Source organism: Xylanimonas allomyrinae, assembly GCF_004135345.1.
GTDB classification, from domain to species: Bacteria; Actinomycetota; Actinomycetes; order Actinomycetales; family Cellulomonadaceae; genus Xylanimonas; species Xylanimonas allomyrinae.
In genome coordinates, this window is record NZ_CP035495.1 from 2,820,152 (window position 1) to 2,877,822 (window position 57,671).

50 protein-coding genes and 4 pseudogenes (2 of these 54 running past the window's edge) are annotated in these 57,671 nt (G+C 72.1%); 29 read left to right on the plus strand and 25 right to left on the minus strand.

All coding sequences use genetic code 11. The annotated features are described in order from the left end of the window. The 4 genes and pseudogenes from ET495_RS12770 to dnaB all read right to left on the minus strand — a co-directional run. On the minus strand, positions 1-149 hold the beginning of the coding sequence (locus ET495_RS12770; protein ID WP_245993066.1) for a hypothetical protein. 238 nt of this gene lie to the left of the window's left edge; only the first 149 of its 387 coding nucleotides appear in the window; it begins with the start codon at positions 147-149; its stop codon lies beyond the left edge, outside the window. A 62-nt stretch (positions 150-211) separates the two neighbouring features. Beyond that, positions 212-319, minus strand: a pseudogene (locus tag ET495_RS19755) (TetR/AcrR family transcriptional regulator); the annotation flags it as partial. A 131-nt stretch (positions 320-450) separates the two neighbouring features. Next, the gene (locus ET495_RS12775; protein WP_342770104.1) at positions 451-708 is read right to left on the minus strand and encodes a DUF2188 domain-containing protein; all 258 of its coding nucleotides are present in this window, start codon (positions 706-708) and stop codon (positions 451-453) included. Between the two features lie 138 nt (positions 709-846). Further along, positions 847-2,211, minus strand: a complete 1,365-nt coding sequence (gene dnaB / locus ET495_RS12780; protein WP_129205116.1) for a replicative DNA helicase — start codon at positions 2,209-2,211, stop codon at positions 847-849. Positions 2,212-2,535: 324 nt separating this feature from the next. Between dnaB and ET495_RS12785 the strand changes: the two genes are divergently transcribed. Continuing rightward, positions 2,536-3,873, plus strand: a complete 1,338-nt coding sequence (locus ET495_RS12785; RefSeq protein ID WP_129206031.1) for an MATE family efflux transporter — start codon at positions 2,536-2,538, stop codon at positions 3,871-3,873. 380 nt (positions 3,874-4,253) lie between these two features. Here the strand turns inward: ET495_RS12785 and rplI are convergent, their stop codons facing one another. The 5 genes from rplI to ET495_RS12810 form a co-directional block, all read right to left on the minus strand. Continuing rightward, positions 4,254-4,703, minus strand: coding sequence for a 50S ribosomal protein L9 (gene rplI, locus ET495_RS12790; protein ID WP_129205117.1), 450 nt, complete (start codon positions 4,701-4,703; stop codon positions 4,254-4,256). 22 nt (positions 4,704-4,725) lie between these two features. Further along, the gene (gene rpsR, locus ET495_RS12795; protein ID WP_129205118.1) at positions 4,726-4,962 is read right to left on the minus strand and encodes a 30S ribosomal protein S18; all 237 of its coding nucleotides are present in this window, start codon (positions 4,960-4,962) and stop codon (positions 4,726-4,728) included. 47 nt (positions 4,963-5,009) lie between these two features. Then, the gene (locus ET495_RS12800; RefSeq protein WP_129205119.1) at positions 5,010-5,573 is read right to left on the minus strand and encodes a single-stranded DNA-binding protein; all 564 of its coding nucleotides are present in this window, start codon (positions 5,571-5,573) and stop codon (positions 5,010-5,012) included. A 113-nt stretch (positions 5,574-5,686) separates the two neighbouring features. Further along, a complete protein-coding gene (gene rpsF, locus ET495_RS12805) occupies positions 5,687-5,977 on the minus strand; it encodes a 30S ribosomal protein S6 (protein WP_129205120.1) in 291 nt (96 codons plus the stop codon). Between the two features lie 287 nt (positions 5,978-6,264). Beyond that, a complete protein-coding gene (locus ET495_RS12810) occupies positions 6,265-8,541 on the minus strand; it encodes a penicillin-binding protein (protein WP_245993067.1) in 2,277 nt (758 codons plus the stop codon). Between the two features lie 412 nt (positions 8,542-8,953). Between ET495_RS12810 and ET495_RS12815 the strand changes: the two genes are divergently transcribed. The 8 genes and pseudogenes from ET495_RS12815 (at position 8,954) to ET495_RS12850 (ending at position 18,096) form a co-directional block, all read left to right on the plus strand. Then, positions 8,954-9,622: a PadR family transcriptional regulator gene (locus tag ET495_RS12815; protein WP_129205121.1), complete on the plus strand. Its 669-nt coding sequence runs from the start codon at positions 8,954-8,956 to the stop codon at positions 9,620-9,622. Continuing rightward, positions 9,619-10,713, plus strand: coding sequence for an inositol-3-phosphate synthase (locus tag ET495_RS12820; protein WP_129205122.1), 1,095 nt, complete (start codon positions 9,619-9,621; stop codon positions 10,711-10,713). The genes ET495_RS12815 and ET495_RS12820 overlap by 4 nt, the downstream gene beginning before the upstream one ends. A 191-nt stretch (positions 10,714-10,904) precedes the next feature. After that, positions 10,905-12,239: an MFS transporter gene (locus tag ET495_RS12825; protein ID WP_129205123.1), complete on the plus strand. Its 1,335-nt coding sequence runs from the start codon at positions 10,905-10,907 to the stop codon at positions 12,237-12,239. 56 nt (positions 12,240-12,295) lie between these two features. Next, positions 12,296-13,198 (plus strand): polysaccharide pyruvyl transferase family protein, encoded by a 903-nt coding sequence (locus ET495_RS12830; protein ID WP_129205124.1) that lies wholly within the window; start codon positions 12,296-12,298, stop codon positions 13,196-13,198. Further along, positions 13,195-13,752, plus strand: a complete 558-nt coding sequence (locus tag ET495_RS18880) for an acyltransferase (protein ID WP_129205125.1) — start codon at positions 13,195-13,197, stop codon at positions 13,750-13,752. Before ET495_RS12830 ends, ET495_RS18880 begins: the two co-directional genes overlap by 4 nt. Beyond that, positions 13,749-15,026 carry a glycosyltransferase gene (locus tag ET495_RS12840; RefSeq protein WP_129205126.1) on the plus strand — a complete coding sequence of 426 codons (1,278 nt, stop codon included), beginning with the start codon at positions 13,749-13,751 and terminating at the stop codon, positions 15,024-15,026. The genes ET495_RS18880 and ET495_RS12840 overlap by 4 nt, the downstream gene beginning before the upstream one ends. Before the next feature lie 241 nt (positions 15,027-15,267). Next, positions 15,268-16,919, plus strand: a pseudogene (locus tag ET495_RS19470) (sugar transferase). 70 nt (positions 16,920-16,989) lie between these two features. Beyond that, on the plus strand, positions 16,990-18,096 hold the full coding sequence (locus ET495_RS12850) for a glycosyltransferase (protein WP_129205127.1): 1,107 nt from the start codon (positions 16,990-16,992) through the stop codon (positions 18,094-18,096). Here the strand turns inward: ET495_RS12850 and ET495_RS12855 are convergent. The 6 genes from ET495_RS12855 to ET495_RS12875 form a co-directional block, all read right to left on the minus strand. Continuing rightward, complete coding sequence (locus ET495_RS12855) at positions 18,016-19,209, minus strand: right-handed parallel beta-helix repeat-containing protein (protein ID WP_129205128.1); 1,194 nt, start codon at positions 19,207-19,209, stop codon at positions 18,016-18,018. The genes ET495_RS12850 and ET495_RS12855 overlap by 81 nt on opposite strands. Next, positions 19,206-19,940, minus strand: a complete 735-nt coding sequence (locus tag ET495_RS12860) for an SGNH/GDSL hydrolase family protein (RefSeq protein WP_162616477.1) — start codon at positions 19,938-19,940, stop codon at positions 19,206-19,208. The genes ET495_RS12855 and ET495_RS12860 overlap by 4 nt, the downstream gene beginning before the upstream one ends. Positions 19,941-20,166: 226 nt before the next feature. Beyond that, positions 20,167-21,921, minus strand: a complete 1,755-nt coding sequence (locus tag ET495_RS12865) for a lipopolysaccharide biosynthesis protein (RefSeq protein WP_129205130.1) — start codon at positions 21,919-21,921, stop codon at positions 20,167-20,169. A 103-nt stretch (positions 21,922-22,024) separates the two neighbouring features. Next, complete coding sequence (locus ET495_RS12870; RefSeq protein WP_162616478.1) at positions 22,025-23,056, minus strand: glycosyltransferase; 1,032 nt, start codon at positions 23,054-23,056, stop codon at positions 22,025-22,027. Then, positions 23,053-24,630, minus strand: a complete 1,578-nt coding sequence (locus tag ET495_RS17770; protein WP_162616479.1) for a hypothetical protein — start codon at positions 24,628-24,630, stop codon at positions 23,053-23,055. The genes ET495_RS12870 and ET495_RS17770 overlap by 4 nt, the downstream gene beginning before the upstream one ends. Positions 24,631-24,657: 27 nt before the next feature. Then, positions 24,658-25,587: a GumC domain-containing protein gene (locus ET495_RS12875; RefSeq protein WP_129205132.1), complete on the minus strand. Its 930-nt coding sequence runs from the start codon at positions 25,585-25,587 to the stop codon at positions 24,658-24,660. A 237-nt stretch (positions 25,588-25,824) separates the two neighbouring features. Between ET495_RS12875 and ET495_RS12880 the strand changes: the two genes are divergently transcribed. From ET495_RS12880 to ET495_RS12910, 7 genes are all read left to right on the plus strand, one after another. Continuing rightward, positions 25,825-27,147 carry a glycosyltransferase family 4 protein gene (locus ET495_RS12880; RefSeq protein WP_129205133.1) on the plus strand — a complete coding sequence of 441 codons (1,323 nt, stop codon included), beginning with the start codon at positions 25,825-25,827 and terminating at the stop codon, positions 27,145-27,147. Beyond that, on the plus strand, positions 27,131-28,297 hold the full coding sequence (locus tag ET495_RS12885; protein ID WP_129205134.1) for a glycosyltransferase family 2 protein: 1,167 nt from the start codon (positions 27,131-27,133) through the stop codon (positions 28,295-28,297). Before ET495_RS12880 ends, ET495_RS12885 begins: the two co-directional genes overlap by 17 nt. Next, the gene (locus tag ET495_RS12890; RefSeq protein ID WP_129205135.1) at positions 28,287-30,158 is read left to right on the plus strand and encodes a wax ester/triacylglycerol synthase domain-containing protein; all 1,872 of its coding nucleotides are present in this window, start codon (positions 28,287-28,289) and stop codon (positions 30,156-30,158) included. The genes ET495_RS12885 and ET495_RS12890 overlap by 11 nt, the downstream gene beginning before the upstream one ends. Beyond that, complete coding sequence (locus ET495_RS12895; RefSeq protein WP_129205136.1) at positions 30,155-30,763, plus strand: acyltransferase; 609 nt, start codon at positions 30,155-30,157, stop codon at positions 30,761-30,763. The genes ET495_RS12890 and ET495_RS12895 overlap by 4 nt, the downstream gene beginning before the upstream one ends. After that, positions 30,760-31,848 (plus strand): glycosyltransferase family 2 protein, encoded by a 1,089-nt coding sequence (locus ET495_RS12900; RefSeq protein WP_129205137.1) that lies wholly within the window; start codon positions 30,760-30,762, stop codon positions 31,846-31,848. Before ET495_RS12895 ends, ET495_RS12900 begins: the two co-directional genes overlap by 4 nt. Then, positions 31,845-32,978, plus strand: a complete 1,134-nt coding sequence (locus ET495_RS12905) for a glycosyltransferase family 4 protein (protein WP_129205138.1) — start codon at positions 31,845-31,847, stop codon at positions 32,976-32,978. Before ET495_RS12900 ends, ET495_RS12905 begins: the two co-directional genes overlap by 4 nt. A gap of 108 nt (positions 32,979-33,086) precedes the next feature. After that, positions 33,087-34,667 carry an MDR family MFS transporter gene (locus ET495_RS12910; RefSeq protein WP_129205139.1) on the plus strand — a complete coding sequence of 527 codons (1,581 nt, stop codon included), beginning with the start codon at positions 33,087-33,089 and terminating at the stop codon, positions 34,665-34,667. A 12-nt stretch (positions 34,668-34,679) separates the two neighbouring features. Here ET495_RS12910 and ET495_RS12915 read toward each other — a convergent pair whose 3' ends face one another. Further along, positions 34,680-36,179 (minus strand): CCA tRNA nucleotidyltransferase, encoded by a 1,500-nt coding sequence (locus ET495_RS12915; protein ID WP_245993467.1) that lies wholly within the window; start codon positions 36,177-36,179, stop codon positions 34,680-34,682. 215 nt (positions 36,180-36,394) lie between these two features. Here ET495_RS12915 and ET495_RS12920 point away from each other — a divergent pair, with 215 nt between their 5' ends. From ET495_RS12920 to ET495_RS12960, 9 genes and pseudogenes are all read left to right on the plus strand, one after another. Then, entirely contained in the window at positions 36,395-36,994 is a 600-nt protein-coding gene (locus ET495_RS12920; RefSeq protein ID WP_129205141.1) for an NUDIX hydrolase, read from the plus strand. Next, positions 36,991-37,251 (plus strand): hypothetical protein, encoded by a 261-nt coding sequence (locus ET495_RS12925; protein ID WP_129205142.1) that lies wholly within the window; start codon positions 36,991-36,993, stop codon positions 37,249-37,251. The genes ET495_RS12920 and ET495_RS12925 overlap by 4 nt, the downstream gene beginning before the upstream one ends. Further along, the gene (locus ET495_RS12930) at positions 37,248-39,266 is read left to right on the plus strand and encodes a DUF6049 family protein (protein WP_129205143.1); all 2,019 of its coding nucleotides are present in this window, start codon (positions 37,248-37,250) and stop codon (positions 39,264-39,266) included. Before ET495_RS12925 ends, ET495_RS12930 begins: the two co-directional genes overlap by 4 nt. 196 nt (positions 39,267-39,462) lie before the next feature. Then, a complete protein-coding gene (locus ET495_RS12935; RefSeq protein ID WP_129205144.1) occupies positions 39,463-40,806 on the plus strand; it encodes a protein kinase family protein in 1,344 nt (447 codons plus the stop codon). Next, positions 40,791-41,378 (plus strand): hypothetical protein, encoded by a 588-nt coding sequence (locus ET495_RS12940; protein WP_129205145.1) that lies wholly within the window; start codon positions 40,791-40,793, stop codon positions 41,376-41,378. Before ET495_RS12935 ends, ET495_RS12940 begins: the two co-directional genes overlap by 16 nt. 128 nt (positions 41,379-41,506) lie before the next feature. After that, positions 41,507-42,514: a thioredoxin-disulfide reductase gene (gene trxB, locus ET495_RS12945; RefSeq protein WP_129205146.1), complete on the plus strand. Its 1,008-nt coding sequence runs from the start codon at positions 41,507-41,509 to the stop codon at positions 42,512-42,514. After that, complete coding sequence (gene trxA / locus ET495_RS12950) at positions 42,511-42,846, plus strand: thioredoxin (protein WP_129205147.1); 336 nt, start codon at positions 42,511-42,513, stop codon at positions 42,844-42,846. The genes trxB and trxA overlap by 4 nt, the downstream gene beginning before the upstream one ends. Before the next feature lie 585 nt (positions 42,847-43,431). Continuing rightward, a pseudogene (locus ET495_RS12955) lies at positions 43,432-44,795 on the plus strand (aminotransferase-like domain-containing protein). A 47-nt stretch (positions 44,796-44,842) separates the two neighbouring features. Continuing rightward, the gene (locus tag ET495_RS12960; RefSeq protein WP_129205148.1) at positions 44,843-45,913 is read left to right on the plus strand and encodes a D-alanine--D-alanine ligase family protein; all 1,071 of its coding nucleotides are present in this window, start codon (positions 44,843-44,845) and stop codon (positions 45,911-45,913) included. Positions 45,914-46,180: 267 nt separating this feature from the next. Here ET495_RS12960 and ET495_RS12965 read toward each other — a convergent pair whose 3' ends face one another. The 9 genes from ET495_RS12965 to rpmH all read right to left on the minus strand — a co-directional run bounded on the left by ET495_RS12965 (position 46,181) and on the right by rpmH (position 52,991). Further along, on the minus strand, positions 46,181-47,413 hold the full coding sequence (locus ET495_RS12965) for a ParB/RepB/Spo0J family partition protein (protein WP_342770169.1): 1,233 nt from the start codon (positions 47,411-47,413) through the stop codon (positions 46,181-46,183). A 423-nt stretch (positions 47,414-47,836) separates the two neighbouring features. After that, positions 47,837-48,709, minus strand: coding sequence for a ParA family protein (locus ET495_RS12970; RefSeq protein WP_245993068.1), 873 nt, complete (start codon positions 48,707-48,709; stop codon positions 47,837-47,839). 1,208 nt (positions 48,710-49,917) lie between these two features. After that, positions 49,918-50,595 carry a 16S rRNA (guanine(527)-N(7))-methyltransferase RsmG gene (rsmG, locus tag ET495_RS12975; RefSeq protein WP_129205150.1) on the minus strand — a complete coding sequence of 226 codons (678 nt, stop codon included), beginning with the start codon at positions 50,593-50,595 and terminating at the stop codon, positions 49,918-49,920. A gap of 28 nt (positions 50,596-50,623) precedes the next feature. Further along, the gene (locus ET495_RS12980; protein WP_129205151.1) at positions 50,624-51,130 is read right to left on the minus strand and encodes a Jag family protein; all 507 of its coding nucleotides are present in this window, start codon (positions 51,128-51,130) and stop codon (positions 50,624-50,626) included. Positions 51,131-51,136: 6 nt separating this feature from the next. Next, on the minus strand, positions 51,137-51,952 hold the full coding sequence (yidC, locus tag ET495_RS12985; RefSeq protein ID WP_342770105.1) for a membrane protein insertase YidC: 816 nt from the start codon (positions 51,950-51,952) through the stop codon (positions 51,137-51,139). After that, positions 51,943-52,083 carry a hypothetical protein gene (locus ET495_RS19475; protein WP_342770106.1) on the minus strand — a complete coding sequence of 47 codons (141 nt, stop codon included), beginning with the start codon at positions 52,081-52,083 and terminating at the stop codon, positions 51,943-51,945. Before ET495_RS19475 ends, yidC begins: the two co-directional genes overlap by 10 nt. Before the next feature lie 62 nt (positions 52,084-52,145). After that, a complete protein-coding gene (gene yidD / locus ET495_RS12990; RefSeq protein WP_129205152.1) occupies positions 52,146-52,475 on the minus strand; it encodes a membrane protein insertion efficiency factor YidD in 330 nt (109 codons plus the stop codon). Continuing rightward, the gene (gene rnpA, locus ET495_RS12995; RefSeq protein WP_342770107.1) at positions 52,472-52,915 is read right to left on the minus strand and encodes a ribonuclease P protein component; all 444 of its coding nucleotides are present in this window, start codon (positions 52,913-52,915) and stop codon (positions 52,472-52,474) included. Before rnpA ends, yidD begins: the two co-directional genes overlap by 4 nt. Beyond that, the gene (gene rpmH / locus ET495_RS13000) at positions 52,854-52,991 is read right to left on the minus strand and encodes a 50S ribosomal protein L34 (RefSeq protein ID WP_012895733.1); all 138 of its coding nucleotides are present in this window, start codon (positions 52,989-52,991) and stop codon (positions 52,854-52,856) included. Before rpmH ends, rnpA begins: the two co-directional genes overlap by 62 nt. Before the next feature lie 461 nt (positions 52,992-53,452). On the opposite strand from rpmH, the gene dnaA reads away from it, so the two are divergent. From dnaA to recF, 4 genes and pseudogenes are all read left to right on the plus strand, one after another. Then, positions 53,453-54,865 (plus strand): chromosomal replication initiator protein DnaA, encoded by a 1,413-nt coding sequence (dnaA, locus tag ET495_RS13005; protein ID WP_129205154.1) that lies wholly within the window; start codon positions 53,453-53,455, stop codon positions 54,863-54,865. Between the two features lie 536 nt (positions 54,866-55,401). Continuing rightward, on the plus strand, positions 55,402-56,535 hold the full coding sequence (gene dnaN, locus ET495_RS13010; protein WP_129205155.1) for a DNA polymerase III subunit beta: 1,134 nt from the start codon (positions 55,402-55,404) through the stop codon (positions 56,533-56,535). A 73-nt stretch (positions 56,536-56,608) separates the two neighbouring features. After that, a complete protein-coding gene (gnd, locus tag ET495_RS13015; RefSeq protein ID WP_129205156.1) occupies positions 56,609-57,499 on the plus strand; it encodes a phosphogluconate dehydrogenase (NAD(+)-dependent, decarboxylating) in 891 nt (296 codons plus the stop codon). A gap of 69 nt (positions 57,500-57,568) precedes the next feature. Continuing rightward, positions 57,569-57,671, plus strand: a pseudogene (gene recF / locus ET495_RS13020) (DNA replication/repair protein RecF); it runs 1,200 nt beyond the window's last position.

Here is a 57,671-nt window from a genome sequence, read left to right on the forward strand (position 1 = left end):
AGCAGCGTGCGGTCGGTGATGAGGTGGGCGTAGGCGCCACCCATGGCGACGAGGGTGCCGTCGGGCGACGGGTCCTCGGCGCCGTCGGCCCCGGCGGCGAGCGCCTCGACGATCTGGCCGAAGCAGCTCTCCAGCGCGGTGACGAACAACCGCTCCTTCGAGGGAAGAGCTTGACCACGTAGGCCGGGGAGATCTTGGCAGCGCGGGCCACGTCGGCGATCGTCGTGCCGTGGTAGCCACCGCGGGCGAACTCCCGGACCGCCGCCTCGGCGACGACCGGTTTGCGGAGCTCCGCGGTGGAGAGCGTGGCGCGCATCATATGAGTGAATGTACATTCACTCACCCGACGGCGCAACCCCTTTGCCACCACCCAGAAATCCAGATCTCACTCGCCAGCGGCTAGAGGGACGGGCCACAGTCTCCGCCTCGACCGACACCCGCACGCGGCCTCTACCGCTTGTCCCGAGGCGGGTTGGGGTCATTCCCGGGCGCCACGGTGTCGGAGTCTCGGATCCGGCCGTCTCGTCTGTGGATCCGCACCTCGCCACCGCCAGCGTTGCCGGCGATCTGTCGGGCGCGATCCCGGGCCTGCGCCTGCGTGTCTGTGTGCGCACTGGCGCGAGATGCGCCAGGCGCCCTCACGTCCCACCCGCCGCTCGGGTTCGGGACCACGTGCCGATCGCTCTGCTTGCTCATCCGGCCCTCCATCGCTGCAGCAGGTGGGCCCCTGGTGGGCTACACCTGTCAATCAGGTGCTCAGTACTCGGGTTCAGGTGTTAAGCGATGCCTACGAAACGTCTCTGCCCGATTACGAAAACTAGGCTGCGCGTCGACAACAATCGACCCTCACGCCTGCATGTCCACAAACCGCGAGTAGTGCCCCTGGAACGCCACCGTGATCGTGTCCGTGGGCCCGTTGCGGTGCTTCGCCACGATGAGGTCGGCCTCGCCGGCGCGCGGGGACTCTTTCTCGTAGGCGTCCTCACGGTGCAGCAGGATGACCATGTCCGCGTCCTGCTCGATCGAGCCCGACTCGCGCAGGTCCGACATCTGCGGCTTCTTGTCGCCGCGCTGCTCCGGCCCACGGTTGAGCTGTGACAGCGCGATGACGGGGACCTCAAGCTCCTTGGCCAGCAGCTTGAGCGCGCGAGAGAACTCGGAAACCTCTTGCTGACGCGACTCGACGCGTTTGCCGGAGGACATGAGCTGCAGGTAGTCGATGACGATCAGCTTGAGGTCGTGCCGCTGCTTGAGGCGGCGCGCCTTGGCTCGGATCTCCATGAGCGACATGTTGGGCGAGTCGTCGATGAACAGCGGCGCCTCGGACACCCGGCCCATGACCTTGGCGAGCTTCTGCCAGTCGTCGTCGCCCATGTTGCCGTTGCGCAGCTTCTGGAGGTGGACGCGCGCCTCGGCGGCGAGCAGGCGCATGGTGATCTCGTTGCGGCCCATCTCGAGCGAGAAGACGACCGAGGCCTGCCCGTGCTTGATCGAGGCGGAGCGCGCGATGTCGATGGCGAGGGTGCTCTTGCCGATAGCCGGTCGCGCGGCGATCACGATCATCTGCCCGGCGTGCAGCCCGTTGGTGAGCCGGTCGAGGTCGGCGAACCCGGTCGGCACGCCCGTCATGCCTTCCCCGCGGTGCCCGGCCGCCTCGATCTCGTCCATGGTCCCGCCGATGATCTCGGCGAGCGGCAGGTAGTCCTCGCTGGTGCGTCGCTCGGTGACGGCGTAGATCTCGGCCTGCGCGTTGTTCACGATGTCGTCGACGTCTCCGCCGTCGCGCGCGTAGCCGAGCTGGACGATGCGAGTCCCGGCCTCGACCAGGCGGCGCAGCACGGCCCTCTCCCGCACGATGCGCGCGTAGTAGCCGGCGTTGGCCGCCGTGGGGACACCCGCGACGAGGTCGGCGAGGTACGCCGCTCCCCCGACACGCTCGAGCTCGCCGCGCCGGCGCAGCTCGTCGGCGACGGTGATGCCGTCTGCGGGTTCCCCGCGCCCGTACAGGTCGATGATCGCGTCGTACACCGTCTCGTGGACGGGGCGGTAGAAGTCGCTGCCGCGGATCGTCTCGACGACGTCGGCGATGGCGTCCTTGCTGATGAGCATGCCGCCGAGAACGCTCATCTCGGCGTTGACGTCCTGCGGAGGGGTGCGGTCGAACGCTGCGGGCGACCCGTGATAGGAGGATTCGAGCTCCTCGATCGACATGCTGCTCCGCTCTCTGGCTGTCTGCTGGCTTCACCCAGGCCGTGTGTTCGTTCTACCGTGGGCCACCGACACTCCCGCGACGGTAGGTGCGCCCCGGCACCCCCGCAAACCGCCCTGTGGACGCCGGTGTGGACCATGGTGTGGACAACCCCGCACCTCTGTGCACAGCCCGTGGACAACACTGTGCACAACTGGGGACGAGTCCTGTGTACAACGCGAGACGAGTGCGCTGACCTGGAACGACGTTTCCCTCAGCCTGTGGAGGAGAAGAAGTTGAGTGAGGTGCCTCGCACCCCGGGCGCGCCGCGACCCGGCGCTGAGCAGATGCCGTCACGCGGGCCTGCTCGCGGACCGTCGCTCGACCGCGAGATCCTCGCGCTCGCCGTGCCCGCCCTCGGCGCCCTCGTCGCCGAACCGCTCTTCGTCCTGGTCGACTCCGCCGTCGTCGGCCGACTCGGCACGGCCCAGCTCGCCGGGCTCGCGCTCGCCTCGAACCTGCTGCTCACCGTCGTCGGGCTGTGCGTCTTCCTCGCCTACGCGACCACCGCCGTCGTCTCACGGCTCGTCGGTGCCGGACGTGAGCGTGACGCCCTCCAGGCCGGGATCGACGGCATGTGGCTCGCCGTGGTCGTCGGCGTCGCGCTCGGCGTCGCCGCGTGGCTCGGTGCGCCGGCCGCGGTGGGCGCCCTCGGCGGCACCGGCGACGTCGCCACCCACGCCGTCACCTACCTGCGCGCCTCAGCCGCCGGACTGCCCGGCATGCTGCTCGTCCTCGCCGCGACCGGCGTGCTGCGCGGCCTCAAGGACACGCGCACACCGCTCGCCGTCGCGTCCGCCGGCGCCGTCGTCAACGCCGTCGTCAACATCGCCCTCGTCTACGGGGCGGGGCTGGGCATCGCGGGATCGGGCCTCGGGACGGCGCTCACCCAGCTCGGCATGGGGGCGACCCTCACGGTCGTCGTGGTCCGTGGCGCCCGACGCCGCGGCGCCTCGCTGCGACCGGCCGCAGGCGGGATCTGGGCGAGCGTGACCGCAGGGGTGCCGCTGCTCGTGCGGACGGCGTCGCTGCGCATCGCGATCCTGCTCACCGTCGCCGTCGCGACGCGCCTCGGCGACGTCACGCTCGCCGCCCACCAGGTCGTCAACAGCATCTGGGGACTCGCGGCCTTCGCGCTCGACGCGCTGGCCATCGCCGCCCAGGCGCTGGTCGGTCATGGCCTCGGCGCCCGCGACCTCGGCCACGTGCGCGCCGTGCTCGGCCGCTGCCTGCGCTGGGGTGTGCTCGCGGGCACCGCGATCGGCGTCCTCGTCGCCGCGACCGGATGGTGGATCGCACCGCTCTTCAACCCCGACGACGGCGTCCGCGCCGCCGTGGCGGCCGGGCTCGCGGTGTGCGGGCTGCTGATGCCGATGGCGGGCTGGGTGTTCGTGCTCGACGGCGTGCTCATCGGTGCCGGGGACGGCCGCTACCTGGCCGTCGTCGGGATGGTGACGCTCGCCGCCTACGCGTCGGCAGCCCTCGCCGTGGGCGTGTGGGCCCCGGACGGCGCAGTCGGCCTGGCGTGGCTGTGGGCGGCGTTCGCCGGGGTGTTCATGCTCGCGCGCGCCCTGACCACAGGGCTGCGAGCGAGGGGTACCCGCTGGATGGTCCCCGGCGCCTGACCCAGCGCGCGACCCAGCGCGCGACCCGGCGCGCGACCCGGTGCACGACCCGTGCGCTGCGGTGGCCGGCGCTGCGGGCGCCAGCACCGGAGATGGCCGGCACTCCGGTCGCCAGCGCCACTGGCGGCGGGCGCTGCGGGCGCCGACACTGCCGATGGCCGGTGCTCTGGCCGCCGACACCGTCGATGGCCGGTGCTGCGCCGAGACGCTGCTCGGGCAGAGCGCCGCCTGCACCCCCTGCCACCGAGGGCCGCCCCGTCGGCAGAAGAAGCAAGACCGGCCGCGGAACCGACGCGGCCCGCGCCGAACGCGAAAGCCCCGGTCCCCCACCGGACGGGTGGGGAACCGGGGCTCGCCAGCTCTCGGGCGAGGGCGTCAGCTCAGGCGGCGACGACCTTGACCGTGACCTTGGCCGACACCTCAGGGTGCAGGCGCACCGACACGGTGAACTCACCGGTCGACTTGATCGGCTGGGCGATCTCGATCTTGCGCTTGTCGACGGACGGCGCACCCGCCTCGGTCACCGCAGCGGCGATGTCCGCCGTCGTGACGGCACCGAACAGGCGACCGGCCTCGCCGGCCTTCGCCTTGACGACGACGGCCTTCGCGGCGAGCGCCTCGGCCGTGGCCTTGGCCTCGTCGAGCGTCGCGATCTCGCGGGCCTTGCGGGCCTTACGGATCGCGGCGACCTGCGACTCGTAGCCCTTGGTCCACGGGGTCGCGAGGTTGCGCGGGATGAGGTAGTTACGGGCGTACCCGTCCTTGACGTCGATGACGTCGCCGGGCTCACCGAGGCCGGTGACCTCGTGGGTCAGGATCAGCTTGGCCATGATTGCTCCAGTCCTTCCTGACTCAGCGGGCCGAGGACGAGTACGGCAGCAGCGCCATCTCGCGCGCGTTCTTCACCGCACGGGCGATCTGGCGCTGCTCCTGCACGGAGACGCCGGTCACGCGACGCGCGCGGATCTTGCCGCGGTCGGAGATGAACTTGCGCAGCAGCGCGGTGTCCTTGTAGTCGACGACCTCGATCTTGGCCGTCTTGAGCGGGTTCGACTTCTTCTTGGGCTTGCGCACCACAGGCTTCGCCATGGTGTTGCTCCTTCTTCAGGAAATGGTGATCTGGGGAAAGGTGGCCGTCAGAACGGAGGCTCGTCGTTGAACGAGCCGCCCGACGACGCGGGGCCCGCAGAGGCCCACGGGTCGTTGTTCTGCTGACCGCCACCGGAGGATCCGAAGCCTCCACCCTGCTGGCCGCCGCCGTAGCCGCCACCCTGCTGGCCGTAGCCACCCTGGGCGCCGCCACCGCCGCCGCCGAAGCCACCACCGCCGCCGGAACGCTGGGTACGGGAGACGTTCGCCTTGGCATTCCTCAGCGACGGGCCTACCTCGTCCACCTGCAGCTCGACGACGGTGCGCTTCTCACCCTCGCGGGTGTCGTACGAGCGCTGCGTCAGACGGCCCTGCACGATGACGCGCATGCCCTTCGTCAGCGACTCGGCGACGTTCTCTGCCGTCTCACGCCAGACGGAGCAGGACAGGAACAGGCTCTCGCCGTCCTTCCACTCGTTCGTCTGGCGGTCGAAGGTGCGTGGCGTGGACGCGATCCGGAAGTTCGCGACGGCAGCGCCCGAGGGCGTGAACCGCAGCTCAGGATCCGCGACGAGGTTCCCGACCACCGTGACGACGGTCTCACCAGCCATGCCTTGCTCCTTCGTTCGACAGCGTTCGTGTCTGCGACACCTCGAGGGCCGATCCCATCAGACGCCACCGACATGCGGGGGCCTGAGGGCGGGTTTCGTGCTTCGGATCGGTCTCAGCGAGCGTCCCGGCGCAGGATCTTGGTCCGCAGCACGGCCTCGTTGAGGCCCAGCTGGCGGTCCAGCTCCTTCGCCGTCGCGACCGAGGCGGTGAAGTCCACGACGGCGTAGATGCCCTCGGGCTTCTTCTTGATGTCGAACGCCAGGCGGCGACGACCCCAGATGTCCACCTTGTCGACGGAGCCGCCCTCGGCCGAGATGACCGACAGGTACTTCTCGAGCGACGGGGCGACGGTGCGCTCCTCGACCTCAGGGTCCAGGATCACCATCAGTTCGTACTGACGCATGAGTACAACCCACCTCCTCTGGTCTTGGCGGTCACGGTCCATCCGTGACAGGAGGGTTAGTGCGTCGCTGTGCCAGCCGTTCACGGGCAGGCACAGACAATCACCCAGGGTACCCGATCGCCGGGTGCCGGGGCGACGAGCGTCCGGCGGTCAGGTCTTCCGTCCGCCGCCCGTGCCGACGCCGGGCGTCGCCCCCCCTTGGATCCCGCCGTCAGCGGGTGGGTCGGCTGGCTGGTCGCCGGACGGGGGCGGGCTCGGGTCGACCGCAGCCGGCCCTGTCGACACGGTCACCAGCAGCGTCGACCCGGGGGCACGCGAGTCCCGCCGGCAGAGCTCACCGCGAGCACCGCCGACTTCGGCTGGTCCGACGCCGTGGGCTGGAGCTTGACCTTGAGGCCCAGGGCCTCGAGCCGTGCCGTGACGTCGTTGACCTGCCGTCCGATGAGTCCGTCGGGAACGGTCACCCAGCCGGCCTGCGGGTCGGCGGGAGCCGGCGAGTCCTCCTCGACGGGCGCCTCGGAGGGTTCCTCGGTCGGCGACGGCTCCACGCTGGGTGACGGGCGCGGCGCGGTGTACTCGGGGAAGTCCTCGACCGGCACGCCGTCGAGCGCGACCTTCATGAAGTCGGTCCACGCGCGCACCGGGAACGTCGACCCGGTGATGCCGTCACGGGCGTTGGCCCACTGGCCGAACGGCGTGATCGACTCCTCCACGACCTTGCCGTCGGCGTCGAGGCCTTCCTGGTGGAGGCCGACGACGGTCACCAGCTGCGGGACGAACCCGGCGAACCACGCCGAGATGTTGCCGTTGGAGGTTCCCGTCTTGCCTGCGACCGGGCGGGGCTGCCCGTCGGGGCCGCGCAGCTCCTTCGCCGTCGTGCCCGAGCCCTCCTCGACCACCTGCGTCAGGGCGTACGTCGCGGCGGCGATCACCTCGGGGTCGAACTCGCGCGTCCGGTTGGTCGGGCCCTGGTAGATGAGCGACCCGTCGAGGCCGCGCACCTCACGCACGATGTGCGGGGTCACGCGGTTGCCCCCGCCGGCGATCGTCGAGTACGCGGTCGCGAGGTTGAGCGTGCTGACGCTCGCCGTCCCGAGCACGTTCGACGGGAGCGCGGGGATGTTGATGGAGTCGGGGATGCCCAGCCGGTGCGCGACATCGACGGTGCGCTGCGGCCCGATCTCGATGTTGAGCTGCGCGTAGACGGTGTTGACCGAGTCCGCGGTGGCATGGACCAGGTCGATGTTGTGGAAGTTGCGGCCTCCGAAGTTGCGAGGCCCGAGCCCGCTGTCGGAGTCCCATCCGGGGATCGGCATCTGGCTCTGACCGTCGAAGCGCTCGCTGAGCTGATGCCCGTCCTCGAGCGCGGCGATGAGGGTGAACGGCTTGAACGTCGAGCCGCCTTGCGCGCGGCCCTGTGTGGCGAAGTTGAACTGCCGCTGCACGTAGTCCTTGCCGCCGTAGACAGCGCGCAGCTCACCGTTGGCCGGGTCCATCGACACCAGGCCGACCGAGAGACGGTCGGGGTCCGCCGGGTTGTCGCCCGCGAACGCCGACTCGGCCGTCGCGGCCGCCGCGTTCTGGAGGTTCTCGTCGATGGTCGTGACGATGTTGAGGCCGCGCGTGCGGATGCGCTCGGGGTGGTCGCGGAACTGGTCGGTCTGCTTGAGCTCGTCCTCGACCATGCGCAGCAGGAACCCGTTCTGGCCGCCGAGGGTGTTCGACGCCTCGGGCCGCGGGTTGAAGGCCGGGAACTCGGCGTTGTCGCGCTGCTCCGCGGTGATGTAGCCGTAGGTGTACATGCGGTTGATGGACCGCTGCCAGCGCCGCTGCGCCTGCGCCTCGTTGACGCCCGGGTCCCAGTTGTTGGGCGAGGGGATGATGCCCGCGAGCAGGGCCGCCTCGGAGTACGTCAGCTCGCTCGCCGGCTTGCCGAAGTACGCCTGGGAGGCCGCCTCGATGCCGAGCACGTTGCGTCCCCAGTAGATCGTGTTCAGGTACGACTCGAGGATCTGTTCCTTGGGTGTCGTGCGGGTCACCTTGACCGCGATGATCGCCTCGCGTGCCTTGCCGACGACGCTCGTGGTGCTGTCGAGCTTGGTGCGCTCCACGTACTGCTGCGTGAGCGTCGAGCCGCCCTGCGTGGGCAGGCCCCGCAGGTTGTTCCACAGCGCGCGCGCGATGCCGCGCGGGTCGACGCCATGGTTGGTCCAGAAGGTCGAGTCCTCCGAGGACACGACGGCGCCCGCGACGTAGGGCGGCAGGTCGTCCAGGCTCACGATGACGCGCCGGTCGGCGCCCAGCGTCCCGATCGGCGTGGTGCCGTCGGCGAAGAAGACCGTCGTGATCTGGTTGTCGATCGAGTCCAGGTCGTGCGGGACCTCCGTCGTCGCATAGGCGGCGACGACGACGCCGGCACCGAGCGCGAAGACTCCGAGGAACGATCCGACCACGAAGCGCCACGAGGGGATCCAGCGGTGGATCAGACCCTTGCCGCGCCGCGGGTAGTTCCAGAACCGGCGTCGACGGGTCGCCGGGCGCCTTGCGCTCCCTGTGGTGGCCACGTCCGGACTTCCTCCTGGTTCTCGTGCCGCGGGGACGGACAGCTCCGCCCCCGTCGAGGGAACACTAGGCGATCCGCTGGCGTGATTCCGGGCGTCGGGCGCCGCGCAAGCGGTTCCGCGCTGCCTCTCCCCGCACGGACCCGCACGGCTCCTCTGAACCTTCACATACGCCGTAGGGCGCGGGACATTGCGCCACCCGATGGTGCGTGCCTACAGTCACGTCCCCTACGATGTATCGAGTCGATAGATTGTTGGTTCACATCGACTCGACACATCGACGGGCGGCACATCGCGGTTGAACCGATGTCGAACCCGATGTCGAACCCAGTGCCCGAACCCAGTGCCCGAACCCAGTGCCCGAACCCGGCGGCGACACCCGCCGATCGCATCGACCAGGACCGAGGAGGAAGCCGTGCGCAGTCGCTCGACAGTGCTCGAGACGGCAATTCTCGGCCTGCTCAGCTCGGCGCCACTTCACGGGTACGAGCTGCGCAAGCAGCTCGCGCTGCTGCTCGGCCCGTTCCGCGCGTTCTCCTACGGCACGCTGTACCCGGCCCTGCGCAACCTGCAGGGACGCGGGCTCATCGCGACGATGGAGCCTACGCCGTCGGTCGGCTCGGCCGGAACCCGTGCCGCAGCACGTGGCGCCCGGCGCGCCGCGGCGCACGACCCTGCTCTCGCCTCGACCACGGTGCCCTCGTTGACGGGGCGGCGCGGCCGCATCGTCTACGAGCTCACGGCCGAGGGCAAGGAGCACCTCCAGAGCGTCCTGTCCTCCTCGGGCCCCGCGGCCTGGGAGGACGAGAACTTCGACGTCCGCTTCGCGCTCTTCGCGCAGACCGACGCCGACACCCGCCTACGGATCCTCGAGGGCCGGCGTTCCCGGCTCACCGAGCGGCTCGAGGCGGTCCGGGAGTCCGCGACTCGCACCCGCGAGCGGCTCGACGAGTACACGCTCGAGCTGCAACGACACGGGCTCGAGCAGGTCGAGCGCGAAGTGCGCTGGCTGGACGGCCTCATCACCCAAGAACGGGGCCGTGCATCGCGCGACCCTCGAGAGAATCAGAAGGAGCGAGGATGACCTCCATCCGCGTCGCCATCGTCGGCGTTGGCAACTGCGCATCGTCCCTGGTCCAGGGCGTGCACTACTACCGTGACGCTGACCCGGCAGGCAAGGTCCCGGGCCTCATGCACGTGCAGTTCGGTGACTACCACGTGTCGGACCTCGAGTTCGTGGCGGCGTTCGACGTCGACGCGAAGAAGGTCGGGTTCGACCTCGCCGAGGCGATCTACGCCTCCGAGAACAACACCATCAAGATCGCGGACGTCCCGCCGCTGGGCGTGACCGTCCAGCGCGGCCCGACGAACGACGGCCTCGGCCAGTACTACTCGGCCACCATCGAGGAGTCGGACGCCGAGCCGGTCGACGTCGTGCAGGCGCTCAGGGACGCCAAGGTCGACGTCATGGTCTCCTACCTGCCCGTGGGCTCGGAGATCGCCGACAAGTTCTACGCGCAGTGCGCGATCGACGCCGGCGTCGCCTTCGTCAACGCCCTGCCCGTCTTCATCGCGTCCGACCCCGTGTGGGCGAAGAAGTTCGAGGACGCCGGTGTGCCGATCGTCGGCGACGACATCAAGTCGCAGGTCGGCGCGACGATCACGCACCGCGTGCTCGCCCGCCTCTTCGAGGACCGCGGCGTCATCCTCGACCGCACGTACCAGCTCAACGTCGGCGGCAACATGGACTTCAAGAACATGCTGCAGCGCGACCGCCTCGAGTCCAAGAAGGTCTCCAAGACGCAGGCCGTCACGTCGAACCTCCACGACGGCCCCCTGGCCGGCAAGAAGGACGACCGCAACGTCCACATCGGCCCGTCGGACTACGTCGCCTGGCTCGACGACCGCAAGTGGGCGTACGTGCGCCTCGAGGGCCGCGCGTTCGGCGAGGTGCCCCTGAACCTGGAGTACAAGCTCGAGGTGTGGGACTCCCCCAACTCGGCCGGCATCATCATCGACGCGATCCGCGCGGCGAAGATCGCCAAGGACCGCGGCGTCGGCGGCCCGATCCTCTCGGCCTCGACGTACTTCATGAAGTCGCCGCCGGTCCAGATGGAGGACACCCACGGCCGCGAGCAGCTCGAGGCCTTCATCAAGGGCGACCTCGACCGCTGATCCTCGCCTCGGAACGCCCCCTCCCGCCACCCCCGGCGCGAGCGGGCGTTCCGAGCGCGTGACGGACGGCCCGGCGCAGAGGCGGTGCTCTGGAGAGCACCCTCTCGGCGCCGGGCCGTCCGGCTTTCAGCGGGGCGCAACCGCGTGGATCGTGCAGCAGGGCCGGGAGCGGAGGTCGTTAGGGTGAGCTCGTGGGTGTGACGGGCGAGTTACGCGAGCTGCTGCGGCTCAGCGGGTTCCGGAAGCTGCTGACCGTGCGGCTCGTGTCGCAGGCCGCCGACGGGATGTTCCAGGTCGGTCTCGCCTCGGCGTGGTTCTTCTCGCCCGACGCCGCGGGGTCCGCCGCCGCGGTCGCCGGGCGGTACGCGCTCATGCTCGCGCCGTTCACGATCGTCGGGCCGTTCGCCGGCGTGCTGCTCGACCGGTGGCGCCGCCGCCAGGTGCTCATGCTCGGCAACGCGGTGCGCGCCGTGCTCACGCTCGGCATGGCCGCGACGGTCATGATCGCGAGCCCCGACGCGTGGGGGGTGCTGGTGCTGGGCCTGGCCGCGCTGTCGGTCAACCGGTTCCTGCTCGCGGGGCTGTCGGCCGGCCTGCCGAACGTCGTCGCCGGTCCGTTGCTGCTGACGGCCAACTCCATCACGCCCACGCTGGGTGCCGGGGCCGCCTTCGTGGGCGGCGGCGTCGGGTTCGTCGTCGCGTGGGTGCTGCCGCCGGGTCGCGGCGCCGACGCCACGGCGCTCGCCTGTGCCGCCGTCGTCATGCTGCTCGGGGCGCTGGCCGCCCAGCGGCTGCACCGCGACCAGCTCGGCCCCACCGATCCGCGCCGCGGCAACCTGCGCGACGACGTCTCCGCCGTGCTGCGCGACCTCGCCGCGGGCGCACGCTACCTCGCCGCGCGACGGACTCCCGGCCAGGCCCTGCTCGTCATGGCCGCGCACCGGTTCCTGTACGGCGTGGTGTTCATCGCGTCGATCCTCATCGCGCGCAACCTGCTCGCCGCACCCGGCGACTCGGCCGCGGGCCTCGGCACGTTCGCCGTGATCCTCGGCCTGACGGCTGTCGGCGGCGCGGCCGCCGTCGTCGTCACCCCCACGCTGTCACGGTTCACGGGCCCGCAGGCGTGGATCGCGCTCATGCTGCTGCTCGCCGCCGCGTCACAGCTCCTGCTGTGCACGACGCCGGCGCGCGCCGTCGTCCTGACGGGTGCGGGCCTGCTGGGGCTGGCCGCGCAGGCGGCCAAGATCGCCGTCGACACGATCGTGCAGCGCGACACCGACGACGCCTTCCGCGGCCGGGCGTTCGCGCTCTACGACGTGCTGTACAACGCCGCGTTCGTCGGCGCGGCCGTGCTCGCCGCGCTGTTCGTTCCCGACGACGGGTGGTCGCGCGGGCTGTTCGGCGCGCTGGCCGTCGCCTACGTGCTGGTCGCGGGGTGGGTCTGGCTGCGCGCCGACCGCTCTCCCGCCGACGTCACCCTCCCGGACCTCTCCCGCGAACCGGAGATCTCGCCTACGCTTCCGTGACGGGCGTCACCCGCACGGGTGGGCCCGAGCGAGACGAGATCCCCGCAGGAGATCCCATGGCCCAGATCGAGGTCGTGCACTGGAACCCCCTGCGACGACGGCGACGCACCCTCGGCGAACGCCTGCTCGGGCGGCACCCCGCCGTGCCTGTGGACAACTTCGGTGACCTGCTCGGCCCCGTCGTCGTCGGGCACCTGCTCGCGGATCGCGGGCTCTCGCCCGCGGACCAGGCCACCGACGGCGCCGCGACGCCCGTCTCGCGGCTGCTGGCCGTGGGATCGATCCTCCACCTCGCCCGCGACGGCGACACGGTGTGGGGCAGCGGGATCAACGGGAAGATCCCGCTGTCCGCACTGCGCGCGCGGCGCCTGGACGTGCGGGCCGTGCGCGGTCCCCGCACCCGCGACGCGCTCGCAGGCCTCGGCATCCAGGCGCCCGCGGTGTACGGCGACCCGGCGCTGCTGCTGCCGTTGCTCGACGCGCGGCTGCGGGCGTGGGCCGCCGACCCGGTGTACGACGTGACCGTCGTCCCCAACGTGCACGACCTGCCCGCCTACCGCGGACACCCTGACGTGCTCTCCCCCACGGCGCCGCTCGACCAGGTGCTCGAACGCATCGCGCGCAGCCGTCTCGTCGTCGGGTCGTCGTTGCACGGCATCGTCGTCGCGGAGTCGCTGGGCATCCCCGCGCGAGCCGTCGCGGCCGGGCACGAAGACCCGTTCAAGTACGAGGACTACTACCTCGGCACCGGCCGCACCGCCTTCGACCCGGCCGCGAGCGCCGACGAGGCCGTGCGCCGCGGCGGCGAGGAGCCCCCGACCTGGGACCCTGAACCGCTGCTCGCGGCGTTCCCGGCGGATCTGTGGATGGGGGACCCGCGTACTCCCGCTCCCGTGAACCCGGCAAGCCCGCTCCCGCTCCCGCTCCCGTTACCGCTCCCGTTACCGGAGGCACCGTGAACGGCCTTGACGTGTTCCTGAGCGTGCAGCGTGCGCGTGACGCGGCGTTCAGCCTCATCGCCGCTCGAGGCTTCGCCGAGTTCGGCCGTGGTTCACGCATCCTGCTGCCGTTCCGTGTGGGCAACCCGCACCGCATCGCGATCGGTGCGGGCGCCCTGATCGGGGCGGGGTCGTGGCTCATCGTGCCCGCGCGCGGCGACGACGTGGCGCTCACGCTGGGCGACCGGGTGCGGATGAACACGACGTCGATCAGTGCGGTCGAGAGCGTCGTCATCGAGGACGGTGTGGCGATGGCTCGGGGCGTGTACGTGTCGGACCACGCTCACGGGTTCGACGACCCCGACGCGTTCATCCGCGATCAGCCGCTGACGCGCGTGGCGCCGGTCCGCATCGGGCGGGGGGCGTGGCTGGGGCAGAACGTCGTGGTGCTGCCCGGTGTGACGATCGGCGCGGGAGCCGTCGTCGGGGCGAACAGCGTGGTGCGTGCCGACGTGCCCGCACGCACCGTCGCTGCCGGGACGCCGGCCCGCGTGCTGCGGGAGCTGCCGTCATGAGCAACGCGGAGAGGATCCAGGCAGGCAGCCCCACGCCACGCCCCACGCCAAGCCCCACGCCAAGCCCCACGCCACGCCCCACGCACGACCCCGCGCGCAACCCTACGCACGACCCCTTGGGCAGCCCCACGGGCACCGACGTCGTCTTCACCTTCAGCTACGAGACCTGGGACGACGCCGTCCGGCGCGGCATGATGCGCCCGCCCGACCGCCTGCTGGGCACCCTGCTGCGCAGCGAGGAGGTGCGCCGGCTGCTCGTCGTCAACCCGTGGCGGTCGGCGCCCGCGCTCGCCGCGCGGCGGGCGCTACGCCGTGACGTGCCGTTCCCGGCGTCGCCGCGCGCCCGCCTGCACACGCCCGCGCGTCTGCGGCGCGCGGACCCTGCCGACGTCGGACTGATCGAGGCCCAGTACGTCGCCTACGACCGGTCGGTGCGCCGGGCGGCGCGTGACCACGAGCGGCCCGCGGTGCTCACGACGAACCCGCTCGTGGCGGGGTTCGCGCCGTTGCGCTGGGCGGGTCCGGTGACCTACTTCGCGCGCGACGACTGGCTCAGCTCGCAGGCGCGGCGGACCTACTGGGACGCCTACCGCACGGCGTACGAGCGCCTGGCCGCGGCCGGGGTCGCGGTGGCCGCGGTGAGCGCGGAGATCCTCGACCGCATCAACCCGCGCGGACCGGCCGCCGTCGTGCCCAACGGGGTCGAGCCGGCCGAGTGGCTCGGCCCGCCGCCTCCGGCGCCGCCGTGGCTCGAGGCGATCCCCGGGCCGCGCGCGATCTACGTCGGCACGCTCGACGACCGGCTCGACGTCGACGGCGTCGCCGCGCTCGCCGCGGCGTGCCCGCACCTCGGCGTGGTGCTGCTGGGCCCGCTGCCGAACCCCGCCTACGTCGCACCGTTGCGCGGGATCGCCAACGTCCACGTGCACGACGGCGTGGGCCGGGCCGAGCTGGTCGCGGCGCTGCGGGCGTGCGACCTCGCGCTGCTCGCTCACCGTCGCACACGGCTGACCGAGGCGATGAGCCCGCTCAAGGTGTACGAGTACCTCGCGGCTGGTCTGCCGGTGCTGGCGACCGACCTGCCGCCGGTGCGCGGCATCCACCCGCGCGTCACGCTGCTCGACGACGTGGCGGAGTTCGCCGACGCCGTCGACGCCGCGCTGACGGCCGGGCCGCTGACGGAGGACGAGCGGGTCGCGTTCGTCGAGGCGAGCTCGTGGGGCCACCGGCATCGCACGGTGCTCGACCTCGCCCTGCGCGGGGTCACCGGCTGAGCGATCTGCCGCAATCGTTTCCGGTCCATGAATTCTCGCCGTCGGCGAGGTAAAAGCATGGCTCAGCCCCTGGCGTGCGCGCCGCACACCCCTGTGTGATGGACGCAAGGCCGGAGGTCGCACAGCGCGTCCACCGGTCGGCTCAACACAGAACCGTCGACGTCGACCACGCCCCCGGTCGGCGCCGGTCGACGGAGGGCCGCACCGTCCGTCAGTGCAGGCGCCCGACCAGGGGGACCGCATGAGCCCAGCCACGACCGCCGCGTCCGTCACGACACACCCCGCACCGAGGCACGAGCCCGCCGCGCATCCCACGAGCCAGGCCGGCCCAGCACGCTCCCTCGGCGTACGCCCGGCCCCCGCCGTCGACTGGCAGCCGCGCCGCCCGTCGTGGCGGCGCAAGCTCACGGCCGCACTGCTGCTGACGGACGCCGCAGCCATCGGCCTGTCCCTGGCGGCCGCGTACGTCGTCCGGTTCAGCGCTCCGGCGTGGTCGGCTCACGAGTACGTGTCCTACGCGTGGCTCGCCGTGCTGCTGGGCCTGGCCTGGCTGCTGGCCCTGACCCGGTCCCGCGAGGTGCGCGCGATCGGCGTCGGGCTGCTGGAGTACCAGCGCGTGCTCGGTACGACGCTGCTGACGTTCGGTGCCCTCGCGATCGTCGCGTTCCTGGGCCGGCTGGAGATCGCACGCGGGTACCTGGCCGTGGCGCTGCCCATGGGTCTCGTGCTGCTCGTGGTCGGGCGCTGGTTGTGGCGCGACGCGCTCCAGCGTCTGCGCCGCGCCGACCGTTGTCTCACGGGTGCGATCGTCGCGGGCCCCGCCGCCGAGGTCGCGCAGGTGGTGGGGCAGCTCCGCTCGAACCTGCGCGCCGGATACCGGCCCATCGCCGTGAGCCTCACCGATGCGGACCCGGCCAGCACGAACCCGGCCGGCGTGGACCCGGCCAGCACGGACGACGCCGCAGGCACGCTCTCCACCGGCCTGCTCTCCACGGGCACGCTGTCCACCGGCACGCTGTCCACCGGCACGCTGTCCACCGGCACCCTTCCCGCCGTCCCGCTCGCCGACCTCGTGGGCGTCGCGCGCCGCACCCGCACGCGCGCCGTGATCGTCGCAGGCGAGCTGCCGGGTGGCCGCGACCGGGTGCGCGACCTGGGCTGGTCGCTCGAGGACGCGAAGGTCGAGCTCATCCTCGTGTCGCAGCTCACCGACGTCGCCGCACCACGCGTCCACCTGCGCCCGCTCGACGGGCTGCCCATGGTCCACGTGGACCTCGCCCAGCACTCCGGTGTCAACCACGTGCTCAAGCGCGTCTTCGACGTCGTCGGCGCGGCGACCGCGCTCACCCTGCTGGCGCCCGTGCTCGCCGCCGTCGCGATCGCGGTCCGGCTCGACGACGGCGGTCCCGTGCTCTTCCGGCAGGAACGGGTCTGCCAGCGCGGCGGACGGTTCCTGATGCTCAAGTTCCGTTCCATGGTGGTCGACGCCGAGGCTCGCCGGGACGAGCTCGAGCACGCCAACGAGAGCGACGGCGGCGTGCTGTTCAAGGTGCGTGACGACCCGCGCGTCACGCGCGTGGGCCGGTTCCTGCGCCGCGGCTCGCTCGACGAGCTGCCGCAGCTGTGGAACGTGCTGCGCGGCGACATGAGCCTCGTCGGCCCCGGCCGCCGCTGCCGCGCGAGGTCGAGCAGTACGAGCGCCCCGCCGAGCGACGCCTGCTCATCAAGCCCGGCCTGACGGGGCTGTGGCAGGTGAGCGGCCGCTCGCGGCTCACCTGGGAGGAGAGCGTCCGCCTCGACCTCTACTACGTCGAGAACTGGTCGTTGACGCTCGACCTCCTGGTGCTGCTGCGCACCGTCCGCGCCGTCGTCGCGCACGACGGCGCCTACTGACCGGCTCCCTCCGACCGGAGGAAGTTCGCGGAACGGCCCGGCATGGGCCCCTCCGGAAGGTAGGACCACCATGACCAGCTCCGCACTGCTCATCTGCTCCGGCGGAGGGCACCTCAAGCAGCTCTTCGCGCTCGCCGCGCGGCTCGGTATCGCACCCGACGACCAGACGTGGGCCACGTTCGACAACCCGCTCAGCCGCACGCTGCTCGCGGGCCGCGAGGTCTTCACCCTCCCGTACGCCGCCCCCCGCGACGCGTTCAGCATCCTGCGCACGCTCGGCCGCGCGCACCACGTGCTGGCCTCACGCCGGTTCGACCTCGCGGTCAGCACCGGGTCGAGCCCGGCGGTCTCGTTCCTGCCGTGGGCCGCCCGGCGCGGCGCCCGCGCGCTGTACATCGAGAGCGCGGCACGCGCCGACGGCCCCTCGGTGAGCGGCCGCATCCTCATGCACGACCCGCGCGTCACCACGTTCACGCAGTACCCGGGATGGGCGGACGAGGCGTGGAGCTACCACGGATCGATCTTCGACTCCTTCGCCCCCGCTCCCCCGCGCGCGTCCCGGCCGGTGCGGCGCGCGGTCGTCACCCTGGGCACGCAGGAGCAGTACGGGTTCGCGCGCCTGCTGCGCGCCGTCGTCCCGCTGCTCGCCGGGTGCGAGGTGCTGTGGCAGCTCGGGCCGACAGGGGCGCGCGAGGCCGCCGCGCTCGGCGTGCCCGACGCGCGGGCCGGCGTACCGCACGACGAGCTGTCGCAGGCGATCGGCGAGGCCGACGTCGTCATCGCGCACGCGGGGACCGGCTCGGCCCTGACGGCGTTCGAGCAGGGGCACTGCCCCGTGCTGGTGCCGCGCCTGGCCCGGCACGGCGAGCACGTGGACGACCACCAGCTCCAGATCGCGCGCGAACTCGAGCGCCGCGGGCTCGCCGTCGCCAAGGCCCCGAGGAGCTCACGGTCGCGGACCTGGAGGAGGCCGCGGCGCGTGCCACGCGCCGCGTCGAGGCTCCGCCGATCGATCTCGACACCCCCGTCACCGCGGGGTGAGCGGGTCCCCTCGCCGTCGGGCCGGCCGGACCACCCGACGGTGAGGGGTTTTCTCCTACCCCATCGACGCGCCCGCCACCTCGGGGCTCATCGGCTTCCCGTCGATCGCTGCCTTCGCCGGCGTCCGGTCGCCTGACGGCGTGATGCGCGCGGAGTCGACGTCGGTCAACCGCAGGTCGCCCGCGTCGCGGTCGGCGAACCGGACCACGCCCGCCCGGTTCCCGTCGCGGCCGATGACCTCGGGAACCTTGCACGTCTTGGTGTTCCACTTCTCGATGACCGAGTTCGTCACCGGCGCGTCACATGTCGACAGGTACTCGACGATGTTGCGGTCGAACACCATGCCGACGAGCGGGTCCACGCGCACGGACCCGTTGAGGAACGTGTTGTTGCGGACGGTGATGTTGGTGACGGTGAGCTCGCGCAGGTCGGTCGCGGAACCGCCCCGGCACTTGTCCGTCTTGACGACACAGCCCTGGATGTAGTTCGACTCGATGAGCAGGTTGTCGCTGCCCTTGCGGCGTCCGGGCGAGATGATCAGGCCCGCGTTGTAGCAGTTGGACAGCTTGTTGCCGCGGATCGTCACGTCCGACGAGTCGAAGACCTGGATGCAGTCGGCGTGCAGGCCGTTGTCCTTGCCCTGGTCGTAGTCGCGCACCGTGTTGCCCTCGATCAGCACGTCCTGGGCGCCACCGATCTGGATGCCGTCCACGGAACTGCCGTTCTCGAACAGCGAGTCCACGACGGTCACGCCCTGCGACCGCACGAACAGCCCGGTGCCGTCGAGGTGGGCGCGCTCGATGCGCGTGCCCTTCGCGGGCCCGTCCACGAACCACACTCCGGTGACCCGCAGCCCCCGCCACGTGACCCCAGGAACCTTGACCGACAGCCGGTCGAAGCTCGCCGTCACCCCGTCCGGGGCCTCGACGACGGCGGGCGGGTCGAACGTGGCGAGCCGGTCGTCGCCGGTCAGCTCCATCGAACCGTACTCGCCGGCCGCGAGCAGCACCGTGCCGCCGGGCACCACGACCCCGAGCGCCGTGGCCAGCGCGCACGCCGTCTCCGGCGTGTGGCAGTCGCCCGTGCCCTGCGGGCTCGCGTAGAACGCCGGGCCCGACGGCACGACGGCGGGCACCTGCGTGGACTCCTCCGCCTCGGGTGCGGGGTCGCCCGTGCAGCCCGCGAGGACGTCGACGCCGAGCACCGTCCCGGCGATCAGCGCCACGGTCACGAAGCGGGGCCGCCTCATCCTGCGGCCCTCGCCCCGGCACCGGTCCGTGACTGCCACGTCTGCCAGGCGACCTCGGCGATCTTCGCCTGCCCCCGCTGCGACGGGTGGAAGTGGTCGATGTCGGACACGTCGCCGTCGCCGAAGCGCACGTCGTGCAGCGCCCCGCCGTCGGAGACGCACGTGGGCAGCGCCGAGCAGGCAGCGGCGATCGACGAGTTGAACTGCTGGACGCGCTCGGCGACGGCCGCGCGGCGCTCGGCGTCGTCGGCCGAGACGGAGTCGGCGTGCCACAGCAGCGAGCGGCAGCTCGGGCTCTTGTTCCACAGCCCGACGGCGTCCGGGTCGCTCTTGCCGAGCTCCCAGATCTGGTTGAGGTCGGGTACCGAGAGCGCGAGCAGGGTCGCGTCGGGAAGGCCCTCGGCGAGCTGCTGGAGCAGGGTCGTGATCTCGGCGGTGAAGCGGTCGGTCGGCGTCATGTCGTCGAAGGTGCGCGCGCACGCGTCGTTCGCACCCAGGAGCACGGTGACGACGTCGGGCTTCTGGTCGATGACGTCCTCGACATGGTCGAGCGCCTCCTTGACGGTGGCACCCTCGAGCGCGAACGGCAGCGTCGTCGGGCGCGCACCCGAGCCTGCGAGCCGGGCGGCGAACGAGTCGACGTCGGGCGAGGTGCCCACCGCCCACGAGTCGTCGAGGCACGGGCCCGCCTCGGTGCACGCGTTGACGCCCAGCGTGATCGAGTCACCCACGGCCGCGATCCGCGCGACGCCCTCCCCCCGGGTGCGCCGGACGCGGGCGCGGAGGTAGGCGTGGCAGATCCGGCGTCGGGCGGGGCCGCCGGACCGCCGGACGAGCAGCCGGCGGCGACGGCCATGACGAGGGCGATCGGGAGGACGATCGGGAGTGTGATCGGGAGTGTGATCGGAAGGGCAGCCGCGGCGGCGGCACGGAACGCCGAGATTCTGGAGTCGCTTCTCATGATGCTGCCCTCACGGTCTGGTCGGGGGTGGGCCGATCTGGTGCGGGTCGGTCAGGGCTGCCCGCGGTGCGACGGTCCGGGTCTGGGCCGTCCGGGGCGCCAAGGCCTGAGGCAGGCTCGTCCGGGGCCGGCCCGTTCGAGGCGCGGTGGCCTGGGGTCGGCCCGTCCGGGGCGGGTGGATGCTCCTCGGGTGCGGGCGGGCGGGGCGTGCGAACCTGCCGCGCGAACGACACGATGCGCGCGAGATCACGGCGGTACCCGGGCAGCACCAAGGCCGCGGCAAGCACCGCGATCCCGGCCGCGAGCGCCAGCGCCAGCACGACGACGTCGGGCACCGCACCGGACGCCGAGGAGCTGCCCGCCGGCCCGTCGCCCCCACCGAACCATGACCCGCCGAACCATGACCCCGCGAACCGGGACCCCGCGAACCGGGACACGGCGTACGCCGCGCCGAAGCAGGGCAGCACGAGAGCGGCGGGTCGCAGCAGCGGCCGGACGACGTCGGACGCGCGCACGAACGTGCCCCGGATCGCGTACGCGAACCCCGGCACGAGCAGCGCACAGGTGACGACGCCGTACACCAGCGCAAGCCCCTGCACGCCGCCCCACGCGATGCCGGCGACGAACCCGGCGACGACGATCGGCCGCGTGACGAGGTAGTACCCGAGCTGACGGTGGGCCCGCCCGAGCGCGATGTACAGCCAGCCCTGGACGTTGCCGACGGCCTGCGCGACTCCCGCCACGGCGAGGATCGCGAACAACGTGGCGGCGAGGTGCCACTGCGGCCCGAGGGCCACGGCGACGAGCGGGCGAGCCGTGCCGGCGAGGAGCGCGTACCCGGGCAGGGCCGCGTACCCGATGACGAGCATCGCGGAGCGCACGTACCGGCGGAAGCGTTCGCCGTCGTCACGCAGGGCCGAGAGCACAGGCAGAGCGACACGTCCCAGCGGGCCGGTGAGCTGCTGCAACGGCAGCAGGAACAGCGAGTAGGCGCGCGAGTACTGGCCCAGGACGGCCGACCCGAGCTGGTGGCCGACGATGACGTTGTCCAGGTTGCGGGCCGCGTAGTTGAGCATCTGGACGCCCAGGATCGACCCTCCGGTGCCGACGAGCGGCAGCACCTCGCGCTCGACGCGCGGACGGCCGAACCGGGGCCGGACGGCGATCCACAGTTCGACCAGCCGCGTGACCTGCCCCAGCCCGGCGAGGACGACGAGCGACCACACGCCCCATCCGGCGAGCGCCGCCCCGATCGACCCGGCCACGCCCGCGGTCATCGACGTGACGTCGATGCGCGCGAGCAGGCCGAAGCGCAGGTCGCGTTGCGCGCGCGCCTGGAGCGGCATGGCCAGGCCGTTGAGCAGCAGCGTCGGGGCGATGGCGAGGGTCAGGACGGTCAGGCGAGGTTCGTCGTAGAGCGTCGCGACGAGCGGGGCGCCCGCAGCGACGACCCCGGTGAGCAAAAGGCCCAGCCCGGCGGAGAACCACAGGACTCCCGACCAGGTCCGGTCGCTCAGCTCACGCGCCTGCACGATGGCGCCCGTCATGCCGAAGTCGCGCAACAGGTCGGCGACGCCGACGATCGCCATGATCATCGCGACGAGACCGAAGTCGGCGGGCAGCAGCAGGCGCGCGAGCACGACCGTCGACGCGAGCTGCACGAGCGACCGCGACCAGAGCCCGCCCATGGTCACCGCGACGCCGCGCGACGCCGTGTGCGCGAGGCCGCCCCGGGGCTGGGTGGCGGTCATGCCCGCACCGGGGTCTCGTGAGGCGGGGTCTCGTGAGGCGGGGTCAAGCGGGGCAGGGATTCCTGCGGTGGGGTCTCGTGTGCCCGGTTCCCATAGGGCTCGGCTACGTGGACCGTCCCGGCACGCGTGGTCTCGTCGCGGTTCCAGGCCACCGGCCGGCGCATGGCCGCCTCGACGCGTGCCCGGAGCGCCGGGACCCCGTACCCGACGCAGTAGACGACGAACGCCGGCCACATCCCCGGCCGCCCCGCCACACGTCGCACGAGCCCGACCCACCCGGCCCGGCCCGCACCTCCCGTCCGGCCCGCCTGCGCGTTCCCGCCCGCGCTGTCGGCCGGGCCCCCTGCGCACTCCGGCCCTTCTGCGCGCTCCGGCCGGCCTGCGCGCTCCGGCCCTTCTGCGCGCTCCGGCCGGCTGCACCGGACGCCGTCCGACGTGGCCCGCCGGGGCCCGCGTCGGCGGCTCCGGTCGACCCCGGTCCAGCGACGACCACGCCTCTCAGCTCCTGGTTGCCGCGGTGGATCCGGGTCGCGCGGCGCCAGAACGCACGCATCGTGCGCGGCGAGCGGACCGCGAACACGTGGTCCGGCAGCGTGACCCGCTCCGCGGGAGCGAAGAGCTGCTGCACGAACCTGTCGTCGGCGACGACGTCGGGGAACTGGCCCCACCGCGCGCGGCCCGCCGCATTGACGGCGTAGATTCCCGAGCCCACGTGCCCCGCGCGGCGGTAGTCGCTCAGCGCCCACACCCGGTAGTGCTGCCGCACGGCCCAGCTCGCCCCCGCGGTGTCGACGCGCAGGGTCGGGGCTCCGACGACCGGGCCGGGGCGGGCCCGCAACGCGTCGGCGAGGGCGAGCAGCGCCGTCGGGCCGACGGCGACGTCGGCGTCGAGGTACACGCGGGGGAAGGCCCGGGCTGCGGCGTCGCCGGCGTTGAGCGCCGCCGTCTTCGACGGCGCGGCGATCTCGACGACGCGCGCCCCCGCGGCGCGCGCCACCGCGGCCGTCGCGTCGGTGCACCCGTTCGCGACGACGACGACCTCGAACAACCCCGCGCTCGTCAGGGGGGCCAGCAGCCCGGGCAGCACGGCGGCCTCGTCGTGGGCCGGGATGACCACGGACGCGGCCGGGTTCATCGGGACCTCGCCCCGGCGTCGGCACCTGCCGCGACCGGGTCCGGCCCGACGTGATCCGGCCCGAGGGGATCCGGCCCGACGGCGTCTGCCCCGCCCGCGTGCACCCCGGCGTCGGCCCGTGCGCGCGGCCGCCACGCGTCGGTGATGAGCCATGCCCCGACGGCCAGGAGGATCGCCAGCAGCAGGAACGTCTGGAGGAACCCGAACGCGTCATAGAAGAACAGGGCGGCCGCGTACCCGACGCCGCTCGTGGCGAGGGCGAACGCGAGCATCGCGTCGCGTTCGGGCACGTCCTTGCGCAGCGCGTGCCGCACGAGCATCACGGGGGGCACGAGCACGAGCAGCGCGAGACCCAGCACCCCGACGGCCCCCGCGTCGAGCTGGGTGCCGAGCACCTGGTTGTCGAGGATGAACGCGTTGGCATCGTCGCCCACCACGACGCGCGACCCCACCCCGGTCCCGAAGAACGGGTGCTGCAGGGCGAGCGCCGTCGCGGGCGCGAGGTCGGCCAGCCGGCCCGCCCCCGTCCACCCGGCGGAGGTGTACTGCGACGCCACGAGGGCGTCCGGGTCGAGGAACGACCCCACCAGCGTGCCGACGACCTTGGGCGAGACCAGCGTCCCGAGCAGCAGCACGGGCACGCCGACGACGAACAGCAGCCGCGCGAGCTGCGGGCGCAGCACGGCCGCAAGGAGGAACATCGCCCCGAGGACGACGACGGCGGTACGGCTGATCGCCGCGGCCAGGCCGAGCATCGTCAGCGCGATGACCCCGGCGTAGAAGAGGCGGCGGTTGACGGGGTGGCGCGGCCAGTCCGCGTACCGGGCGAGGTAGACACCGATCGGCAGCAGCATGCACAGCAGCACGGCGAGCGCGATGGGGTGCTGGGCCGAGCCGTACGCGCGCGCCCCGCCGGCCCGCAGCGACACGTCGACGTCCCGCAGCAGCTCCAGCGGCAGGACGGCGCCCAGCTTGAGGAAGACGTTGACGTGCGTCGCCCGCTCGGCGATCGCCGCCACGCCGATGACGGCCCCGGACCAGGACAGCCCCGTGAGCAGAACCGTCACGACCCGCCGCGTCCGCACGAGCTGCCGCACGACGACGAGCACGATCGGTGCGATCAGCAGGTTGACGAACCCGCCCACGGCCGATCCGAACAGCCCTCCCTCGCTGAGCGACCGCGCGTTGACCACGATCGACAGGGCCATGGTCGCGAGGAACGCCGCGACCGGGACGCCGAACCGCACGGGCCGCCACCGGAACGCCGGGTCGACCAGGAGGTCGGCGACGACGACGAGCAGCGTCAGCGTCACGAGCACGCGGTACGGCTCGAGCGCGAACGGGAGCGGCACCGGGATCGCGTACCGGCGGATGGGCACGAACAGGATCACCGCGACCAGGAGGAACAGCCAGGTCTCGCGGCGCCGCAGCAGCCCGCGGGCCAGGTACACGCCCGCGGCCGCGACGGCTGCCGCCCCCGCGAAGGGCGGGGGCAGCAGCCACGCCGCGGCGAGGAGAACGGCAGCGACGGTGGCGATCCAGGCCGCCTCCCGCCGCGTGGGGCGCGAGGCCACGGCCGACGTCGTCACGTCGGACCCCGATCAGCGCTCGCCGGCGCCGGCCGGGACGCGCTCGACGTCACCGGCGACCGCCGCGCCGTCGAGACCCCCGCCGTCGACACTCCCGCCGTCGAGACCGGAGGGACCGCCCACGGACGAGGCGGTACCGCCCGCCGGGTCGGCGGCCATCCCGCCGAGCTTCTCGGGTCGCTCCGCCGCCCCACGCCGCCTGGCGCGCCCTCGGGAGCGCCGACCGTGGTGGGCCGGGCCGACCTCACCACGCCGCAGGCGGGCGTTCTCCAGGATGAACGCGAGCGCGACGAACACGAGGATCACGCCCAGCGCCGTCACGACCACGGGGATCGCCGCGTTGGAGGAGTCGGCCTCGACGGCGTCGCCCTCGGCGAGCGTCGTCAGTTCGATGCGCTGCTCGGTGGGCATGGCGCTGGCGTCCTGCTCGTGCGCGACCTCGGTCACGAAGGCCGTGGTCGCGGCGCGGGAGATCCGCTCGGCGCGACCGGGATCGCTGGAGACGCCGACGACGTCGAGGATCGGCAGGGCGAGCCTGCCGGGGAACTTCTCGTCTCCGCCGGGCTGCGTGGTGCGGCGCAGCGCCGTGATCTGCTCGTCGTCCGCGAGCGCCCCCACCTCGCCCTCGACGCTCGCGCGGACCTGTGCGCCCGCGACGACGTACGCGTACACGACGGCGGCCTGGCTCAGGTCCTTCTGGACGGGCGCGGACTGCCCCTGCGTGAGCGTCTGCCCCGGGATCTCGGCCTGGTAGAGCGGCTGATGGGGGCTGCCGACCAGCACGGTCGTCGACGCCGCGTAGGAGTGGACGGCGCGCGAGACGATCCGCCCGTTCTGGAGCGTGAACCCGGCCAGCAGGCCGGCGAGCACGGCGACGACGAAACCGACCACCAGCAGACGGCGGTGGTTCCACAGCACTTCGAGGTACTTCGGCACGTCCATGGCGGACGCTCCTTCCGGTCGTACCCGCGTGGGCGGGTCTTGCGGGGAGGGCCTCGATGCCCGGACTTCTGCCTAGCGTGGGGGCCGTGTGTTAACCGCGCCCGTACCGGGAGGTTGCGTGCGCGTAAATGCTGGGCGACCAGGCGGGTGATCCGCTCGGGGGGTCTTGCGCGCGCTGCGGCCGGGCGGTGATGGTGGTCGGGACCTGAGGTTCCTCGCACCGGACGGAGTGCGATCGTGACTCGACTCTCCCCGCACCACACCCCGCACCCTGGTGGGCCGCGTCGCGCGGGCGACCCGCGGCTGACGGTCCTCTACAGCTTCCCGCACCCGGTGGGTTCTCCGGGCATCGGCTGGACCGCCTGGAACCAGGTCACCGAGCTGGTCGCGGCCGGGCATCGCGTCCACCTGGTCGCCACGAGCCTGGACCGCCCGGTGCCGGGCCTCGCCTCGCTGACGACGACGCTCGCCGTCGCCGGGGTGCGGGTGCCGCACCGTGCCGTCGGGCGCCAGCGGGCCTTCGTGCATCATGACCGGGTCGCGGCGAGGTCGGTGGCCCGGCTCGCGGAGGAGCTCGACGTCGTCCACGCGTGGCCGGCGGCGTGCCTGCGGACGCTCGGGGCGGCGCACGCCGCGGGGCTGCCCGCGGTGCGCGAGGTCCCCAACACCCACACCGCTCACGCGTTCGCGGTCGTGGCCGCCGAGTGCGCGCGGCTGGGAGTCGCGCTACCGGCCGGGCTGGCGCACGCCACCGACCCGGGCCGCCTGCGGCGCGAGGAGGCCGAGTACGACGCCGCGACCGCGCTGCTGGTCCCGTCGGAGCACGTGCGCGAGACCTTCCTGGAGCGCGGCGTCGCGCCCGGCCGCCTGCTGCGTCACCAGTACGGGTACCGTCCAGCTCCCGGCTCGCCCGACGGCACCCCCGGGCCACGGCCGGGACGCCCGTTCACTGCACTGTTCCTGGGCCGAGGCGAACCGCGCAAGGGCCTGCACCACGCGCTGGCCGCGTGGGCGTCGTCGCGCGCGAGCGAGCACGGCAGGTTCCTGATCCACGGGGACCTGGGGCTCGTGCCGCAGTACCGGGCGGCGATCGCCGACCTGCTCGGCGCGCGGGGCGTCGAGGCGCGACCCTTCACCCCGAACGTCCCGGCCGCGCTCGCCGAGGCCAACGTGCTGCTGCTGCCCACGATCGAGGAGGGCAGCGCGCTGGTCACCTACGAGGCGCAGGCGGCGGGGGTCGTCCCGCTCGTCTCGACGGCCGCGGGGGCTCTGCTCGACGACGGCGTCCACGGGCTGCTGCACGACCCGGGCGACGTCGCCACGCTCACCGCACAGCTCGACCTGCTCGCGGGCGACGACGCGCTGCGTCGCCGGTTGGGCGCTGCCGCCGCCGCGCACGCGCCGGCGCTTACCTGGCAGGCCGCCGGGGCCCGCCTCGTCGCCGCCTACGACTCGGCGATCGCGGCGACGGGCGGCGCGACGCGCGGCACAGCGGGCGGCACAGCGGGCGGCACAGCGGGCGGCGTGCCGGACGGAGGCACCCATGCCGCCGTCGCGTGACTCCGACCGGCCGGCAGGGCGCCCGGCCGCCGCGCCGCTTCCCGGGCCGGGCGACCTGGCCGTCGTCGTCTGCTCGCGCGACCGCGCCGACCTGCTGCGCCGCTCGCTCGCGCGCATCGCGCAGGCGACGCCGTCCGGCGTCGACGTGCTCGTGGTCGACTCGGGGTCACGCACGGGTGACACGCTCGCTGCCGCCGCCGACGCCGGGGTGCGCGCGGTGCGGTCCGACGTCCCGGGCCTGTCGATCGCACGCAACCTGGGGCTGGCGTCGACCGACCGGCCCATCGTCCTGTTCACCGACGACGACTGCCTCGCCGTCGAGGGCTGGACGGGTGCGGTGCTCGCCGGGTTCGGCGACCCGCAGGTCGTCGCGGTCACGGGGCGGATGCTCGACCACACGCTGGCCGGCACGCCCGGCGCCGCACCGCAGCCCGCACGGCACCTGCGGCGCGTGGTCGAGGGGCTGGACGCCGGGCACGGGGCGCTCATGGCGTTCCGGCGGGCCCGGGTGCTCGCCGTCGGCGGGTTCGACGACGTGCTGGGCGCGGGCCGCGAGCTGGCCGGCGCGGAGGACCTCGACATGTTCTGCCGCCTGATCGCGGCGGGCGGCGTCGTCGTGCAGGACGAGGCGAGCGTCGTCCTGCACGCGAACACGCGCGAGGGGGACGACCACGCGCGGCTCTACCGCGGGTACGGGCTGGGCCTGGGCGCGCTCGTGGCCAAATGGCTGCGGCTCGACGCCACGACGGGGGCGCGGCTGGCCGCGACGGTGGTGCGGCGGGCCGTGCTGCGGTGGCTGCGGGCGGGGACCGACCGCCGCGCCAGGGCTGCCCAGGGGGCGCTCCTGGCGGGTGCGATCCACGGCTGGCGCACCGCGCGGCACCTGAGGTTGCGGGCGGGAGTGTTCGTCGACGACCGGCCGCCTGAGCCGGTGCCGGCACCGGCGCCCGGCCGGCCCGCGCGCTCCGTGCCGACGGGCCTCGCCGCGGCCACGGTGCCGACCGGCCTCGCCCCGGCCACGGTGCAGGGCGTGCCTGCGCGGTCCGTGTCCGCGCCCCCAGACCCCGCCGCAGGCGGCGAGCACGCCCTGGCACGCGTGCAGGCACGAGGCCCGGGCCGCACGCGGGAGGGAGCCGACGATGCCTCGTGACCGCCGCCCCGTCTGGGCCGAGCTGCTCGGCACCCTCGACGAGAAGTTCGTCGCCAATGCCGTGGTCTTCGAACACGCGACGCCGTGCGCCGGCCTGCTGCTGCGTGGCGAACCGCTGCGCACGGAGACGGGCGCCCTCGATCGTGAGCTCGTGCTGCGCGCGCTCGCTCACGGGCTCGCGCGGGCACCCGAGCTGCGGCGGCGCCTGCGCCCCGCACCCTTCGGCCTGACCACCCCGGCGTGGGTGCCCGACGACGACATCGACCTCGAGGCCCACGTGCGGTTCCACGTGGGCGTGGTCGCGACCGACGGCCCCGAGCTCCCCGTGCTGCTCGCAGGACGGCTCAACCCGCCGCTCGACCCGCGACGGCCGCTGTGGAACACCGTCGTCGCGGAGCTCGACGACGGGCGCGTCGCGATCGCCTGGCGCATCCAGCACGCGGTGGGCGACGGCCTCTACGGGATGCGGCTGCTCGACGCCCTCACCGAGGCCGACGACGCCGGTGCTGCCGGGGACGCCGGTGTTGCCGGGGGCGCCGGTGCTGCAGGTGACGCCGCAGCCGACGGGCCAGGCAGCCGCGCCGCCGCGCCCAGCACGAGCGGGGCCAGCACTAGCGGGGCCAGCACGAGCGGGGCCAGCACGACCGGCACCAGCGCAACCGGCACCAGCGCAACCGGCACCAGCCGCTCCACGCCCACGGTTCCGCCGCTCGAACCTGGCCCGCACCGCCCCCCACGGTCGGGGGCCGAGCTGCTGCGCGTCGCCTGGCTCGCCTGGTGGCGCCGCCAGGAGGGTCCGCGCGGAGCGTGGCACGAGTACTGGCGCAAGCCGTTCCTGCGGCGACTGCGCCGCTGGGGAGGCCGGCTCGTGCGGCCGGTGCGCAATCACGTCCTGGTCGTGCGCGGCCTCACCGAGTCGCTCGTCCCGCAGCGCCGCTACGCGTTCGCGACGCACGACCTGCCGCCCGTGGCGCGCCGCGCGCGCGAGCTCGGGGGTTCGGTGCACGACCTCACGGTTGCGCTGGCCCTCGTGGCGCTCGACCAGGTGCTGCCGGATCCCGCAGGGCCGCGTCTCGGCGTGCCGATCTCCCGCCGCGCGGCCCGCGGAGACCGCCGCAACCACGTGCGCATGACCGTCGTCGGCATCCCGCCGGGGACGACCTTGGCCGAGGCGGTCCCGCTCGTCCACGCGGCGGTCGCGACCGCCGTCGAGGCGATCGAGCCGTCGCCGAGCCGCGTCGCCGAGCCGGGAGAACCCTCCCGTCCCGCCGCCACCATTCTCACAACCGCCGGTCTTGCTCACGCCAGCCCTGCACCCACGATCCCCGCGCTCGGCCCCACGAAGAGCGCCACGAACAGCCCCACGCTCAGCCCCGGGCACTCTGCTCCTGGGTCGCCCGCTCCTGGGCAACCCGGTTCCGCCTCGCCCACGCGGGATGCTCCACCACACCCCGCAGCACCACACCCCGCAGCACCACACCCCGCACCCGACGCTCCCACGCGACGCCGCGGCTACGCGAGCTTCGTGCCGTGGCGGCCCCGCGCCCGGAGCCTCGGCCCCGCGCTCGTGGGCAGTGCGGTGCTGTGGCCTGTGCTCGACCCCCGCGACGACCTCGCAGTCTTCGGCTCGTCCTACGCGGACACGTTCTCGCTGGCTGTCGTCGGCTCCCGCCACGTGGACGTCGATGCCGTCCAGCGCGCCTTTGCCGAGCTGGTCCTGGGCACGGCCGACGACGTCGTCGCGGCCGTCGCCCTGCCCGCTCCCCCCGGCGCCGGTCCCGGCGTGCGACACGACCCCGGCGACCAGCCCGGCCGGCGGCCGGACCGCCAGCCCCACCACCAGGGAGGCGGCACCCCATGACCGACACCCACCCGGCGCCCAGACGCTGGCAGGATGCCCTGCGCTCCCTCGCCGACCCTCGCGTGTACCTGCACGCGCTGCGACTCGCGCACTTCAGCGCGTACGCACACGTGCGGCAGGTGCGACTCCTCGACCGTGGCGCGGGCGTGTCGTTCGCCCCCAACGTGTCGTTCCGCAACGCCGAGCGCATCACCCTCGGGGCCGGCACGCACGTGGGCGAACACTCGGTGCTGTGGGCGGGGAACTCGACGGGCCGGATCGTGCTGGGTCCCCAGTGCCTGCTCGGGCCGCACGTGACGCTCACTGCGTCCAACTACGGCATCGAGACGGGCACCCCCGTGATGGACCAGCCCAAGGTCGAGCGTGACATCGTCCTGGGGCGCGACGTGTGGCTCGGCGCCAACGTCGTCGTCACGGCGGGCGTGACCATCGGGGACGAGGTCGTCGTCGGCGCGGGCGCCGTCGTGACGCACGACCTGCCGTCGGGGTGCGTGGCCGCGGGCGTCCCGGCGCGCGTGATCGGCCGGCGTCCGGAGCCCGCGGCACCCGGTGCCGCCCCGCGACCGGGGGCCGACCTCCAGCCCGAGCGGGTGAGCGCACCATGACCCTCCCGGTCGTCACCCCGACCGCGCTCGCGAGCGTCGTCGTCGTCACGTTCAACACCTGCGAGGAGACCCTCGCGGCGCTGCGCACGGTGGCGTCGGGGTTCACGTCGCTGCCGCACGAGCTGGTCGTGGTCGACAACGGCACCGACGGCACGGCCGCCGCGGTGCGCGCCGCGCTGCCGGACGCCGTCGTCGTCGAGCCGGGTGAGAACCTGGGTTTCGCGCGTGCCGTCAACCTCGCCGTCGCGCACGCGCGCGGCGACGGCGTGCTGCTGCTCAACCCGGACACCACGGTGCTGCCCGGGTCGCTGCAACGCCTCGTCGAGTTCGCCGACGCGCACCCGCGCCACGGCCTGTACGGCGGGCGCACGCTGCGCCCGGACGGCACCACCGATCCCAGCTCGTGCTGGGGTGCACCCACGGTGTGGTCCCTGACGTGCTTCGCCCTCGGGCTCACGACGGCGTTGCGGCGCTCGGCGGTGTTCGACCCCGAGTCGCTGGGCCGCTGGGAGCGCGACACCGTGCGCGAGGTGCCCGTCATCACCGGCTGTCTGCTCTTCGCGCGCCGCACGGTGTGGGACGCGCTGGGTGGGCTCGACGAGGCGTACTTCCTGTACGGCGAGGACGCCGACCTCTCGGTCCGCGCGCGCCGGGCGGGGCTGCGGCCGGTGGTCGTGCCCGACGCGACCATCGTGCACGCGGTCGGCGGGTCGACGGCGTCGGCCGGGTTCAAGCTCTGCATGGTCATGGCGGGCAAGACGACGCTGCTGCGGCGCACCTGGGGGCGCGCCCCGGCGCGGGCGGGCGTCGCGCTGCTGCTCGCGGGCACGTGGGTGCGGGCCCGCCTGGAGACGTCACGGGGGCGGACCGGGCACTGGGCCGTCGCGTGGCGGCGACGCGCCGACTGGCGGCCGGGCTACCCGCACGCGCGCACGGCGCTGTTCGGGCCCGCTGCCCCGACCGCTCCGCCCGTCCGCTCCGACCGGGACCCGCACGCTGACCGGGACCCGCACGCCACCCGGGACCCGCACGCAGACCAGGACTCCCGCACCGACCGGACCCCGCGTCAGGAGGCCCGCGCATGACCACCCGAGCGCGCCCGCTGACCGTCGAGGCGGAACCCGCGTTCCGCACCGCTCACGCCAACCCGTACAACGCGAGCCTGTACCGCGCCGTGCGACGCTGCGGCGCGCACGTCGACGACCTGTCCGTGCGGCGCCTGCTCACGCGGCACGTCGACATCGTCCACCTGCACTGGCCCGATCTGACGTTCCTGTCCTCGCACCGCCCGCTGGCCGTGCTGCTGCGCCTGGTCGCGTTCTTCGGTGCGTTGCGCGTCGCCCGGCTGCGCGGCACCCGGCTGGTGTGGACGGCCCACAACCTCGCGAGCCACGAGCCGCGGTCCACGCCCGCGCTGCGCGCGCTGTACCGCCGGCTGCTCGTGGCCAACATCGACGGCATCCTGACGCTCACCGCCGACGGCGCCCAGGCCGTGCGGAGCCTCGACCCGGACCTGGCCTCCGTCCCCACGTTCGTGACCCCGCACGGCCACTACCGCGACGACTACGACCTCACGGTGTCGCGCGACGTGGCCCGCGAGCGCCTCGGCGTCGATCCCCGGGTGCGTCTGGTCGTCTCGGTCGGCCAGATCCGCCCGTACAAGAACGTGCCGCGGCTCCTGGAGGTGTTCACGCAGGTCCCGGACGTGGACGCGCGGCTCGCCGTCGTCGGGAAGCCTGCGGGCGGCGTCGACGCGGCCGCGCTGCGCGCGCTCGCGGACGCCGACCCGCGCATCACCGCCGAGCTCGAGTTCCTCCCGGACGACAGGCTCGCGCTGTGGCTGCGCGCCGCCGACCTCGTGGTGCTGCCCTACCGGCGGATCCAGAACTCGGGGTCGGCGCTGCTCGCGCTGTCGGCGGACCGTCCCGTGCTGGTTCCGGCCATCGGCGCCCTGACCGAGCTCGCCGACGCCGTCGGCCCGGCGTGGGTGCGCTGCTACGGCGGGGAGCTGGACGCCGCGACGCTGGGCGACGCGCTGCGGTGGGCGGCTGGTCCGCGGGAGCAGCGCTGCGACCTCGACGCGTTCGCGTGGGACCGCATCGCGGAGGCGACCGTCGCGGCCTACGAGGCGGTGCTCGGCCGGCCGCGTCCGCGCGGCTCGCGGCGGATCGTGAGCGCCGACGGCGGCCCGGTGCGGGCCGGCGTGTCTCCCTGACCGGGGGCGTGCCGGGAATAAGGCGCACCCCTCGGGGTGTCGAACGAGGGTGAGGTCACGTGCCTCATCGGCCACGGCTGTCTCGCCACCACCCCTGACGGAGGTCCCATGGACGCCGCTCCCCCGACGAGGTCCCTCATCGCGGACGCCTCCCCGGTGGCCGCCACGCCCACCACCGGCTCACCCCCTCGGTCCAAAGACCGGTCCACAGGCCGGTCCACGGGCCGGTCCACAGCGCAGCCGGACCCCGGGTCCGCGCCGGCGTCGGACCGCCTCCCGCGGACGCACTTCACGGCGATCGCGCTCCTGCTGGCCTCGACGTTCGTCGTCATCCTCAACGAGACGACGATGAGCGTGGCTCTCCCGCCGATCATGGCGGACCTGCACGTCACGGCGGCCACGGGCCAGTGGCTGACGACGGTGTTCATGCTGACCATGGCCGTCACCATCCCCACGACGGGGTTCCTGCTGCAGCGCTTCGGCACGCGCGTGTCCTACCTGCTGGCGATGTCGCTGTTCAGCGCGGGCACGCTGCTGGCGTTGCTGGCCCCGTCGTTCGGCGTGCTCGTCGGCGCCCGCGTGGTCCAGGCGCTCGGCACCGCGATCATGATGCCTCTGCTCATGACGACGGTCATGAACCTGGTGCCGCCGCGGCACCGGGGCCGGGTCATGGGCAACGTGTCGCTCGTCATCTCGGCGGCTCCCGCGCTCGGCCCGACGCTCTCGGGTGCCGTGCTCGGGCCGCTCGGGTGGCGCGGCGTCTTCGGCGTGGTGCTGCCGATCGCGGTCGCGGCGCTCATCGTCGGCGCGGTGCTGGTGCGCGACGTCTCGGTGCGGGAGCGGCAGCGCCTCGACGCGGTGTCGATCGCGCTGGCCGTGGCCGGGTTCGGCGGTCTGGTCTACGGCCTGTCGTCGCTGGGTGAGGCCGTCGACGGCACGACGCCGGTGCCGCCCGCCGCTCCGCTGGCTCTCGGTGTCGCCGGGGTGGCGTTGTTCGCGTGGCGGCAGGTGCGCCTGCAGCGTCACGACGACGCGCTGCTCGACCTGCGCGTCTTCGCCTCACGAGGCTTCTCCACGAGCCTGGCCGCGCTGGCGGTGTCGATGCTCGCGATGTTCGGCTCGTTCATCGTGCTGCCGCTCGTGCTCCAGCGTGCGCTGGGCCTGGACCCGCTGGTCACGGGCCTGCTGGTGCTGCCCGGCGGGCTCGTGATGGGCCTGCTGGGGCCCGTGGTCGGCACCCTGTACGACCGGGTGGGGCCGCGCCCGCTGGTGGCTCCGGGGGCGGCGCTGGTCGCGGCCGCGTTCGCCGCGCTGACGACGATCAGCCCGACGACGGCCTGGGGGTTCGTGCTCGCCGCCCACATGCTGCTCAGCCTGGGCCTCGCGCTGGTGTTCACGCCGCTGTTCACGTCGGCTCTCGGCTCCCTGCCTCCGCGGCTGTACTCGCACGGGTCGGCCGCCCTCGGCACGGTGCAGCAGCTCGCGGGCGCCGCCGGGACGGCGACGTTCGTCGCACTGCTCACCGCGCGGTCGGCCTCGCTGGGCGCAGGCGGGGCCGACGCCCCGCACGCGCTCACGGGCGGCGCGAGCCTCACGTTCGTCGTCGGGGCGGCGGTCATGCTCGGGGCGGCCCTGCTCGCCCTGGGGCTGCGCCGCGTCCCGGCAGCCGAGGGGGCGGCGCCGCACTGAGGAGCGGCGGCGTCAGCCGTCCGCCGACCCCTGCTGCTGCTCCCACCACGCCCGCAGCTCGGCCTCGGCGCGCTCAGTGCCCAGCGGGCCGTGCTCCATGCGGAGCGCGAGCAGGTGCTTGTACGCGGCCCCGACCTCGCGGCTCGGCCCGATCCCGAGGATCGACATGATCTGCGTCCCGTCGAGGTCCGGGCGGATCGCGTCGATCTCCTCCTGGGCGCGCAGCGCCTCGATGCGGCGTTCCAGGTCGGTGTAGGCGTCGGCGAGCCGTTGCGCCTTGCGCTTGTTGCGTGTCGTGGAGTCGGCGCGTGTCAGCCGGTGCAGGCGCTCGAGCAGCGGCCCGGCGTCGGTGACGTAGCGACGCACGGCCGAGTCGGTCCAGGCGGGGCTCAGGCCTCCGCCGGTGGACGCGTCGGCGTACCCATGGAAGCGCAGGTGCAGCTCGATGAGCCGGGCGACGTCCTTGACCACCTGCTTCTCGTACTTCAGGGCACGCAGGCGCCGGGTCGCGAGCTTCGCGCCGACGATCTCGTGGTGGTGGAACGAGACGCCGCCGCCCGGCTCGAACCGCCGCGTGGCCGGCTTGCCGATGTCGTGCAGCAGGGACGCCAGGCGCAGCACGAGGTCGGGTCCCGGCACGGGACCGTCGGGGCCCGTCTCCTGGGCGATCGCCTGCTCGAGCACGGTGAGGGAGTGCTGGTAGACGTCCTTGTGGCGGTGGTGCTCGTCGATCTCCAGCTTGAGCGCGGGCAGCTCGGGCAGCACGTGGCCCGCCAGGCCCGTCTCGACGAGCACCTCGAGCCCGCGCCGTGGGCGGTCGGCCAGCAGCAGCTTGCTGAGCTCGGCCTGCACGCGCTCGGCCGAGACGATCTCGATGCGGTCCACCATCGACTCGAGCGCGGCGAGCGTCCCCGGGTCGACGGCGAAGCCGAGCTGTGCGGCGAACCGGGCCGCGCGGAGCATGCGCAGCGGGTCGTCGTCGAACGAGCGCTCGGGTGCGATGGGGGTGCGCAGCACACGGCGCGCCAGGTCGCCCAGCCCGTCGAACGGGTCGACGAACGTCAGCTCGGGCACGCGCACGGCCATGGCGTTGACGGTGAAGTCGCGCCGCGACAGGTCGCCGTCGAGCGTGTCGCCGAACGCGACCACGGGCTTGCGCGAGGCGGGGTCGTACTGGTCCGAGCGGTAGGTGGTGACCTCGACGACGATGTCGGCGGCTCCCGCCGTGCCGCCCTCCTCGCCGGCACCTCCCTCGCCGGCGCCACTCCCGGCGCGCGGCGGGCGGGCGAAGCGGCGCGCGCCGATCGTCCCGAACTCCTTGCCGATGTCCCAGTGCGCGTCGCCCCACCGGGCGAGCAGCTCCTGGGTCTGGTCCGGGGACGCCGACGTCGCGAAGTCCAGGTCGTTGCTGGCGCGCCCGAGGAACGCGTCGCGCACGGGGCCGCCGACGAGCGCGAGCTCGTGGCCCGCGGACCTGAACAGCGTGCCCAGCTCGATCGCGGCGGGTGCCATCGTGGTCAGCGTGCGCAGCGCACGGTGCAGGAGGTCTTGCTCGGGGGTCGACACGGCATGGGATTCTCCCTGATCCGGTGCGCGCACGCGCACCCGGAACACCCGAGCGGTCGCGCCGCGTGCGTCAGCCGGGCTGCGCGCACTCGGTAGGGTTGTGGCATGCAAGGGGCAGCGCAGGCAAGTGGTGGTCACCACCCGCGCCCCGCCGTCCCCCGATGCCTCCGGGCGGAAGCCCGTTGCGTGTCGATCCCCGGCGCTTGCGCCCCACGCCCGGCGCTCCGCCCGGCACGGGCGGCCTGAGCCCGCTGCCGACCCCCGTCACCCCGCAGCAGCACCTGCCCGTCGTCGACGAGACGTCGGCGGGCGGCGTCGTCGTGCGCCCCGCCGACGACGGCGAGGACGGGCCGCAGGCCGCGGTGATCGTGCGGCGCAACCGCGCCGGACGCCTCGAGTGGTGCCTGCCGAAAGGGCACCTCGAGGGCACGGAGACCCCGCAGCAGGCCGCGATCCGCGAGGTCTTCGAGGAGACGGGCATCGCGGGCGAGATCCGCACGACGCTCGGCGTCATCGACTACTGGTTCTCGGGCGAGACGCGCCGCGTCCACAAGGTCGTCCACCACTACCTGCTGAGCATGACGGGCGGCACCCTCACGGTCGAGGGAGATCCTGACCAGGAGGCCGAGGACGCCTTCTGGGTGCCGGTCGGCATGCTCCCCGAGCGCCTGTCGTACCCCAACGAGCAGCGGCTCGCGGTCATCGCGCGCCAGCTGCTCGTCCGCGCCCCCGGCCTCGCGCGGCCCGGATCCCCGCAGTGACGCGCGCGTCCACCCCGCGGCGGGCCGGCACCGGCCGCCGACGACGCATCGGCGCATGCCTCGCCACCCTCGCGGCCGCCGCGGTGCTCGCCGTCGGCGGCACGCCCGGCACCGCCTACGGGCTCGGCGACGCAGGTGGCACACCCAGCACGACCGCCCTGGTCGCGACCGCGAACGAGCCCCGCACCCCGACGCTCACGATGCGGGCCTTGACCCCTCGGTGGCGCACCCGGGCGACGACCTCACGGTCACCGTGACCGTCGCGAACCCGACCGCCGAGGTGCTCGAGGGGGCGAGCGTGCGACTGTGGATCGGGTGGAAGCGTGTGCTCTCCCGCAGCGACCTGGCCGCGTGGGCAGACGGCACCGGCGGGCGCCCGGGAACCCCGCAGAAGACGCTCGACGTCCCCTCGCTGGCGGCGGGCGCCCACATCGACCTGACGTTCTCGCTCCCCGTCGACGGCCTGCGCCTGACCGGCGACGATCGCGCACCGCGCGAGCTCGCGATCACGCTCGCGGACGGCCGCAGCACGCTCGCCGCCGTGCACTCGTTCCTGTTGTGGGACCCGGCTCCTCCGGGCGAGGGCACCCCGTCCGGGGACTCCGGAGCGCGGGGCACCACGCCGGAGAGCCCAGAACCACCGAGCCCAGAACCATCGGACACCGGACAGACGGGCACCGGGAAAACGGGCACCGGGAAAACAGGCACGGTCGGCCTCTCGCTCCTCGCCCCGATGACCGGCCCCGCGCTCGATCCGGCCGACCCCCATTCCGCTGGCGCGCTCGCGGCCCTGACCGCCCCTGGCGGCCCGCTCGCCCGCACGCTTGCCGCGGTGGGCGTGGCGGAGGGCGCGACGGGCACCCGAGGCGCGCTCGCGATCGCCGTCGACCCTGCCCTCGTCGCCACGGCGACGGCGTCGCACGATCCGCAGACCACGGCCTGGGCGGGTGCGGTGACGGGTCTCGGCGACCGCACGAGCGTGAGCCCGCTGCCCGCGTACGACCCCGACCTGGGCGCGCTCGCACACGCCGACCTGGGCGCCCCCGATCTCACCGGGGCGCTCACCGCGCCGCTCCCTGCGGGCTGGAGCGTGCCCTCGACATGGGGGGCGACGGTCGCCTGGCCCGCAGGGTCCACGCCCGACGTCGCCACGCTGGCGGCCGCACGGGCGGCTGGGCTGAGCACCGCCGTCGTCATGGACGGGCTCGCACCGTCGCAGGGGACGGCCACCGGTCTCGCGGCCGTCGGCACGAACGCGGGTGGCGTGACGGCACTCGTCGCCGACCAGGCGCTCTCGCAGGTGCTCGCCGCGGCGACCGACCTGGCCGGAGGTGAGGCCCCCGTCCTGTCGGCGGCCGAGGCGACGCAACGGCTTCTGGCAGAGACTGCGGTCGTCGCGTTCCAGAACGCCGGCGACGAGCCTCACCTGCTCGCGACACTGCCCCGCGGCTGGTCGCCCGACGCCGACGCGCTGCACGCCACGCTCGGGGCGCTCCAGGCGAGCGGGTGGGTGCGTCTGGCTCCGCTGGACGAGCTGCGCGCCTCACCGGTACCCACCGTGGAGCGCACTCCGTTGCCCGGCAGCCAGCCCCAGGACGGCGAGCTGGCGCCCTTGGAGGTGCGGCGGCTCGCCGACGCCCGCTCGGCGGTCGCCTCGCTCGCGGCAGTCGCCGACGATCCCCGCGCCGTGACGTCGCTCGTCGCCCCTGGCCTCGCCGCCCCGGTGTCGGTCGCGTGGCGCTCGTCGCCCACCGACCGATCGACGGCCGTCGACGCCGCGATCGACGCCGCGACGACCCTGCGCAGCGCACTGACCGTCTCGGTGGTGAACCTCGAGGTGACGCTCATCTCGGCGGCAGGGGCGCTTCCCGTCACGGTGCGCAACAACCTGCCGGTCGACGCGACGGTGGACGTGGTGCTGCGGCCCGACGACGCGCGCCTCATCATCGAGTCGCGGCCGACGATCGTCGTCGCGGCCGGCACGGAGGCTCGTGTGAACGTTCCGGTGAGTGCGCTCGCGTCGGGCGACGTCGACGTGCAGGTCCAGCTTCTGACGCCCGACGGCGCACAGGCGGCCGATCCGGTCAGCCTTCAGCTCCGCGTCCGTGCCGGGTGGGAGACCGTGGGGACCGCCGTCCTGGCCGGGCTGGTGGCGCTGCTCCTGGTCTTCGGCATCTGGCGGACCGTGCGGCGTGGACGGTCGCCGCGACGCACCTCCGACGCCGACGTGCCCGACCCGCTGATCCGCGGCGAGGCCGAACGGCGGGCGTGACGCCGCGCGACGGTTTCCGCACCGGGTCGGGCCGCGCTGGGCGGTGCTGACCGGACGCGACCGGGTCCACCCCTACGATGATCGAACCGGGCGGCCGACGGATGACAGTTGACTGTCGACAGAGCGAGCGTCGGTCGCCTGTCCGGTTGAATGAACCCGCGCGGGTGCAGGCCCGCCGCACCCACGAGGAGGCCAGGTGAGCAACGTCCCACCGAGCGGACCCGCGCACGGCAGCGAACGCCGCCCGGCCGTCGCGCAGGGCAGCGTCGTCGTCGACAGGTACCGGCTCGAGCAGGTCGCGGCAACCGATCTCGCGGACGCGCGCGCCTGGGCGGCGACGGACGTCGTCCTCGACCGCGCCGTCCGGGTGACGTTCCTCAGCGGCCCGCACGCGTCGAGCGCCCTCGACGCGGCTCGCCGCGCAGCCCTCGTGGCCGACCCGCGGCTCGCACGCGTGCTCGACGTCGGCACCACGAAGGTCGACGGCGTCCCCGTGTCCTACGTCATCACCGAGCCGTACGGCGGCTCGACGCTCACCGAGATCATCTCCAGCGGCCTCGTCGACGCGCAGCAGGCTCGCGCGATCATCGGCGAGGCCGCCGCCGCGCTCGACGTCGCCGCGCAGCGCGGCGTCCACCACCTCGCGCTGCGGCCTGACGCCGTCCGTGTCGACGGCCACCAGGTCGTCGTCACCGGCCTGGGCCTCGACGCCGGGCTGGCCGGCATCGAGGGTTCGGGAACCGACGGTGCCTCGTCGGACGCGCGTGACCTGGCCGCGCTGGCGTACTACGCGCTCACCGCCCGGTGGGCCGGCGACGACCTCGACGAACCGTGGCTCGCCGCGGACGTGGTGCGTCCCCTGCCCGCGCAGCGCGACGAGCACGACGTGCCGCTCGACCTGTCGACCCTGGTCCCGCACGTCGATCCCGTGCTGGGCGAGGCGGTGCGGCGTGCCCTGGGCAGCAGCGGCGAGGGACCGTCGAGTCCCGGGGAGCTGGCCGCCGCGCTGCGCCCCTGGGGCGAGGTCTCGGTCGTCGCGGCGCTGCCCGCGTTCGTCCAGCCGGCGGCACCGGCCGGCGCCCCTGCGCGGCAGTCGGTGCGTGGCGCTGCTGCGGGCGGCGCGGCGGCTGGGGCGCCCGCGGGCGCCCCAGTCCGACGCCCGACCGGGCGCATCCCGCGTGCTGCTGGTCTCCCGGGAGCGGTGGGTGCCTCAGGGCTCGCCGGGGCTGGGGGCGCCGGGGCGCCGCCGGATCGGCGGCGCCGCCCCCGGGCACGCCGGTCGCGCCCGTCCCGCCTCCCCCGCCGCCCGGGGGCTACGCACCCGCGTTCCCGCCGGCTGCCGCACCGTCCGCGGCGTCCGGGGGTCGGCCTGTGCCGCAGCAGTGGGCGTCCTCTCACGCTGCGGCAGAAGGCGGTGCGCGGCAGCCGGTGCCACCGGCGCCGGGGGGGCACTCGGCAGGGTTCACGACCGAGTCCGCCCCTCGCCGCCGCGGGGTCAACCCGACCCCGATCGTGCTGGGCATCGTGCTCGTGGCTCTGATCGCGGGCGCGGCATGGGCCGTCAACCGCGTGATCTCGCCGTTCGAGCCTCCGGCCAGTGTTGCGACGAGCACCGAGACCGGTGGCTCCCCGGACCCGACGGACGGCGCCGCGACCGCGCCGACTCCCGCCGATCCCGAGGTGGTTCGTCCCGTGATCGCCACCGCCGAGCAGGTCGGGCCGGCTGCGAGCTGCCGGGGCGAGCAACCGGAGACGGCGGTTCTCGCGGTCGACGGTGACCCGTCGACGTTCTGGTTCACCTGCACCTACTCGAGCCCGACGTTCGGTGGCCTCAAGGACGGCATCGGGTTCACGGTGACCCTGCGCGAGCCGGCAACGGTGAACTCGATGACGATCCTGAGCAACAGCGCGGGCGGGCACGTCGAGGTGCGCAAGGCGACGTCCGCCAACCCGACCGAGGGCCCGGTGCTGGCCGAGGGCGCGTTCGCGGCGACGACTGAGCTCACGTTCGCGCAGCCCGTGGTGGGCGACTCGTTCGTCATCTGGATCACCGAGCTGCCCACGACCGAGGGCTCCAACCGGCTGGAGCTCAGCGAGATCACCCTCCAGTGACCGCAGCCCTGCCGTCCCCGTGACCGCGGGGTCGCAGCGCCGGAACATCGGCGCCTTCGGGCGCGTTACGAAGGCGGTGGATCGCCGAACGTCGCCCGACGGGCGTCACCACCGCGAGAAGGAGACACATGAGTGACAGCGTGACCGACATCCTGGACGTTCCCGCGCCCACCATCCACGACGTCGTCATCGTGGGTTCGGGCCCTGCCGGCTACACCGCAGCGGTGTATGCGGCCCGGGCGGGGCTGGCTCCCGTGGTGGTCGCCGGCTCGGTGACCGCGGGCGGCGCGCTCATGAACACGACGGAGGTCGAGAACTTCCCCGGGTTCCCCGAGGCCGTCATGGGGCCCGACCTCATGGACAAGATGCGCGAGCAGGCCGAGAGGTTCGGCGCCGAGGTCGTCTGGGACGACGCCGAGAGCGTCGACCTCACCGGCGACGTGAAGCGCATCCTCACCGGCGGTGGAGAGACATACCTGGCGCGCGCCGTCATCCTCGCGACCGGCTCGGCCTACCGCGAGCTCGGTCTGGAGGACGAGAAGCGGCTCTCGGGCCGCGGCGTGTCCTGGTGCGCGACCTGCGACGGGTTCTTCTTCCGCGAGCAGGAGATCGCCGTCGTCGGTGGCGGCGACTCCGCGATGGAGGAGGCCACCTTCCTGACGCGGTTCGCCTCGAAGGTCACCCTCGTGCACCGCCGCGACTCGCTGCGGGCGTCGAAGATCATGGCCGAGCGCGCTCTGGCGAACCCGAAGATCGAGGTCGCCTGGAACAGCGAGGTCGCCGCGATCGTCGGCGAGAACCAGGTCTCGGCGCTCACGTTGCGCGACACGGTCACCGGTGAGGAGCGTGAGCTGCCCGTCACGGGTCTGTTCGTGGCCATCGGGCACGAGCCGCGCACCGAGCTGGTCAAGGGCCAGATCGACCTCGACGACGAGGGCTACATCCGGGTCGAGGGCCGCTCGACGCGCACCAACCTGTCTGGCGTCTTCGCCTGCGGCGACGCCGTCGACCACACCTACCGCCAGGCGATCACGGCCGCCGGGTCAGGCTGCTCCGCAGCCCTCGACGCGCAGGCGTACCTCGCCTCGCTCGACGACGCGGCCACGACGCCAGCGCCCGCCAAGGAGTACGCATGACCGACAACCACGCCACCGTCATCGTCACGGACGACACGTTCAAGGCCGAGGTGCTCGACGCCGACCTGCCCGTCGTCGTCGACTTCTGGGCGACCTGGTGCGGCCCGTGCCGCATGGTGGCCCCGATCCTCGAGGAGATCGCCGAGGAGTACGCGGGCAAGCTCAAGGTTGCCAAGCTGGACACCGACGCCAACCCGGCCACGACGCAGGCGTACGGCATCGTGTCGATCCCGACGCTCAACGTCTACAAGGGCGGGGAGCTCGTGAAGTCGATCGTGGGCGCGCGCCCGAAGAAGGCGCTGCTCACGGAGCTGGAGCCCGTGCTCGTCTGAACCGCATCCCGTTGCACGCAGGCCGGTGACCCCCGAAGGTCACCGGCCTGCGTCGTTCCCGCCCGAACACTGATCACAACACACTCACACGATTCGTCGGCGTGGCGCCAGGATCGCTTTGTGAATGAACTGCCGCGGTGTACTGTGCCACGCATGGCCCGCAAGCTGCCCGCTGCTCTCGTAACGCGCCTCCTGGAGGAGGGCCTCGGCCCGCGCGCGATCGTCGAGCACCTGCGTGAGCACGAGGACATCGACGTCTCCCCCCAGGCGATCTCGACGTTCCGCAAACGCCACACGAAGGTGCCGGCTCAGCACTCGACGCGCCGCGTCGTCCCGTGGGACGTCCGGCCGGAGCACCGCTCGAGCGGCTACCGCCGCGCGATCCTCGCCTTCCACCGCAGGGCACAAGGGCGCACCCTCACCGGCGAGGAGCGCCGGAACCTGGACCACGTCGAGCGCATGCTGCGCGAGACGGGGCAAGTCATCACCTATCAGCACGACGAGGGCTGGCTCCTCGTCCCCGCTCGACCCGGAATCGACACCGGGATCGTAAGAGAACCGGAGGCCGCGATGACCGAGCAGGTCATGCACCTGACGACGCACCCGACGACGACGACGCACGCCGGCGCCGCGGCAGCCGGTCAGGTCGAGGCGGCACCCGGCAACCGGCTCGATCCGTGGTTCGGCGCCTACGCAGACCGCGCACACGGCATGCGCGCGTCGGAGATCCGCGCGCTGTTCGCCGTTGCGAACCGACCCGAGGTCGTGTCGCTCGCGGGCGGCATGCCCTTCATCCAGGGTCTGCCGCTCGAGGTCATCGGCGAGGCGATGCGCAAGCTCATCACGACCAAGGGCGCAACCGCGCTCCAGTACGGGTCCGGTCAGGGCGACGAGGAGCTGCGTGAGCGGATCCTTGAGGTGGTCGCGCTCGAGGGCATCACCGATGCACACCCAGACGACGTCGTCGTGACGACAGGCTCACAGCAGGCACTCGACCTTGTGACGCGCATCTTCGTCAACCCCGGCGACGTCGTGCTCGCCGAGGCGCCCTCGTACGTGGGTGCTCTGGGCGTCTTCCGGTCGTACGAGGCAGAGGTCGAGCACGTCGAGATGGATGCGGAAGGGCTCGTCCCCGAGGCTCTGGAGCGCGCGCTGGTCGACGCTCGCGCTGCGGGCAAGACGGTCAAGTTCCTCTACACCATCCCGAACTACCACAACCCGGCCGGTGTCACCTTGACTCTCGAGCGCCGCCACCGCGTTCTCGAGATCTGCCGGCAGTTCGGTGTGCTCATCGTGGAGGACAACCCCTACGGGCTCCTCGGCTTCGACCGCGAGCCGCTCCCCGCGATGCGTGCCTTCGACAACGAGGGCGTGCTCTACCTCGGCTCGTTCTCCAAGACCTTCGCCCCTGGATACCGCGTCGGATGGGTCATCGCCCCCACGCCGTCCGCGAGAAGCTTGTCCTCGCGAGCGAGTCGTCGATCCTCTCCCCCTCCAACGCCTCGCAGATGGCCATCACGACCTACCTCGACACATGCGACTGGAAGGGCCAGATCAAGTCCTACCGCGAGCTGTACCGCGAGCGGCGCGACGCGATGGTCGGCGCTCTCTCCGAGCATCTGCCCACCGCCACCTGGAACGTGCCCGACGGTGGGTTCTACGTCTGGGTGCGGCTGCCCGAGGGCCTCGACGCCCGGTCCATGCTCCCCCGCGCCGTCACCGAACGCGTCGCCTACGTGCCCGGAACGGCCTTCTTCTACGACGGCCAAGGCGCCGACCACATGCGGCTCTCGTTCTGCTACCCCACCCCCGAACGGATCCGTGAGGGCGTGCGGAGGCTCGCTTCGGTCGTCAACGCCGAGTCCGACCTGGTCCAACTCTTCGGCACTCACGCGGAACGCGACGAGGACCCGCGCGACGCCGAGTACCCGGCACCCGACCTCGCCTGACACCCCGCGACTCGCTCCCGACCACGACCAGAGCAGGTGAAGCGCGCATGACTCCCCAGATCTCATCCCTTTCGCTACCCGACGGACACGGCGTCGATGTCGTGGCTCCCGGCCTGAGCGGACCACCCGCACCCACGCGCGCCACGCCGTCCCGCGGACTGTCCGTCCTTGTGCTCGCGGGTGGACTGTCCCACGAACGCGACGTCTCGCTCCGATCCGGTCGGCGCGTTGCCGAGGCCCTCCGCGCGGCCGGCGCCGACGTGTCCCTTCACGACGTCGACTCCCAGCTCCTCCGCCACCTTGACGCGCAGCGTCCCGATGTCATCTGGCCGCTGCTGCACGGCGCCGGAGGCGAGGACGGCTCGCTTCGCGACGTCCTCGAACTCTTCGGTGTGCCCTACGTCGGGACCGGCCCGCGTGCCAGCCGGCGTGCATGGGACAAGCCCATCGTGAAGGAACAGCTCCTCGCCGCTGGACTCTCCACTCCCGACTGGCTGACTCTCCCCCAGGACCTCTTCCGCGATCTCGGTGCCCAAGGGGTACTGACCATCGTCTCTGAGCGCTTCGGCCTGCCCGTCGTTGTCAAGCCCACGCGTGGCGGCTCCGCGCTCGGCGTCACGCGCGTGCATCGCCCCGAGGACCTCGCGCGCGCCATGGTCGACTGCTTCGCCTACGGGAACTGCGCACTCATCGAACGTGCCATCGACGGCGTCGAGCTCGCCGTCTCGGTTGTCGACGGACCCGACGGACCCGTCGCCCTACCGCCGGTCGAGGTCGTCGTCGACGGCACATATGACTATGACGCTCGATACAACGCCGGGCGTGTCGAGTACTTCGTCCCGGCGCGCCTGACCTCCGAGCAGGCGGAGTGCGTCGCCCGAACCGCGGTCACGGCACACACGGCACTGGAGTTGCGCCACCTCTCGCGGACCGACCTGATCCTCCAGCCCGACGGCGTGGCCCAGGTGCTCGAGGTCAACGTGGCGCCAGGAATGACGGAGACGTCGCTCTTTCCTCAAGCTGCGACCGCCGCAGGGCACAACCTCGCCGCGCTCTACCGACGCCTCGCCGAAACCGCCGCCCGAGAGACGGTCCCGCTCGCGGTCACCGCTCGCTGAGCGCCGTTCCACACGCTGCCTCTCAGCAGGGCCATCTGGAGACGGCTCCGCGTGCTGCCCTGCACATCGGTGCCCTTCGCGAGCGTGCAACCTCTCGCGTCCCGCGATACCCCGTGTTTCACGTGAAACGCTCGTCGGCGGGAGGCGCGCGACCGCGACCCGTCAGAGGCGCCGCACGATGATGGGCCGCCGTTTCACGTGAAACGACGGCCCATCATTCTTCTCGCTCCCACATGTCGGCGCCATCGACGCGCCGTCACCGGGTGACTACTTGAGCAGCCCAGGATCGGTCGGTGCCATGACCGCAAGAATCCGGTTGAGGTCCTCGACGGACGCAAACTCCACCGTGAGTCGGCCCTTCGACTTGCCCACCTGCACCTTGACGCGTGTCTCGAACAGATCTGACAGTCGACCGGCAAGGTCATCAACCGCGACGCTTCGCTGCCCGGCCCGCGGCGCCCGGCGGCGAGGTTCGTCTCCCTCCGAAGCTCGCAGTGTCACGATCTCTTCGGTTGCCCGAACCGAGAGACCCTCAGACACGATCCGCTGGGCGAGCCTCTCGATCTCCGCCCCGTCTGAGAGGCTCAGCAGGGCCCTCGCGTGACCGGCGGAGAGGATGCCTGCCGCAACCCTCCTCTGGACGAGCGGAGGCAGCTTCAGCAGGCGCAACGTGTTGGAGATCTGCGGACGACTCCGCGCGATCCTTGTGGCAAGTTCTTCGTGCGTGCAGCCGAAGTCATCCAGAAGCTGCCGATACGCCGCGGCTTCCTCGAGCGGATTGAGCTGTGCACGATGGAGATTCTCGAGCAGCGCGTTGCGGAGCATGTCCGCGTCGTCGGTCTCGCGAATGATCGCCGGCACCGTCTCGAGCCCGGCGAGCTGAGTGGCTCTCCATCGCCGCTCACCCATGATGAGCTCGTAGTGGCCGTCACCGTCCCGGTCGGGCCGCACGACGATCGGCTGGAGTACGCCGATCTCTTTGATCGACGCCACCAGTTCGTCGAGCTCAGCCTCGTCGAAGACCGTACGTGGCTGCCACGTGTTCGGGCGGATCGCACCCACGGGCAGCTCCGCGAAGGACGCTCCCGGGACTGGAAGGAGATCGTCCGCTCCGTACTCCTCCCCCACCACGGAGACAGCACCCTCGACGCCCCCGCCCACGTCGGCCGTTTCACGTGAAACAGCGTCGACGGTCGCGGGAGACCCGCCGTCCTGGGAGCGCTGTGACCCCAGTGCGTCGTGCGGGACGCGAACCGCTCCGATGGCCGTCACCGTCGCGAGGTTGTCTGAAGCGAGGGGAATGGGTCCGCTCACGGTCCCGATCTCGGCAGGACCGCTGCCCACCGGATCCTCCCCGAGGTGCCGCGTCGTTGCGTCCGAAGAAGACGGCGCACTCACCGTGCCCAACGACAGGTCGGCTCCGCCTCCCTCGTCAGCACGCTCCGGCGACGCCTGGCGTGGAGACCCTCCAGACCGGATCGCGAGGCGGCCGCTCGACATCGCGGCATCCCACGATGTCGAGCGCACGCTCGTCGTCCCGATCTTCGCTCCAGCCGAGGAACCGTCCGGAGCCGCGTCATCCCGAGCGGTTGTCCCCGACTCGGTGCCCAGCTCTGGGTCGGTCGTGGTGACGTCCGCCCGTTCCTCGCTGCCCGTTCCTCCACTCGAGGCTGGCCGCCGTGCCGATCGATCGCCTCCCGGGAAGAAGACATCGACGGGGCGATCGCCTTCCGGCCCCGACGGGATCAACGCGCCCAGTCCGCGGCCAAGTCCACGTCGCTTCTGAGCACTCATCGCCGATCCCCCGTTTCGATACGCCTTCTCACAGTCACCGTTGGCTACCTCTGCTACGTCGTGGTCGCTTGGGTCGGACTCGCCGATCTTCTGGCGGCTGGCGCGGAGCCGTCTGGGCTGGCATCGAGGCTACGCGTGTTCGTGCAGGTCAGCGCGCTCAACGGCACGCTCGGCGAGCTCGCGCGCGGCCTCAAGATACGCAAGGGCGCCAGTCGACGAAGGGTCGTAGGTCATGACGGTCTGGCCATGGCTCGGAGCCTCCGAGATTCGCACCGAACGGGGAACCGTCGTCTTCAGGGTCTGCTCCGGGAAGTGAGTCCGAACCTCGTCGGCCACTTGCTGGGCGAGGTTCGTTCGTCCGTCATACATCGTCAGCAGGATCGTCGAGACGCTGAGTTCCGGGTTGAGGTGTGCTCTGATGAGCTCGATGGTCTTCAGGAGCTGGCTCAGCCCCTCCAGCGCGTAGTACTCGCACTGGATGGGGATCAGGACCTCGCGAGCGACGACGAAGGCGTTGACCGTGAGCAGGCCAAGGCTCGGCGGGCAGTCCACGAGCACATAGTCGATCGGCGCCTCGCCACTCTCCGCACGCTCGGCAAGGTACCTGTCGAGTGCCCGGCGCAGCCGTGTTTCACGTGAAACAAGCGAGACAAGCTCGATCTCCGCGCCAGACAGGTCGATCGTCGCGGGGACGGCCCACAGCCCTGGAATATCTGGGCACTCCTGGATCGCCGAGGCCAGCGGTGCGTCCTCGACCAAGACCTCGTAGATCGACTGTGTTCCCGCCCGGTGCTCGATGCCGAGAGCGGTCGAGGCGTTGCCCTGCGGGTCGTTGTCGATCACCAGCACGTTCAGTCCCGCATGAGCAAGACCGGCGGCAAGGTTGACCGTCGTGGTCGTCTTTCCGACCCCGCCCTTCTGGTTGGCCACCGTCAGGATGCGTGTCTGTGCGGGCCGCGGAAACCGCCGCCCTTCGAGGTCGATCCGCCGGCGCGCGTCCACCGCAAGCTGCGCCGCTAGCGGCGTGTCCTCATCTGCTTCTGGGATGGTGTCGATCAGGGCCGCCCGACTCCTTTCGCCCCCGCAGCCCAAGGGCCGACGAGGCCCGGCACGCCCCCGCCTGCGTCTTCCGCAGACGGTGCGTCCTCCGCGGGTTGCCTCGAGATCGATCCCGCATCGACGGCGATCGTGCCAAGAGCAGATCCGTCCTGCGGAACAGCAAGTGCCACCGCAGGCATCCGCACTTCGGTGGGCGTCGGAACTGCAGGGGCGAAGCCACCCCCACCGTCTCTTCGCTCCTCGCTCACAGCCGTCGGTTCCGCAGGTGGCGGCGCCTCGCCCTCATCCGCTCCAGGCACCATCGAGAACGACACGTCTGCTTCCCTCTCCCCCACCTGGTTTCCGTGCACCGCGAGAACAAGGCCGTTGGCCGCATTGCTCGGCCGAGTCTCCGTAGAGTGCTCAGACGAGACGGCGTCGGCGGATCCGGATCCGCCGGACTCCCGTTCAGCATGGAAGGGTTCCGTCGATGCTGCGGGAGCTTGCTCGCCGCTCGCAACGACGCTCCATCGCACTCTGGGCTGAGCCTCACCGGTGTCAGGGCCGGCCGTGTGCTCGGCGCTCACCGCTCCCGAGGTGCTGCCTGTCGATTCGATCGCAGCCGAAGTGTCACGATCGGCCGCGGGACGTGACGCGAGGCGACTCCACGGCCACTTGCGGTCCTCGGATGCCATCCTCTACGTCCCTCTCGTCGATCACGTATCAGACTGCGGGGTCCGTTCGCGCACGTCAGGCCACCCGAACGGCTTCGCGCCACAGCTACGCACCCAGCCTACGGCCTCCCACCGACGCCGAGCGTCTGTCCACACCGCGGGCGGCGGAATGCTGACGCACTACGGACTCGGCCCAGAATCGACGCCGGCACTGCCCCGCCGCCCGACGTGGTGTCTGCGGTTTCACGTGAAACATGCGCCACCGTCGCCCCACTCCGGACTGCGTCAGGCGCTCATCCAGGGACGGCAGCGGTCGCCAGGACTCTCTCAAGCGATTCCAGGTGCCGCACGAAGGCGCCGTCACCAACGACAGTGACCAAGGAGCGACGTCCGGGTACCAGGCGCACCGCTGCGGCACGGCTGAGGCACAAAGAGCAAAGGGACGCAGCGTACTCCGTGGGCGCGTCCGATCTCGACGCACCCCACGTGTGCCTGCACCTACCCCCGGCGCAGCCGAAGGATCGTCGTTGGCTCTACCCCGGCGACGGTCTCACCGGCGAGGATTTCAGGCTCGCTCGTCTTGAACGAACGGAGCACCTTCCGAGCCGGTTCGATCTCCTGAGCAACGTTGCGGCCTTTGAGCACCACCATCTCGCCACGGTGCCGGAGCAGCGGGAGGCTCATCCGCGCGAGCTTCGCAAGGCTTGCGACCGCTCGGGACGTGACGGCATCCGCCTCGAACGCCCCGTGATACTCCTCCGCGCGTCCGCGCCTGACGTCGACATTCGTCAGGTTCCACTGTGCGACGACCTCTTCGAGCCACGCAGTTCGGCGTTCCATCGGCTCGATCAGCACCACGCGAAGATCGGGCCGCATCATGCCGATGATGATCCCCGGCAACCCGGCTCCAGACCCCACATCGACAACGAGTCCCGACTGGGGAAGATACGGAACCACCGCCCCAGAGTTCAGCAGGTGCCGCTCCCACAAACGCGACACCTCACGAGGTCCGATGAGCCCGCGAAGCTCCCCTTGCTCCCGCAGCAATCCTCCGAAGCCGGCGATCGAGCCGTAGGCGGGTCCGAAGTAGTCCCGGACAGGCTGCGACTCGCCCAGGACGCGATCGGCGTGATCGTCCCCCTGGACCCCCGACGCGTCGGCCCCGGTGCTGTTCATCGCGTCCCCGGTTTCACGTGAAACACCGTCACTCGGCTGCTGGCTGCACCACGACGTACCGGTGCGGCTCGACGCCGCGAGAGTCGCTCGCGAGACCAGCCGCGGCCACGACATCGTGGACGACCTTCCGCTCAAACGCGTTGAGCGGCTCCAGTGCGACCTCGGTGCCCGACTCCTTGACCCGCGCGACCGCCCTCTCGGCGACCTCAGCCAGTTCCGTTCGACGCTGCGCGCGGAAGCCCGCGACGTCCAGCATCAGACGGCTGCGCTCGCCCGTCTTGACCTGCACCGCGAGTCGCGTCAGGTCCTGGAGCGCCTCGAGGACCTCTCCTCCGGCACCCACCAGGTGCTTGAGCGAGCCCTCGTCCTCCGCAAGGATCTCCACCGCGGCCCGGCCGTGGCGAACGTCGATGTCGATGTCGCCGTCGAGGTCGGCAATATCGAGGAGCTCTTCGAGGTAGTCCGCGGCGACCTCGCCCTCCTCCTCAAGCTGTGAGGTGCGGTCGACCGCGCTGTCCTGCGTCGAGTTCGTCATGGTCGATCAGCCCTTCTTCTTGCGGTTCTTGCGCTGCGGCTGCACTCGCTGGCCGCTGATCTTCGGTGTCTCAGTGTCCGTCGTCGTCTCCGGGACGATGCCCTTCGCCGCGAGCTTGCGTGCCTGCCGCTCCCTGAATGCGCGCTCGGCCTCCGAACCCGGTGCCGGCATGCGCTTGATCGTGTAGAACTGCTGCCCCATCGACCACAGGTTCGTCACGGTCCAGTAGATAAGGACACCGACCGGGAAGTTCACGCCCGACACCGCGAACACCAAGGGCAGCACGTACAGCATCATCTTCTGCGTGCTCGCCATCGGGCCTTCGAGCGCGGCCTTCGGCATGTTCTTCATCGTGAGCTGGCGCTGCGTGGTGAAGGTCGTCACCGACATGGCGACGATCAGGATGATGACCACCACACGGGCCGCGGTGTTGTCCGTCTGCAGGAAGACGTCGGACAGCCGTGCCCCGAAGAGGGTCGACGACTCGATGTCGTGGGCGATCGTCTGGTTGATCGGACCGATGCCGTCGTGGGTGCCTGCGGAGATGTTCTTCAGGTTGTTGAGAACCCTGAACAGGGCGAAGAAGATCGGAGACTGGAGCAGGATCGGGAGGCAGGACGCGAACGGGTTGGTCCCGTGCTTCTTGTAGAGCTCCATCGTCTCGCGCGTCATCGCTTCACGAGACGCAGGGTCAGACTTGCCCTTGTACTTCTTCTGCACGGCCTGAAGCTCCGGCTGCATGATCTGCATGCCGCGGGAAGCCTTGATCTGCTTGACGAAGAGCGGGATCAACGCGACTCGGATCACGAGAGTCAGCGCCACGATGGCCAGGACCCACGCCGGTCCGGGCCGTGGCCGAACCCGATGTTCGCGAAGAGCCAGTGGGCTCCCGTCATGATCCAGGCGACGACCCATTCGATGGGATAGAGCAGTGCGAAAAGCCCGCTGTCCATGAGGCTCGAGTCTCCTTGTATACATCTGAGGTCTGGGGACCCGGGGCGCGGGCCGGGAAAGTTCAGTGCTGGTGCGCGTGTGTCGCTGCGTCACCGTGGGCGCCTACGGTGGCGGCGACGTCGTCTCGTTTCAGGGACGTCCGTCGCGGCCGGGCAGGCGGGACGTCGTCCACGCCGCCAAGGCTCCACGGGTTGCAGCGAAGGATGCGCCACAGCGCCAGCCCTGTGCCCCGGAGCGCGCCATGCGTGCGGATCGCCACAACGGCGTAGTGGGAACAGGACGGGTAGTACTTGCAGGTCGGCCCCGTCATTGGGGAGACCACGACTTGGTAGACGCGGATCATCCCCACCAGCACGCTCGCGGGGATGTCGCGCAGACTCTCCAGCTTCATGCGGACCTCGTCACACGCACGACCGCCTTCTCCGTGGCGGTGGTGAGGTCGCGCCTGAGTTCCGCGAACGTCGCCCTTGACGCCGCGGGCAGGGCGCGTACGACGACGCGCCCTCGTTCAGGAAAGCCATTGTTGCCTGGGTCACCCATCATCGCCCTGGCGATCTCGCGAAGTCGGCGCTTCACGAGGTTTCGCTGCACGGCGTTCCCCACGGCTTTGGAGACGACAAAACCAACCTGCGGTGCCGCATCCCCCTCGTCGTCGACGAGCAGGTGCACCACGAGAGTGTCACGTCCCGCACGCGCGCCCCCGCGCACCGTCCGCCCGAACTCGGCGGGACGACGCAGCCGGTGCGCCGAGGGCAGCACGTGATGGTCGTCAGGCCGAAAGCTCGACGCGGCCCTTGCGGCGGCGCGCCGCGAGGATGGCGCGGCCGGCACGGGTGCGCATGCGCAGCCGGAAGCCGTGGGTCTTCGCGCGGCGACGGTTGTTCGGCTGGAAGGTCCGCTTGCTCACGAGGTTGCTCCTGATTGACGTCGGGTGCGGGCACGCCGCCCGACGGGTCGACGATGCTGGTCCTGGCCGGGTGCTCGGACCTGGTGTCCGGGCGGAGGTCCGACCGCGCCGTTCCGGGAAGATCCCACGGAAAGCAGGCGCGCGAAAGCACCCGGGACGGCTGTCCAACGCTACGCGGCGCTACCCCTGATGGTCAAACTCCAGGTTCTCTCGGCCTGCCTCGTCGCACATCACACCGAACGCGTCTGGGCGCTCCAAGGTGTCGTCCACATCACTGTCCACAAGATCCACAGGGTGTGGACAACTATGTGGACAGCCGGGATGTGCCAACGGCTGCGTCGTGACACACTCCCAGTTCTCACCACCCCACGCAAGCCGAAAGTCACCCTGCGGACCGAGACCACGCCCCGCTCGCTGGGACGGCACCATCGGGACACCACATGTAGTGAAGGAGCGCCGTCTTGGCGGACGAGGACATCACCCGGGTCTGGGCACAGACCCTCGAGGTGCTTGAACAGCGACCCGACATGACGGCACGCCAGCTCGCCTTCGTACGCCTCGCCAAGCCCATGGCGGTCGTGAACGGCACCGCCTTCATCGCCGTGCCTCACGAGCAGACGCGCACCTACCTGGAGACGAGCGTGCGCGACCAGCTCATCTCGTCGATGTCGTCGGTGCTCGGCTACGACGTCAGGTTCGGGATCACCGTCGACCCCGAGCTCAGCGCGGAGAGCCTCACCGGCCCGACGCAGGACTACATCGAGCCCGAGCAGGTCGACGAGCCCGCGGCCGTCCTGCCCGTGCCTGAGCTGCCGGCCGCTCCCCGGACGTCGGCCGAGCCCACGCGCCTGAACCCGCGGTATGTCTTCGAGAGCTTCGTCATCGGAGCATCGAACCGCTTCGCGCACGCCGCCGCCGTCGCCGTCGCCGAGGCCCCGGCCAAGGCGTACAACCCTCTGTTCATCTACGGCGACTCTGGGCTCGGGAAGACGCACCTGCTGCACGCGATCGGGCACTACGCCCACAACCTCTACCCGCACGTGCGTGTGCGCTACGTGAACTCCGAGGAGTTCACCAACGACTTCATCAACAGCATCGGCGACAACAAGCAGGGCGCCTTCCAGCGCCGCTACCGCGACGTCGACGTCCTGCTCATCGACGACATCCAGTTCCTCCAGGGCAAGGAACAGACCATGGAGGAGTTCTTCCACACGTTCAACGCCCTGCACAACGCCAACAAGCAGGTCGTCATCACGTCCGACGTGCCGCCCAAGCAGCTCAACGGTTTCGAGGACCGACTGCGGTCGCGGTTCGAGTGGGGCCTCATCACCGACGTCCAGCCCCCGGACCTCGAGACGCGCATCGCGATCCTGCGCAAGAAGGCCGCCAGCGAGCGGCTCGACGCATCGCCAGAGGTCCTCAGCTACATCGGTTCGCGCATCTCGACCAACATCCGTGAGCTCGAGGGCGCACTCATCCGCGTCACGGCCTTCGCCAACCTCAACCGTCAGCAGGTGGACCTCCCGCTCGCCGAGATCGTCCTGCGGGACCTCATCATCGACGACGACCCGACCGAGGTCACGCCGGCGATGGTCATCGCGCAGACCGCCGCGTACTTCGGGCTCACCATCGAGGACCTGTGCGGCAGCTCCCGATCCCGCGTGCTGGTCACCGCGCGCCAGATCGCGATGTACCTGTGCCGCGAGCTGACCGACCTGTCGCTGCCCAAGATCGGGCAGCAGTTCGGCGGCCGCGACCACACCACGGTCATGCATGCGAACAAGAAGATCGCTGGTCAGATGGCCGAGCGTCGCTCGACCTACAACCAGGTCACCGAGCTCACGAGCCGCATCCGCCAGCAGCACCGCGGCTGATCTCAGCGGTCCGGACGCCCCACCGTCCACAGACGTGTACGCCGTCGGAGGCGCCGAATTCCGCCGCTTGTACGACTGATACCCACAGGTGTGGACAAACATGTGGACGGTCCACGCTCACATGACACCGGTCACCATGCACACCTGTGCACAATCCTGTGGACGGCTGTGGAATACCCCGCTCCGTGCTGTGGACGTCACCCCCCACTTCGGTGGACGGCTGTGGGCGACGAATCCCCCGTCCACACCACCCACCAGTCCACCCACTGCCTCACCCCCAGTCGGTCCACACCGAGAAACCGCGTCTGACCTGGGCAAACAGTCGTTGTCCCCAAGTTCCACAAGTGCTACTACGACGACGACTGCACTCCAAGAAGGAATCCACCTCGCCTTCATCGGGTCCGACCGTGCGCCCGCACCGACGCCTTCAGCCACGAACGCCATCGCCGTCGTACACACACGACCTTCCCGCGTGCCGTGCGTCCCACGACTCGCGTAGGGTGCGACTACACAAGAGCCTCGAGCGAGGGAGTGGAATGAAGTTCCGGGTCGACCGTGACGTACTGGCTGATGCCGTGACCTGGACCGCGCGCACCCTCCCCACACGCCCGCCCGCGCCTGTGCTCGCCGGTGTCCGCATCGAAGCCGATCCCACCGGCGTGATCAGCCTCTCGAGCTTCGACTACGAGGTCTCCGCCCGGTCGGAGATCCCAGCCGAGGTCGCGGAACCGGGTGTGGTCCTGGTCTCGGGTCGTCTCCTGGCGGACATCGCGCGCGCTCTTCCCCACAAGCCGGTCGAGGTCGCACTCGACGGCACCAAGGTCGTCGTGACCTGCGGAGCCTCACGGTTCACGCTGCTGACGATGCCCGTGGAGGACTACCCCACGCTGCCGCAGATGCCCGAGCTGAGCGGCACCGTCTCGGGCGACGCACTGACCCACGCCGTCGCACAGGTCTCGGTTGCCGCCAGCCGCGACGAGACGCTGCCGCTCCTGACCGGTGTGCGCATGGAGATCGAGGGCGAGCGGATCACGCTGCTCTCGACCGACCGCTACCGGCTCGCGCTGCGCGAGCTCACCTGGACCCCCGCGACGCCAGGGTTCTCTGCCGTCGCGCTCGTCAAGGCGAAGACGCTGACCGACGTCGCAAAGTCCCTCGGTGCAGGCGGCGGGCTCGTCAACATCGGCCTGTCCACGGGCGCGGGGCTCGACCTCATCGGCTTCGAGGCCGGCGGCCGCCACACGACGTCGCAGCTCGTCGACGGCGACTACCCGGCCGTGCGCCGCCTGTTCCCGGACGCGACGCCCATCCACGCCGTCGTCCCCACGCAGGCGCTCATCGACGCTGCCCGCCGTGTGTCGCTCGTCGCCGAGCGCAACACGCCCATCCGCCTCGCGTTCGCCGAGGGTCAGGTCGTCCTCGACGCGGGCCAGGGCGACGACGCCCAGGCCTCCGAGGCGCTCGAGGCCGTCCTGGTCGGCGAGGACATCACGGTCGCGTTCAACCCGCAGTTCCTGCTGGACGGGCTGTCGGCGCTCGGAACGGACTTCGTGCGCCTGTCCTTCACGCATCCGAACAAGCCGGTCGAGTTCACGGGCCAGGAGTCCCTGGACGGCGAGGACTCCTCCGCGTACCGCTACCTGCTGGTCCCCATCCGCTTCGCCGGCTGACCGACCAGCCAGACAGCGCCGGCGAGCGCCTGAGAGGGGCGCGGCCGGATCGTCTCACATCGAAGGAGCGAGCATGGTCAGCCACATCGGTCTTGTCGGTCTCGGCAAGATGGGTCACAACATGCGTGCCCGACTGCGCGCGGGCGGCATCGACGTCACGGGCTACGACCCGCGGCCCGAGGTGACCGACGTACCGACTCTCGCGGCGCTGGTGGACGCGCTGCCGGCGGGGCAGCGCGTGGTCTGGGTCATGGTTCCCGCCGGCGAGCCGACCCGCGCGGTTCTCGCGGAGCTGCGCACGATCCTGACCAGCGGTGACATCGTCATCGAAGGCGGCAACTCGCACTACGCGGAAGACCAGGAGCGCGCTGCCGAGCTTGCCGGGAATGGCATCGGCTACGTCGACGTCGGCGTCTCGGGAGGCGTCTGGGGCCTGGAGAACGGCTACGGCCTCATGGCGGGCGGCTCGGCCGACGACGTCGCGGCGCTCATGCCCGTGTTCGACGCGCTGCGCCCTGAAGGCCCGCGCGAGGAGGGCTTCGTCCATGCCGGCCCGGTCGGTGCCGGGCACTTCGCCAAGATGGTCCACAACGGCATCGAGTACGGGCTCATGCAGTCGTACGCCGAAGGCTACGAGCTGCTCGCGGCCAAGGATCTGATCACGGACGTCCACGGAACGTTCAAGGCCTGGCAGCGTGGCACCGTGGTCCGCTCGTGGCTGCTGGACCTCATGGTGCGCGCGCTCGAGGACGACCCTGAGCTTGCCAGGCTCGATGACTGGGTCGAGGACTCGGGTGAAGGGCGCTGGACGGTCGACGAGGCGATTGCCGCCGCTGTTCCGCTGCCGGTCATCTCCGCAGCGCTGTTCGCGCGCTTCGCATCGCGTCAGGAGGCATCGCCGGCCATGAAGGCGGTCGCGGCGCTGCGCCAGCAGTTCGGCGGGCACGCGGTCAAGCCCGCGTAGTGACCCCGGCCACCCGCTGCCGGGGTGTGCGAGGGCGAGCTTAGGGCTGATCGACGACGGGGAGGGTGGATGTACGTCTCGCACCTGTCGCTGCTGGACTTCCGGTCCTACGCCTCTGTCGACGTCGAGCTCGAACCCGGGCCGAACGCGTTCGTGGGCCGCAACGGTCAGG

Excerpts from the sequence above, each read along its gene's own strand:
- ET495_RS12775 (WP_342770104.1), bottom strand. The coding sequence starts at position 708 with ATGGAGGGCCGGATGAGCAAGCAGAGCGATCGGCACGTGGTCCCGAAC.
- dnaB (WP_129205116.1), bottom strand. The coding sequence starts at position 2,211 with ATGTCGATCGAGGAGCTCGAATCCTCCTATCACGGGTCGCCCGCAGCG.
- ET495_RS12785 (WP_129206031.1), top strand. The coding sequence starts at position 2,536 with ATGCCGTCACGCGGGCCTGCTCGCGGACCGTCGCTCGACCGCGAGATC.
- rplI (WP_129205117.1), bottom strand. The coding sequence starts at position 4,703 with ATGGCCAAGCTGATCCTGACCCACGAGGTCACCGGCCTCGGTGAGCCC.
- rpsR (WP_129205118.1), bottom strand. The coding sequence starts at position 4,962 with ATGGCGAAGCCTGTGGTGCGCAAGCCCAAGAAGAAGTCGAACCCGCTC.
- ET495_RS12800 (WP_129205119.1), bottom strand. The coding sequence starts at position 5,573 with ATGGCTGGTGAGACCGTCGTCACGGTGGTCGGGAACCTCGTCGCGGAT.
- rpsF (WP_129205120.1), bottom strand. The coding sequence starts at position 5,977 with ATGCGTCAGTACGAACTGATGGTGATCCTGGACCCTGAGGTCGAGGAG.
- ET495_RS12820 (WP_129205122.1), top strand. The coding sequence starts at position 9,619 with ATGACCTCCATCCGCGTCGCCATCGTCGGCGTTGGCAACTGCGCATCG.
- ET495_RS12830 (WP_129205124.1), top strand. The coding sequence starts at position 12,296 with ATGGCCCAGATCGAGGTCGTGCACTGGAACCCCCTGCGACGACGGCGA.
- ET495_RS12840 (WP_129205126.1), top strand. The coding sequence starts at position 13,749 with ATGAGCAACGCGGAGAGGATCCAGGCAGGCAGCCCCACGCCACGCCCC.
- ET495_RS12850 (WP_129205127.1), top strand. The coding sequence starts at position 16,990 with ATGACCAGCTCCGCACTGCTCATCTGCTCCGGCGGAGGGCACCTCAAG.
- ET495_RS12855 (WP_129205128.1), bottom strand. The coding sequence starts at position 19,209 with ATGAGGCGGCCCCGCTTCGTGACCGTGGCGCTGATCGCCGGGACGGTG.
- ET495_RS12865 (WP_129205130.1), bottom strand. The coding sequence starts at position 21,921 with ATGACCGCCACCCAGCCCCGGGGCGGCCTCGCGCACACGGCGTCGCGC.
- ET495_RS12870 (WP_162616478.1), bottom strand. The coding sequence starts at position 23,056 with ATGAACCCGGCCGCGTCCGTGGTCATCCCGGCCCACGACGAGGCCGCC.
- ET495_RS12875 (WP_129205132.1), bottom strand. The coding sequence starts at position 25,587 with ATGGACGTGCCGAAGTACCTCGAAGTGCTGTGGAACCACCGCCGTCTG.
- ET495_RS12885 (WP_129205134.1), top strand. The coding sequence starts at position 27,131 with ATGCCGCCGTCGCGTGACTCCGACCGGCCGGCAGGGCGCCCGGCCGCC.
- ET495_RS12890 (WP_129205135.1), top strand. The coding sequence starts at position 28,287 with ATGCCTCGTGACCGCCGCCCCGTCTGGGCCGAGCTGCTCGGCACCCTC.
- ET495_RS12895 (WP_129205136.1), top strand. The coding sequence starts at position 30,155 with ATGACCGACACCCACCCGGCGCCCAGACGCTGGCAGGATGCCCTGCGC.
- ET495_RS12900 (WP_129205137.1), top strand. The coding sequence starts at position 30,760 with ATGACCCTCCCGGTCGTCACCCCGACCGCGCTCGCGAGCGTCGTCGTC.
- ET495_RS12905 (WP_129205138.1), top strand. The coding sequence starts at position 31,845 with ATGACCACCCGAGCGCGCCCGCTGACCGTCGAGGCGGAACCCGCGTTC.
- ET495_RS12910 (WP_129205139.1), top strand. The coding sequence starts at position 33,087 with ATGGACGCCGCTCCCCCGACGAGGTCCCTCATCGCGGACGCCTCCCCG.
- ET495_RS12915 (WP_245993467.1), bottom strand. The coding sequence starts at position 36,179 with ATGGCACCCGCCGCGATCGAGCTGGGCACGCTGTTCAGGTCCGCGGGC.
- ET495_RS12920 (WP_129205141.1), top strand. The coding sequence starts at position 36,395 with ATGCCTCCGGGCGGAAGCCCGTTGCGTGTCGATCCCCGGCGCTTGCGC.
- trxB (WP_129205146.1), top strand. The coding sequence starts at position 41,507 with ATGAGTGACAGCGTGACCGACATCCTGGACGTTCCCGCGCCCACCATC.
- trxA (WP_129205147.1), top strand. The coding sequence starts at position 42,511 with ATGACCGACAACCACGCCACCGTCATCGTCACGGACGACACGTTCAAG.
- ET495_RS12960 (WP_129205148.1), top strand. The coding sequence starts at position 44,843 with ATGACTCCCCAGATCTCATCCCTTTCGCTACCCGACGGACACGGCGTC.
- ET495_RS12965 (WP_342770169.1), bottom strand. The coding sequence starts at position 47,413 with ATGTCGAGCGGCCGCCTCGCGATCCGGTCTGGAGGGTCTCCACGCCAG.
- rsmG (WP_129205150.1), bottom strand. The coding sequence starts at position 50,595 with ATGAACAGCACCGGGGCCGACGCGTCGGGGGTCCAGGGGGACGATCAC.
- ET495_RS12980 (WP_129205151.1), bottom strand. The coding sequence starts at position 51,130 with ATGACGAACTCGACGCAGGACAGCGCGGTCGACCGCACCTCACAGCTT.
- ET495_RS19475 (WP_342770106.1), bottom strand. The coding sequence starts at position 52,083 with ATGGACAGCGGGCTTTTCGCACTGCTCTATCCCATCGAATGGGTCGTC.
- yidD (WP_129205152.1), bottom strand. The coding sequence starts at position 52,475 with ATGAAGCTGGAGAGTCTGCGCGACATCCCCGCGAGCGTGCTGGTGGGG.
- dnaN (WP_129205155.1), top strand. The coding sequence starts at position 55,402 with ATGAAGTTCCGGGTCGACCGTGACGTACTGGCTGATGCCGTGACCTGG.
- gnd (WP_129205156.1), top strand. The coding sequence starts at position 56,609 with ATGGTCAGCCACATCGGTCTTGTCGGTCTCGGCAAGATGGGTCACAAC.